We start from the raw sequence: 57,242 nt of genomic DNA, 5'->3' as shown, positions 1-57,242 counted from the left end.
CGGTGTAAAGTATGAGTCCTAGATCGACTGGGAATATTCTTGCGAATCGGAATTGTGTTTTGATGTTCAAGTCCTTGCCGCTAATCTCGCTCGTCTCTCGAAACCTAAAATGTTGAATTAACTCAGGACAAGATGCAGTAGCTTGTCGAAGTTGTCCGGCGTGATCACATTGGCTTTGATATTCGAGAGATTCTCCTGTGCCAAGTCCCTCAAGGTGTGGCCGGGAGGTAACTGGAGAAGTAGCTCGCAACCGAGTTCCTGCGCGATGCTTGTAGCATCGTGCCAACGCACTCCGTGGGCGATGTTGTCGGCCAGGTCTTTTGCTATGCCCTTCGCAGTGCGCACAGCTCGTGCGTTCACGTTACTGATATAAATGACCTTTGGATCTTGAACCGAAATTGCTTCCAACTGTTTTCGAAGCGAGTCTGCAATGGGCTGTAAGAGCGGGCAGTGGGATGGTACGGGCACATCGAGCAGCTCTGCCTTCCTCGCCCCTTGCAGTAGGGCCTTCGCTAACACCGCTTTCATCCCTTCAATGGAACCGGCAATTACAATCTGTAGCGGAGCATTGATGTTCCCAACAAACACGGGATGCTCCGTCGTGTTTACCGATATAACCAACCTGTTTACATGCGCCTCGCTAAGCCCCACTATGGCCGCCAACCCATACCCGGTAGGGTACATATGCTCCATCTGTTCGGCTCGCGAGCGCACTAGCCGTATTGCATCTGAGAGTTCAATCGCTTCAGCTACGACGGCTGCTGAGAAGGCACCAATTGAAAGCCCTGCTACCGCGAATGGTCGCACACCGCTCCGCTGCAGGGCTCGCGCAGTAGACACACCTACCGCAAAAAGAGCGAGTTGAACTGAAACGGGTGAGCGCAGAGCGTCCGCGGAATCTAAAGTCCGGGCGTCGATCCCCAGGGCCTCACTTATTTCGGCTAATGTTTCATCAACGGCTGGATGCTGGACGAGATCGTGAAGCATCTGTGGTCTTTGCGAACCCTGTCCTGGAAAGAGTAAGCCTGTATTCATTTCAAGCCACCTTCACCTGCCACGTCCCAAGGATCCTCAACGAGATGTCGCCCATCGGGAGTGCGAATCATAATCTTTGCGGATCGTCGAAGAGCGTACTCCTCAAGCGAAAATCCACAACATGGAGTTTCGACACGCACATCGACCTTCGCTGGCAACGAGCTCAAGGTGCTCCATAGATCGTGAGCGATAGCATGGGCTATTCTCTGCGAAGCGAATAGCGCAAGGTCTAGGTCACTTGATTCGGTAGTCACGCAATCGCCGGTAGCAAGTTCAAAACCGACACTTCCGACTGGTCCCCAGTTCAAATCGAGGTCCGCGAATTCCTCCTCAACTAACGCAAGGGTCTTGAGCGCTGGAATGGCCTTGCGTGAGTCATGTGCGAGGGAGGTGCGCAGTTGGAGAGGTTGTTTAATCAAGACCACATCTGTCATTTCCACCAAACCTCCCCAACGCTGATTCCTGTTAGTTCCTCGAATTCCGACCGCAATCTTGCTGGCTGGCGCGTTCACCCGCCGCACAACGACCCACGGGATGCGCCTCATCGCCATCTGCACCCACGGAAGCTCAGTCATACATGCTGGATGAATCGTTTCTGATCTCAGGTAGAGGAGATCATGTACTCGCGGTACATCATAGATAGCGCCAACCATAAAACCTCAAAAGTACTTCGTCATTACCAGCATCCATAGTGCTAGCGAAAGCCATCCAGCGCCGTAGGAGGCGATCAGTCCTGAACTGGCCGCTTCAGGTGTTGCGTCAAAGCTTTTACCGAAAACGAGCCCGAAGAAGCCGCCTGGAATTGCACTAATGATCGTGATGTCTCGAACATGATCGCGGCTCATATGGAAGAGGAGAGTCATACTAAGAGCGAAGATCGGTTGGAATAACAGGATGGTGATGGTCGCCCAAAATACACTCTGGTCGAATCGAAATCGCTGTGCTGAGACAACTACTCCCGTGAGGATCAGCGAAGAAGCTGTTGCCGCACTTCCCAGGGTTATGAGGGTGTCGTTAGCGTAGCTGGGTAGATGTACACCGAAGTAGGCGCCAATCAGCGCAAGTGCTGGAGCCCATACTACTGGCCGGGCGAGAGCCCGAACAAAACTATGAAGCACATTTCGAATACTGATTCCGGTTCCGTGTGATTGCTTATCTGCTTCGAGAAGCGCCACTGTAAGTGGGGAGATGGTAATAGAGCCCACTGCAATGGACATTGCTGCCGTGATAGTGGACGCAGGGCCAAACGATGTGGCGAACAAAGGCAGCGCAATAGCGGCGGAGTTTGGAAATCCAATCGTAAGAGCCAACACCGAAGCGTCGGAGATCGACATCTTGAGCGATCGCCGTGCCCATATATAACCGGTGGCATAGAGCACAGTGAATACAAGTGCGATCATCAGAGCCGTTGGAATTTGTTGCTCGAGGTCTTCTCGCGAGGTTCGGATGATGGTTGAAAACAGGGCGCAGGGGATCGTGAAGTTCATGACAAGCACTATTAGGTTTCGGACATTCACGTTATCCATGACGCCTCGCCGGCCTGCGATATACCCCAACAGCAGACCGACGAAGATCGGTACGAGCGCATCAAGAAGAACAGTGATCACTGCGGCTCCTTAGGACTTCTTCCACTGCGCTTCGAGCATTGCGCGGACCGCAATACTGGCTTTACGTGTCTGTTTTGCGGCGTCGGATTCTAAACGATTACTGAGGTCGGTTAATCCAGATCGCGCGTCCTGAACCGCCCCAATCAGGCCCTGCTTCACGATTTCGACTTCGGATGCGGTAGGCTGCAGAGGATTCTCGACATGGAGCAGTTTGTAGAGCAAGCCAAGTTTTGCATAGTCCTTGACGTCATACGACATGGGAGCAATCTCATGGCCGAGCCGCTCGAGTTCCTCCACGGACCGCCGCGTAATTCTTGCTGCTGCTTCTTTGTGCATGGCATGAATGACGATTCCTGCATCGTCGAAGGCGAGAATACGGTTCGCTTGATAGCCGTGAGTCAGGAACCCCCCAGAGAACGCGTGCCCTGCAACTAGGCTGATTACCGGATGACCTGCCATTCTCGCGGAGGCATAGGCATCTGCTGAGGTCGCTGCTGCCAGGAATATTCCTGCCGTCTCTTCGCGGCGACCGTATGCTTGGCTCTTGACGTCGACTAGCGCAATTATCGGCCGCTTTTTTGACTTAGGTTTGTCACGATCTTCGGCCATCACTTCACGTACTCGTATGGCCAGCGTGTAAGCCTCTTCCAAACCGACTTGTCCGTCCCGCACACAGGGGAATCGGCTTTCAGTGTTCGGCACAACGCACAGAAACAGGCTGGTCTCGTTGCCAAGTAAGCTATTCGAGGCGAGCACAGAGCCTGGATCGCCTGCCAACGGCTCATTCTTTCCGGTCAAAGCCTGAAACCAAGCTCTTCCGCGTAACCCTACGTGCTCGCTCATCGCGCACCTCCCGTGGTGTCATTGCCGTTCCATTTTTTTCGCAGACTAATCGGATCGATCTGTTTGGACATATCCAGCGTAGCGATACGATCGCGGTTGAGTTTGACCTGTTCGCTTCTATACTCGGACGGGGGACCGGCCTGAACATAACTACGAATCGCGGACGCAATCCTCCCTGCGTCGTCTTCAACGAGCTCATCTGCCTCTCCGATACCGACTCGCTGTTCGCCGCCGTGAATTGCCCAGATCAGAGCGCGATCAGATGCATCGAACTCATCGATGCCAGACTCTTGTTCGATGACTTCAGGACCATTGAGTCCAAGGCGAGCCTCTTTGGTCATGATGACGTAGCTTGACACACCAGCTGCAAGGGACATGCCGCCGAAACAGCCAACGGTGCCGGCTACAACGGTGATCACTGGGGCGTGCCGGCGCAAGGCGAGAATCGACGAAATTACCTCGGCTATCGCAGCGAGCCCAAGATTCGCTTCCTGAAGTCGAACTCCACCTGTTTCAAGGAGGAGGACGGCGGCAGTCTTTGTTCCGGTTTCCGAGTCTTTCGTTGCAAGATCCAGAGCCGCTGTCATCTTGGCGCCCGACACCTCACCAATGCTGCCTCCCTGAAACGCTCCTTCAAGCGAGACAACGACTGCTGGAAGGCCGCCGATCTTGCCTTTAATCACGATGCAGCCATCGTCGGCTTGTGGAGCGACGCCCTGTATTGGAAGCCAAGGAGATTGGACTCGATCAAATGGGCCGACCAACTCCTTTGCCGTTCCTTCGTCAAACAGGCTTCGGGCACGCGCCCTGCCATCAAGCTCGATAAAGCTCTTGCGATTTACGAACGCGGGAAAGTTCTCTGCTGTGCTCACTGCTCAATCGCCTCCACTGCTTGTTCCAACCGCAACAGCACGCTTCCTGGGGTTGCGCCTGCGTCGTTGATCTGGATTTTTATGGCTCCATTGAACTTCGAGAAGAAGCGATCAAAGACGGCCTTCCACGAGTCCTGAAAGCCATTCACGCTAGTAGTGATCGTGACGTGTGCCCCGTCCCCGTCGGCCGGCTCCATGAGGACTTCCATATCTCCAGACCCCACTACGCCGACATGAGCCTTCTTCGTGATGCGACGGTTCGCCGTCGGATAATCGAACTCAATCTGTTCCATATGATTCCTCCAAAAGACTGTTGTCCCTTTCCACGTCGTACAGACGTCGTTCAATTGCGTCCAGAAAGAGAGTAGCGGCGAGCAGATCCGCGCTTCCTCCCGGCGAGATGTTTCTGGCAAAAAGTGCGCGACTGAAGCGACGCAGCATCTCGTCTCCGGCCGCACAGCCAGGCCCTCCTGAAGCGAGCACCTCTCTCGCACCGTGTTTTACCGTCTGCAGCCCCTCGTCTCCGCCACGATAGAGAACACATGTGTCTTCTAAACTCGCCATGATGGCAAGGAGCGATGAGAGCCTACTGTTTGTCTCCGATAGTCCGCACTCGCGAGCAGCGCGAAGGGCAGGAAGACCAACCTTTACTACGTGGGGGAAGCCGGCACATGCCTCTCCCCGAGCCCCTTTTGCTCCATACCGGCTCCGAACCAGATCGCCGTGGGATACAAGTTGAGGGCGCGCGTAGTCAGGAAGTTGGGCGAGCAGACCCGCGTCTTTCGCGATGGCTCCAGGATGGAGACTGCCACTCTGTGCCGTAGCCGTGACTAGGAGCCCTAACACCCAGATAGCGCCTTTGTGAGCATTACTACCCCCGGTTTCTCGCAACATCGCAGCCTCTGCTTCCCGTCCGATGGCAGCGACCTTTGCTCGCAATGACTGATCCATCCGAGCGTTGCACGATGCGGCAGCCATGGCTGTGAAGTACGGGGCGATGGCCGACGCGGATCGTCGCATGATGTCCAGCGACAAATCCGAATGCGCGCCAGATCCTCGCCGGTCCACCAGACCCGGCTTTGGGGTTAGCTCCGCTTCAGCGACCAGCGCTTGAAGGGCCAACTCTGCCAACTGATCCGTATCCAGCAGGGGGTGAAACGGGGCGGCCGCTTTCGTCATTGGAATCATGTTTGCCATTACCAGTTCCTGAACTTCGCGGGAGCTTGGTAGAGGCCGCCGGACCACGCAACCAGGTCTTCCATACTTCGCGCGGCAAGCAGAGAACGGTTGGCCTGAAGGCGATGAACCCCGATGTCTTCGGGATACGCTACGATTCCCTTGCGCCGGAGTTCAGCGGTTTCTTCAGGTTTTGCTTTCAGGCCGACAGGGCTTACGCCCGCGACTGCCGCCAGTGCGCGGCGGCGCTCTTCGATACCCTCGGTCTTATACAAATAGGCGATTCCTTCTTCCGTCACGACGTGACTCACGTCGTCCCCGTAAATCATGATTGGCGCAATGGGCATTCCGGCCTGCTTCCCGACCTCGACCGCGTCCAGTGTTTCAACGAAGGCAGGAACCCCACCACTGGCGAAGGTTTCCAGCGTCTGAACCACGAGCTTACGTCCTCGAGCTGTCGGACTAGGATCTGTTTTGAGATCGAGCCACGTAGCGCTAGAGTGCCTCCGTCCATGGGGGTCACTTCCCATGTTCGGCGCTCCGCCGAAACCAGCCAGGCGTCCAGTCGTTACTGTGGAAGAGTTAGCATCTCCGTCCATCTGAAGGGTCGCTCCGATAAATGCATCCACCGCGTACTGTCCTGCCAGTTGGCAAAGAACACGGTTAGAGCGAAGGCTACCGTCGCGGCCGGTGAAGAAGATGTCAGGACGAGCCCGAATGTATTCATCCATTCCAACTTCGCTACCGAAAGAGTGCACGCTCTCCACCCAGCCACTCTCGATGGCCGGAATTAGAGTCGGATGCGGGTTGAGAGCCCAGTACTTGCAGATCTTCCCGCGTAGCCCCAACGACTCAGCGTAGGTGGGAAGGAGAAGCTCAATGGCTGCTGTATCAAAACCAATACCATGGTTCAACGACTGAACCAGGTGCATCTCGTAGATGCCGCGAATGACCATCATTCCAGTGAGGATTTGGAGATCGTTGATGTGCCGCGGGTCACGTGTGAAGAGAGGCTCTACAGCGAATGGTTTATCCGCCTCAATCACAATGTCGACCCAGGATGCCGGGATATCTACCCGAGGAAGTTTATCGACGATCTTGTTGACCTGTACGATCACGATCGCATCGTGAAACGCGGCGGCCTCAACAATGACCGGTGTATCCTCGGTGTTCGGCCCCGTAAAGAGATTGCCCCCTTGGTCGGCCTGTTCGGCGCACACTAGAACCACATTCGGAACGAGGTCGACCAGCAACCGCGCGTATAGCTCGACATAGGTGTGAATAGCCCCGATCTCAAGCACACCATCTTCGAGAAGTTGCGCGACCCGAAGGCTCTGGGGACCTGCGAATGCGAAGTCCACCTTCTTGGCGATACCTAGTTCGAAGAGTGTGAGATGCTCAGGGCGGCTAATGCTGGAGATGATGAGATGTAGATCGTGAATCTTCATCGCATCAACCTTGACTAGAGAGCGCGAGAGGAAGTCCGCTTGCTTCTGATTATCTCCCTCCATCACGATGCGATCGCCACTCACAATGACAGACTCAAGGGCGTCGACGGTCTTCTCTCGAGGCAGGATTGGACCGCTCATCCAGGCTTGCAGGGCTCGCATCCGCCGCGCCTTCTCATCACGCCTGGTCGTCCAGGACGTTCTCTGCTGCAGTGTGTGTTCGCTCATTCGGGTGCTCCTTTGCCTTTCACTAGAGATTAGAGCCTAAGGTTGGCGATTGGGATATTTGTAGTTTTTTATTATCGTGATGAGTTCTATAAATCAGTGAATTTCAGCGAACTTTTTGTCACATCCGTGCGTTTTTCATCCGAGCTGAACTTGATAAAACAGAGAAGGAGGAACTAGTCAGCGCATCCTGCAAGCGGGATGTGTGAGGGAGATCGGTTGCTGTGCTCGCTATGAACCTGCAATTGCCGATATCGCCGGAGAACGCTGACCTTTATTTGGAGCTACAACGCAACCTGACTTTCCTGTCTATCGCACAGAGCCTGGGACTGGATGCTTCGGCTGTTGGGATCGTCTAAGGCATTGAATTCCGCAGTATCGGTGTTGGAAGAATTGGGCTGTCGTCTCTTCCGTTGGATGAGAAGCGCGATGTCGTTGGGCGCAAGTAACAATATTCGAAGAACGAGGTAAAGAAGATCCAAGTCCCGTAACACTATCTTTCCGAAAGTCCGCCTCTCCATCGCGTTCTACCCGCGAGCACCGTCTACTCCATTACGCTTCCGAGCTCTTCGATCCAACCTCCAACGCATCACAGATAGCATCCGTCATCTCAGTGGTCGAGTTGTTTCCGCCAAGGTCACGAGTCCTGACCTCTCGCTTCCTTAGCACTGTCTCGATCGCATGCATCAGGAGAGCCGCGAGTTCTCTCTCTCCAAGGAACTCCAGCATCATCTGCGCCGACCAGATACTGCCGATCGGGTTCGCCTGATTTTTTCCCGCCAACTCGAATGCAGACCCATGAATCGCCTGAAAAAGGCTTGGGTAACGGCGTTCCGGATTGAGGTTCGCGCTTGGCGCCAGGCCGAGACTTCCAGTGATCGCCGCACCAAGATCTGACAGAATGTCTCCGAACAGATTTGAGGTCACAAAAACATCCAGCGTTTCCGGCTGGCTGACCATTCGTACGGTCATCGAGTCAACCAGCTGCTTATCTGAAGTAATACTTGGGTATTCGCCTGAGATCTGCGTAAAGACATCGTCTCAGAAGACCATATTGTGCTGCATGCTGTTCGATTTCGTTATACTCGTCACCCGTTTTCTATCGTGCTTTACCGCCCAGTCGAAGGCGAATCGCATCAGCCGTTCAGTGATGCTGCGCGTGAATACTATCGACTGGATGGCGACCTCTTCCTGCTTATGAATGTGGACACGTCCGCCAGCGCCGGCATACTCTCCTTCGGAGTTTTCTCGGACACAGACCATATCGAGAAAGTGCGATCCCTGATTTCGAAGGGGGGGTATCGATTCCTTCGAGCAGTCGTAAGGGACGGAGATTGATATATTGGTCGAGTCCTTGGCGGATTGGAAGCAATAAACCCCAGAGCGTGATGTGGTCGGGAACATGAGGGCTTCCAACCGGCCCTAACAGAATGCCGTCAAAGCCTCCCTGCTCCAGTTGTTGCAGGCCATCTTCGGGCATCAAGGCGCCTTTTTCCTGGTAGCGGGTGGTGCTCCAGTCAAAGTATTGAAAGTTGAAAGCGATGCCACCATCAAGCTGCGTGAGCTTCTCGAGAATCTGACGGCTGGAAGTAATCACTTCAGGTCCAATTCCGTCTGCTGGCAAGCAAGCAATATGGAATTTCTTCATGAGCATTTCTCCCTTCCCGCTAGTGATGCGTTTGCTCCAGCCAGCTGTGTCTGTAAAGGGAACTCCTGGCGCATGGTCATGCTGAAGAAGCTTCGATCTTCGTCAGTCCCCGAAACAGCTATCCTCCTTTGTTACTGGGGCAATTCTCACTCGCCATTGTGCTCCAGGCTCGAACTCAGACCCAAGCCTAGGCTGATCCATGAGGCTGCGATGCCGACCAAAATCCCTGCAGCGGTGTCGACGAGACGCAAAATGGGCTGTATCCAGGCATTCTGCGGACTAAAGTCGGCGATGACCAAGATGACAGCTGTTGTAATGGCCGCCATGACGATGTCCTCGGATCGGCGAACCAGCGCCAAAATGATTGCAATTATCCCGATCAATGCGACCATTCCTACGATGTGAAACGGGAAGAAAAGCAGGTATCCGAGACAGGCGGCAAAACTTACCAGCGTTGCAACTGTACGCGACACAACGGCGCGAGCCATCTTCTGGTAGCTACTGCGGTACACAAAGATGGTGGCAACCACCGCCCACATGCCACCAAGCAAATCATCATCTCTTGAAACGCTGTATTCGCGAGTCAGGACAGTTGTAATTAACCAATAACTGAGCAGACAGGCAATCGCCAGGATCGTGGCTGAGCCAACTGCATGGCTCATGCGGAATAATGGGCCCCGTTGCGATGCGCCGCTCTCTGTTTGTCCAGTCGCCATAAGTTCACTCCTTGTCAGGTACAAGTAGAAACAATTGAGGTTGCTCTTTCGAAGTTCAAATAAAGACGCTGCGAATCAACGCACAGCGTCATTGGGACAGCTTAGACAATTTTCTCCATCTATCTCACTCCTCTCCGCAGCGGTGCGCGTGCACAAAATCGCGGGAATGTATCCATACGTACGGTCTGTTTAGCTCGACTCTACGCGGCAGATCTAGTCAGATCCCTTACGTATGCGTCGGAAGGGGGCAGTGGATAGCAGATACACCTGCAATGAGTGGTCTTGCGGTCCAGTGACTCCGTTAGCTGCAGGACTCTGGCGAAACTGATAGCCGACCTCAACCGCCCAATGTTCTCCTAGCCGAGAACCGAAAGCGCTATACGTGACGTCGTTGTTGAACAACGACGACGCCTTGCGGGTAACGTTTAGGTAAACCTCGTTATAAGCAACGAAGTAATGCTCAGGGAGCCCCGAACGGCCGAGCGGGATCTTGACAGTCAAGCGGTAACGGGCTCGTTGACTAAAACTCTTATCTTCGTATCCCTTGCCTTCCACTGCGGTATCTTGCCAGCGTTGCTCCAGCCTAAAACGCTGAATCAGTTGGGGAGCGGAATCTTCTTTATCAAACAGTCTGTAGGTCATCTGTTGCTGCTCGAAAATCCGATTCTCTATCTGCTTCCCAACGATTGGCGGTGGGCCAAAAGAACCATTCGCCGTCGGCTGAGCTCGAAAAAACGTGTAAGCGACAAGTGACTCTTGCGAGGGGCTTTCATTCATAGTGATGCCTGGTCTCAGTTCCAACTGCTCGAACTGGGAAAGCCCTAGAGTTCTTCTATAAGAGCCTTCCAGGTGGACAGCCCATAGTTTCGTAATGGGTTGGTCTCCGAAATAGCTGAGCCAAACGCTGCGGTCGGTGCCCCCTGAGGGCTGCGGTGCCTGGGCGAAAGCAGGTAAAGCAATCAATTGCAGAACAAAGATATGGACTGTCCAACGTCGGCTTCGCGTCATGACTTAAAAAACTCCCGAAACTCAGCGAGCACACCCTCTGGATCTTCCTCCGGGAGTAGATGACCGCATGGGAGCGGTTTGCCGGAGACGGTATTGTTGCTTTTGGCTCTCCACGTTGCGAGGACATCCCAAAGGTGGCCGACTGTGCCTTTTGCCCCCCATAGAGCGAGTAGGGGAGCTTGAATATACTTGTTCCTACTCTCATCCTCACGATCGTGTTCGAGGTCCAGTCCAGCTGCAGCGCGATAGTCTTCGCATACAGCGCGAATGGTACCAAGGCAGCAGTAGCAGCGAATGTACTCCGCCATTACCTCTGGCGAGATCGCACCTGGTGTCTTGCCTTGAACGGCAAGATGATCCCTGAGGTAGTAAGCAGGATCGAGGCCTATCAGGTGTTCGGGCATCGGTGCAGGTTGAATTTGAAGGAACCACCATACATACTTAGTCGCAAACTCTTTTGTCGATTGTTCGTACATTGTCAGAGTGGGCGCTACATCGAGCACGGCTACCTTCTCGACGCTGCTGGGGTGGTCCAAACAAAGGCGATGGGCGACTCGTCCGCCGCGATCGTGGCCGGCTACGAGGAAGCGCTCGTGTCCAAGTTGTCGCATGACTTCGACCTGATCAAGAGCCATGGCATGAAAGGAATAGTTAATGTGCTCGTCGCTGTATCCTGGCTTGCTCGAATCACCGTAGCCTCGCAAATCCGGAAGGACTACGGTGTATTCGTCGGCGAGTGCAGGTGCGATTTTGTGCCATGTCAGGTGTGTCTCAGGATGGCCATGGATAAGCAGCAACGGCCGGCCGTTTCCTTTGGTGAGAACGTTGATTTCAGCACCGGATGTCCGAATTCTCCGAGCTTGGAAGCCGGGCAGGAGTTTCTGCGAGGTAGCCGCAGATGGTGGTTCAGGGAGTTCGCTTAGACTGGCACAAACCCCCGGCACTGGCTGGGCGCTGGGGAGTTCTTGCGCAAGATCGGATGGGCTTGGGGCAGATTTAGACTGTGCATCTGCCGCATTAGGGATCATCGCGGCAAATGCGGCTGCTAATCCACTCGATGTGAAGACTCGACGATTCATGACAACCTCTTCTTTCAATTCGCGATCAGTGAACGTGGCGGGGGTCCCCAGCCCGGAAGCTGAGTGACACCCACAAAAAAGTGGAGTTGCCTCTCTCAGATGCTCTGCGTCAGCGGCCTTACGGAACGTTGAGGCGATGTGCCGTCTAAAGCCGTTGACGCGCTCTATACAGGCGAGCCTTGGCGGTTGCTTTCGAGATAGTTAGTGCGCGGCTGTTCGCTCATTCGGTTGCTCCTTTGTCTTTCACTAGAGGTTAGAGTCTAAGGTTGGTGATAGGGATATTTGTAGTTTCTTATTACCGTGATGAGTTCTATAAATCAGTGACTTTCAGCGAAAGTTTGTCACATCCGTGCGTTTTTCATCCATGCTGCAACTGATAAAACAGAGAAAGAGGAACTAGTCAGCGCATCCTGTCACCGGGATGTGTGAGGGAGACCGGTTGCTGTGCTCGCCATGAACCTGCAATTGCCGATATCGCTGGAGAACGCTGATCTCTATTTGGAGCTACAACGCAACCTGACTTTCCTGTCTATCGCACAGAGCCTGACTGGGACTGGATGCTTCGGCTGGAGTGCTGCTAGTGGAGAAGTCTACTGGTCCGAGCAAACCTACAATATCTTTGAACATGATCGAGCGCCAAACCTTACGTTGGAGATGGTGCTGCGACGAATTCATCCCGATGATAGAGGTCGTGTGCAAGAGGCTCTCATCCGGGCATCTGAGACAAAAGCCGACTTTCATCTTGAATACCGTTGGCTGATGCCGGACGGCTTAATCAAGCATCTCTACGTTGCCGCTCGCGCGTTGACAACTGCATCGGGCAACCTCGAATTTTTGGGCGCCGCAATAGATGTCAGCGCGGCAAAAGAAGCAGAGGAGAAACGCCGGCAAGATGAAGATGAGCTTCGCCGCATTACCGATGTCATTCCGCAACTGATCATCGTCTATAGCCCCGAAGGCTGGCCGATCTATCTAAATCAGCGAACGCTCGAGTACATGGGTCTGTCGCTTGAGGAGGTGCAGGCCGAAAGTTTCCGCGACCGTGTCATTCATCCTGATGATGTGGAGAGGTTCCGAATCATTCGGCAAAATGGGCTACCGAAGGGTGTTCCGTTCGAGACCGAACAGCGGGTCCTCGGAAGAGATGGCAAGTATCGTTGGTTCCTCAGTCGGTACAATCCACTGAAAGACGAGCAAGGCCGGATTATCCGCTGGTACGCGACCGCAACCGACATCGACGACCGCAAGGTGGCTGAACAGCGCCTCCAAAACGAGAATGTTGCACTCCGCGAGGAAGTGGATCGCTCTTCCATGTTTGAAGAGATTGTGGGAGAGTCGACTGCATTGAGCACGGTCCTTGCCCGCGTTACAAAAGTCGCGCCCACAGACTCTACGGTCCTCATCACGGGTGAAACGGGAACTGGAAAGGAACTAATCGCCCGAGCTATTCACAAGCGATCGCGTCGTGCTCAGCGTGCCTTCGTCAGCGTAAATTGCGCCGCGCTCGCCCCTTCGCTGATTTCATCTGAATTGTTCGGTCATGAAAAGGGGGCATTCACGGGCGCAACTCAACGCCGTATAGGTCGCTTCGAACTGGCGAATGGTGGCACCCTCTTTCTGGATGAAGTGGGCGAGTTGCCATTGGATACGCAAATCGCGCTCCTGAGGGTTCTGCAAGAAAGAGAGCTCGAGCGGGTTGGAGGAAAAGAACGGATAAAGATCGACGTTCGAATTGTCACCGCAACGAATCGCGATCTAAACGTGGCGCAGGCAAATGGAACATTCCGCTCGGATCTCTTCTATCGTTTGAATGTATTTCCGGTCCATGTCCCGCCGCTTCGAGAACGTCCAGAGGATATTGTGATGCTGCTCGAATATTTCCTCCATCGATATGCCCACCAGGCACGCAAGGTATTCAAGAGCATTGATAAACATACGCTGGAGTTCTTTAAGGCATACGATTGGCCTGGCAATGTCCGCGAACTCCAAAACATCGTTGAGAGATCGGTGATCCTGAGCCCTGACGACGTATTTTGTGTCGATAACTCATGGCTACCGTCGATTCCTTGTTCGAAGCGCATACCGCAGACGCGCGATGACGTGAGTGATGACGATTCTGAACACGAGCGGAAGATGATTGAGTCCGCTCTGACACAGAGCCGCGGGCGAATATCTGGGCCGAGAGGCGCGGCGACGGTACTTGGATTGCCTTCCTCAACATTAAATTCTCGCATCCAGAAGCTGAAGATCCGCAAAAGCCTATTCAAGCTTGGCTAGACGTCAAGAGAATTGACAGTATTAGCGATTTCGCCGAATTTGACGCAATTCACACGGCTCTCCTCCTCTTCCTTTCCTTTTGTTTTCAATCACTTCAAAATGGCGTTCTACATGCATTCCTTGAGAAGTGCAAGTATTCACGCGATGCTTGCCGAAAAGGCGAGGGGATGACATGCAAAGTCGTTCGACTGATCGACCGCAACCGTTTAGTTCTGCTTCACATAAGCGGCCATCTTCAAGAAATGCACATAAACATGATCGACGACCTTCTTACGAAAGAGACAGATCCTCTGGCTCTTGATTTAGGAGAGGTAACACTCGTAGACCGCGAGGCGGTCAAGTTTCTTGCAACTCTGGATGAGCGGGGCGTTCGGCTCAGAAATTGCCCGGGGTTCATTCGGGAGTGGATGCGCGAGTTGTAGTGGACGGACCTACGGATATAACTCTGTGGACGTGATGAGGAAGCGGCAGACGGGAGTAATGACTAATAAATCACTCGGGAGCACATTCGATGGATATATCAACTTCGTCAGCCTATGCAGGAGTGGATCCGGGCCAAACTCCACACATGCTGGCTTATGTCGCAAAAGGATCGCCTATCGGAATCACGGCCGATACCTCCGATATCTTCTTGGTCGCTGCTGCCAAAGACGGAGACCATCAGGCATACGCAGAGCTGTGCCGTCGACATTCAAAACAACTTCTTCGGACGATTCTAAGGATTACGCGCAACGTTGCAGATGCTGAAGACACGTTACAGGAGACCTTGTTGAAGGCATATGTCCATATCGGGACATTTGAAGGACGAAGCTCCTTTTCCTCGTGGCTCACTCGAATCGCGATCAATTCCGCTTTGATGTTGTCACGGAAGAAACGTTCACATTATGTGTTCAGCCTTGAGGGTGGTGTTGATCGAGACGACTTTAAGTTACCTGAACCCACGGAGACCGCGCATAATCCCGAAGAAGCCTGCATCTCGAATGCTTTGGAAAATGAGTGCATCCGCGCGATTCGATATTTGCCGCCAATTCTTCGAGTTGTAGTGCAGATCCGCTATCGAGAAAACGCTTCTGTAGCTCAGATCGCGAAGATGCTGGGTATCTCCGAATCAGCAGTAAAATCGCGTCTTCTTCGCGCAAGATCGAAGATCCGCGCACGTCTTGAAAAGGCAAAATATCTACCTTGTGGAATCGACCCGAAAGCTCTGGCGTGTGTTCAACGTCCACCGGATTTATCGAAACGAATGCCGCATGAGTGAAAGATATTGCAGTCTCTGCGTCGACGATGATGTCAGCGGCCCTGAAGCCAGGGCAGTTCTCCTCGAAGAAGAGGGTTACTCCGTGACCGTCGTGAACTGCCCGCTGATGGCTCTGGAGCATGACGTGTCGAAGTTCCTCCGGTTCGACGCGCCGCGGTTCGCGGTAGCCGACAGCTACGTTGTGAATGATGGCGTCGAAGGTCCCGAGTACGTTGACCTGATCTGCCACCGAACGCATCTGTTGCAGGCTGGCGAGATCGCCGGTGACGATGGCTTCGGCCCCAAGAAGTCTGCGATGGGCTGCTTCAGCGCGTTGGACACTGCGCGCATGTAAGACGACGGAGTGGTCCTGTTCGAGTAACAATTGCGCCACCATCAGTCCAAGTCCGTCTGAAGATCTGGCGATGAAAATGCGGCTCATATCGTTACGTCTCTTTCATGTGGTGGCGTGAGTGCAGGCTCAGCTTGGTTTTTGTGAGACCAGCGCCTGAAGAGCAGCCTGCAGCGTGGTGCAGGATTTTCGCGAAGCGCTCTCCGTGCTGCTGATCTGTTTCCACGTCTTGTACTCTGGATGGAAGGGCACTTCGGCAAGCATGCTCTGAACGGTGCGAATGTTTCCACAACCTTCGATCCACCGCATGTATTCGCCGTCTGCTGCCTTAGCCTGGGAGGGGGTGGCCTGAGAGTCCAGCGATAGAGTTGTTAGATACTTCCGCAGAATGGCCAGCTGTTCCAGAGTGACAACCGAGTCCGAATGTACCGTCTGATATCTCGGGGGAAGCATCGCACTAGCCGAATCTGATTGAAGGCGTCGAATAGGCCGACTTTTGCTGCACTTCGGGAAGAGCTCCGATCTCTGAAAAGTTCAGGTGCGCCCGGGCCTGAGTGGCAGGCATCCGGTTGGTTACAAACCAAGTTTCCGCCCTCAAGCTTGGGCGCAGGGAAAAATGGGTTCCCGTCTTTACCAGAGCACGGAGGCGTGACTACCTCGGTGCCTCTCGTCGGGACTTTAGGAGGCGGGTGAACAGGAGTCAACCTGTTGCTTAGATACCCCACACTTAGCTATTTGTAGAACCGTTCTATGCCAAAGGCTCCGTACCTTCCGATGCTGCTTCGATTCTTCGGGATTGGAGTGCTCATTTTCGCGGGACTTCAGTTCGTCCGGCCTGAACTGAAGAATCCACCGGTAAGCGCTGATATACAGGCTCCTCCTGAGGTCAAGGCAATACTCAAGCACTCTTGCTATAGCTGCCACTCTAACGAAACTGAATTGCCGTGGTTCGACCGATTAGTGCCAGCCTACTAGATTGTTTCTCGAGACGTACAACAAGGGTTTTCCACTACAGTGCGACACAGTTTGTTCGGTCAACGCTGCGACCAACTTCGACTCAGCCTTCCCCACGACGTAGAAAGACTTTTCAAACGCGCTCTAACATCCCACGCTGGCCTTAGTTACTTCCGCTTGGCGTCAGTTCTTGTCTGATAGGCAAAACGCACACGTAGGACTCCCCCGAGCTGAAAAGCTCAGGGGGAGTCTCCACCACGCTGCCAGCGCTTAATCGAGGGCACGAATTGGCGACCGACGCCATTGGCCCTGGTTTGCTGCCGCTGACGAAGTCCGGGTGTGCGGACTCCTCGCGCAGTTCGAGCTATTTCGAAACCGCTCGTGCGGCACTCTCAATTACATCTGCGACCTCTTTGGGGTGGGACACATAAACGCAATGACTCGCGCCTGCGACTTCGATCGTGTCGCTGTTGGCTCGCGCCGCATAAAACCGTTCGAGGTCCGGGTTGATCGTTCTATCCGCCCCAGCGACTACCATCCAACTCGGTTTTTCTCTCCATGCGGGCGTGGTGATGACTGCCTTGAAATTCACGGCGTTGTTGAATACCTGGGAGTGGGACATAAAGTCGGCCTGCTCAACAGGCAGATCGGCTGCAAAGAAAAAATGAAACTGCGTGGGGTCGAGATAAGTGAACCCATCTGTCGTCGTCTTTTCTGCGTCAGATTTGCTGAGAGCACTTGGGAAGAGCTTTCCATCCGCAGATTCACTTTCTCCCGCATCAGGCATGTGAGCTGCGACATACACCAATCCGACAACGGATGGATCGGTGCCCGCTTCGGTGACAACGGATCCCCCGTAGCTGTGTGCGACAAGGATGGTCGGTCCGTTTTGCAGTGCGAGGATACGCTTCACTGCGGTGACATCATCCTGAAACGACGTCTCCGGCTCTTGGACGATGCTGACGTTGAAGCCACGCTTGACAAGGTTGTCGTAAACGCCCCTCCAGCCCGAACCGTCCGCCCAGGCACCGTGGACGAGAACGATATTCTTCACTTCGGATTGCTGTGCTTGTAAGTTTAGGGGACTCGACAGGGCGGCAGCACATAACATTGTGGCGAATACGGCGAATCGATTGAACATAGCTGTCTCCAGTTCCTTTTTGTTGAGTTCTGCGGTGGGTTTCAAAGACCAAGAACCGTCTCTGCTGATGAGGCTGTCATCCAGCGGATGCGTTTGTCCTCACGCAACGTAGGACGCCCGTGGCGCGATTCGCGGCGTTGATTTGTTCTTATGGACGCCTCTGTCTTGAATAGCTCAATGCTCCCGAAGTAGGTCAGATGGGACCGGGAGTTTATGCGATCTGAGTTGGTGGGGCTTGAAGTTCTCCACTGGCGGGTCCGGAAATCGGACTCAGCGACGGTGATCTCCTCATGGATCGTCGCTCTGAATCGCCAGGGGTAAAGTATGCCACCTACGAGATGAAGGTCGAGAACTGGAACATGGGAACCCCGATTGACCGCCCGGCAACGGAGCCGGGCTAGCCACGGAGACTGGAGATGGTGAATCGACGGGGCGGAGCCTGCGTAGTAGTCCGAACACGGGAAAGCCGTGTGCATGGCGAAGGCAGGCAAGGAACTGACAGAGTTGCGAAGACGGAGGAACCATCCATGGACTTGGGTGATCAGGCTGATGAGGCTTGGCTCCTCAGCGTGCAATGCAAGCTCTATCAATGGAGCAGGACACATCCTGAAGACAGCTACCGCGACTTGTGGAACTGGATTACAGACCTCCGCAATCTGCGGTGCGCCTGGCGGAAAATCGCTCTAAACAAAGGGCGTCGTACTGCCGGGGTCGACGGGATGACAATAGCGGGAATCAAAGTGGCGATGGGTATGGAGTTGTTCCTCGAACAACTCCATGGCGACCTGAAGAGTGGCCGGTACAAGCCGAGCCCCTCACGGCGGAAGCTGATCCCCAAGCCACGTCAACCGGGGAAGTTCCGACCCCTCGGGATCCCGACCGTGCGTGATCGCGTAGTTCAATGCGCGGTCAAGAATATCCTGGAGCCGATCTTCGAGGCTGGCTTCTGGCATGTGTCGTACGGGTTCAGGCCCGGCCGAGGCTGCCACGGCGCCTTGGAGCATATCCGGATGTGCATGCGACCGCGAGCGACGGCAGAGGATGGCCGGCGTCAGAGGACGCCCTACCAGTGGGTCATCGAAGGAGATATCAAGGGCTGCTTCGACAACATCGATCACCATCAGTTGATGAAGCGGGTTCGCGCTCGCGTCATCGATGGCAAGGTCACGAGGTTGATCGCAAAGTTCCTGAAGGCTGGAGTTCTAGCGGACGGCTTCCTGCTTCCGACAGACAAAGGCACTCCGCAAGGTGGTGTGATCTCACCGCTGCTTGCGAACATCGCCCTCGGCATCATCGAGGAACGATACGAGCGGTGGACGCACCATCGTCGAAAACTCCAGGCCCGCCGCAAGAGTGATTCTACGACAGCGGCGTTGTGGGCACGCATGACGGACCGTAAAGCTGGACGGGCAGTGTTCTTCCCGATTCGATATGCAGATGACTTCGTGGTTCTTGTATCTGGTACTCGCGAGCAAGCTGAGCAGGAAAAGGCAGACCTTGCGAATTACCTGCGGGAGTCGATGAAGTTGGAGCTATCCATCGATAAGACGCGGGTCTCTGATCTGACCGAGGGCTTCCAGTTCCTCAGTCAACGGGTGCGCTATAAATGGCATCCGCGATTCGGTTATATGCCGAGGATCGAGATACCGACCAGCAAACGAGCGGACCTTCGGTACATGGTGAAGCAGATGACCAAGGGCGCTAATACGCTCTGGTCGCTGTCTGAGCTTCTCCAGAAACTTAATCCTGTTCTGCGGGGATGGGGAAACTACTATCGCTTCTGCACCGGCGCAAGCCGTCAGTTCGCCGCACTCGACTTCTATGTCGGGGACTGCATCTGGCGTTGGCTGATGAAGAAGCATAAGAAGCTCCATCACAAGAGGACACGGCTAGTGCGACTGCCGAGTCTACTTCGTCCTACTCGCAAGCTATGGCGTGAAGGCAATGTCGAGCAGTTCCTTCTCTCCATGCTGCGCGTGGAACGCTTCCGCAGAGGCTGGATGCGCACTCCTGCATACATCAGTGTTCCCGGAGAGCCGGATGCATAACGAAAGGTGCACGTCCGGTTCGGAGGGCGGGCATCAGAACCCGGCGGCAGCAATGCCGCACGGCGCTGATGCTCGACCCTACAAGGCTACTTCACCACCGGCGACGGCAAGCGCTGTGATCCGTTCACGATCACTGACGCGCATAGTCGCTTTTTGATTCGTTGCCAGATCGTCTCGCGTATGGACCTCAGCCAGGTTCGAGCGATCTGCGAAGCAGCCATGCGAGAGTACGGGGTCCCAGCACGGATCAGGACCGACAACGGCGCACCGTTTGCGGGCACGGGGCTTCTGGGGCTGTCGAAGCTCTCGCTCGGCTGGATGAAGCTCGGGATCGTGCATGAACGCATTCAAGCAGGCCGACCGCAACAAAACGGCCGCCATGAGCGGATGCATCGCACGCTGAAGGAGGACACGACGAAACCGCCTGCGGCATCCCTTCGCGCACAGCAGAGCCGCTTCGATAACTTTCGCTACGTGTTCAATAACGAGCGCCCGCATGAGGGCCTGCACAACCAAGTTCCCGCAAGTCTCTACATCCCTAGCTCGATCCGACTGCCGCGCAAGTTTCCAGAGTTTACGTACCCGAAGGCTCTCCTGCTGCGACGGGTGAACAATAGCGGCGACATCAGCTGGCACAAGAACAGAGTTTTCATCAGCGAAGTATTCCGCTTCGAAGAGTTAGGATTTGAGTTAATCACACCAGGGCTTTACAGAGTCTTCTTTCGAGACATGGAGATTGGAGAGCTCAATGTGGAAGAGCTTCGTTTTAGAGCTGCGCGAAGAGTGGTCTGAGCCTGCCGCCCAATACGAATCATTCGGCCACCCCTGACACCTTAAGTCGTCCTTTGATCGGTTTCTCGGCTGAGCGTGGATATCGACTTTCTCAACACACACGCCTGTTGGCGACAATTGAAAAGTTGGCGCCTGTACGAGAGGGGCTATTTCTCGTCTAGTTCCCGGCCCGTGAAACCATGGAGCCTAGCCGACTTTCATGAGGACCAGAATTCAGGCATGTTTGCTTGCGTGGGGCCAGCTTTCCTGATTCTTGGATAGCCTCAACTGCAAATGTCTCCGCCGCCCAGACCCGTCTTAACGCTTATGAGATTGGTTCGCGGAGTTACCGTCGGCGTTTACAGGCGTTCCCATCCAGACTCCCTTCGGAGCTACCCGACGCCGTCGATCACCTCGATCGCGGCCTATTTGGCGAGGCCGTCGCGGAAATCAATTGAGCGGATCACCCGGCCGTCCACATTGCGAATGGCCGATTTTCTAGATCGCGTAGACGGAATTTGATCAAATTAAGCGATCATCTCCGCCGGCGTGAAGAACCGGCCCCTAACGTATAGGCGGCTTGAGCACAGGCTCCAGGTAGCGCGCCAGCATTTGATTTAAGGCGTCGATCATTCGCGACCGGTCAGATGCCTTGCGACCTGCCAGAGCCGGCAGGAAACCTATCAAGGCGGTCAGGACAATTTCTGCACTCCAGAGAGCGTCCCGCTTATCGAGTTTGGGATTTCTTGTACTTAGCACCTTGGAGACGATGTCGATGAAGGTTTGAACGAGGAGGCGTTTTTGTTCGACGGTGTCCTTCGAAAGAGGAGCCTCTGCGTATAGAGTACGAAATGCAGGATGCTTCCGATGAAACTCGATCACGACTCCGGTGACCTGCCGGATGGCCTCTTCCAAAGACGCTGACGCAAGTTTCTGAGTGTCCGCAGCTCGTTCCTCTTTCGCCAGATCCATTGCGTAACGGGCCACGAGCGCATCGGCGATAGCTTCCTTGTCTGGAAAGAACTGATACAGCGTTGCCGGGGAAACCTTCGCTTCGGCAGCAATGGCGTTCGTGGTTGCCGCGTGGTAGCCAAGCTCTCCGAAAACGCTGCCGGCGGCGTCGAGCAGGCTTGCCACACGGCGTTCTCCCCGAACGTTTCGCTTCCGATCTGGGACAAAAACTGACATGCCTTGATGTTCTCACATTTTCCAAGTAAGTACTTGCATCCTTTCTTGAATATAAGTATCTACTTGTATATGGGCGGTATCGACGCTTCACTGGAGGCCGGCAATGAGCAAGTCGGATGCAAAGCAGCAAGGAACCATTGTCCTTACGGGCGTTTCGTCAGAAATCGGCTACGCCACAGCGAGCATCCTGGTCGAATCGGCATACTACGGGTTGTCTTAGCAGAACGGAACTCAGCACTCGTTCGGTCCGCTCCTCACTATAGAAAACTACGGAGAAAAACAAAGTGTCAGTCTGGAGAGTTGTGATGTTGTTCGTGGTGGTAACGGTAGCCGTCACTATGGGTCGCGCTCAACCGGCACGATCGAAAGCTACGAATGAGGCTCTGACCTTCAACTCAGACGGAGCACTGCGCTCCAAGGACACACATTGGCCGGAGGGCTTTCATCCGGAGCAGGCAGACCTGTTTGTTCACAACGAAATTGTTATCCACGCATCTTGCGACAAGGTCTTCGCCGATATCGCTGATGCTCAGGCTTGGCCTACGTGGTATCCGAACTCCCACAATGTCAAGCTGCTGAACAGCCCCGATGGAAAGCTGCATGAGGGAACGCAGTTTTCGTGGGACACCAACGGTCACCACGTTGAGAGCCGCGTGCATGAGTTCGTGCCAAACAGCCGCATTGGGTGGTTTGGCGACGCTCCAAGGACGAATGGCTATCACACATACCTTCTGTCGAAAACAACCGACGGTTGCCATGTTGTGACGGAAGAAGTTGTGAAAGGGCCCGGGGCAGTCGAACTACGCAAGAAGGAACCGGAGGCGATGCATAACGCACATGATCTCTGGCTGAGCAACCTCAAGCAACGCTCTGCGACAGATCGTAGCCCGGTTTTGTAAATCCGCACCAGTAGAACGCAGGATCACAATGGAGAACTTCAAATGCATTTCTTCGCACGTCGAATTCCGTTCAGCCATCTTCTGCTTGTCTGCACCTGTGCGGCGACTCTGGCAATCCCGCTTGCAGGATGTAAGTCCGCAGCAGACAAGAAACCGTCTTCACCGGCGGCAGTACAAGTAGCTGCGGTCATGCCCAAGCCCATCCGTCTGTCTGATGAATTCAACGGCCGCGTCGCATCCATCAATTCCGTAGATGTGCGGGCCAGGGTGACAGGCTATGTCGATAAGGTCGCGTATCGGGAGGGAGACAGCGTAAAGCGCGGTGATCTGCTGTTCGTCATTGATCCGCGACCTTTCCGTGATGCTCTCGACAGTGCAAAGGCGAGCCTGGAACGAGAGCAAGCAGCGGCGGCATTCGCGGACATTCAGGAGAAAAGGGCGCAAAAGCTGAATGCTTCCGAAGCGATTTCGCAAGAGGAATATCAAAATCGTGACTCCGATCTGTCGCAGAGCACTGCTCGCGTGCATGAGGCAGAATCTGCGGTTGCAACGGCGGAACTCAATCTATCTTTTACGGAAGTCCGATCTCCTATTGATGGACGGACCAGCCGGGCGCTGCTCACGCGCGGAAATCTTGCGCAAGCCGATCAGACAGTGCTAACCACCGTTGTGTCACAAGACCCCATCTATGTGTACTTCGATTGCGATGAGCAGAGTTATTTACGTTTCCAGGAGAGAGTACATCGCGGAAGCGGAGTGAGCTCGGCGAACCCCGTGCGTGTCGCGTTGGCCAATGAGACCGGCTTTCCTCATGTCGGCAGGATCGATTTTCTCGACAACGAGCTCAATCCATCGACCGGAACCATTCGTGCCCGCGTTGTCCTTCCCAATCCCGACCATCTCTTCGCCCCAGGTCTTTATGCGCGCGTTCAGCTCGAAAGCACACGTACCGTGCAGGCACTCATGGTGGATGACAAGGCGATTCTTACGGATCAGGACCAGAAGTATGTCTACGTAGTTGGCCCCGGTAACGTGGCGGAACGCAAAGATGTCGCAACTGGAGCCATAGCAGACGGCCTGCGTGTGATTCAATCTGGCCTCACTCCAGGAGAGAAAGTGATCGTCAGCGGATTGCAAAGGATTTACGTCGCTGGTACGCCTGTCACTCCGGCACAAGTCACGATGGGGTCTGTGACTGGCGGTAGTGCGACCGCTTCCACTCAGGCAGTGCAGAAGTAAGGAAGAGGCAGATCATGGATTTCTCAAAATTCTTTATTGACCGTCCGATCTTCGCAATCGTCCTATCCATCATCATCTTTTCTCTCGGATTGATTGCGATTCCTATGCTTCCTTCCGGGGAATACCCCGAGGTTGTCCCTCCCAGTGTCGTCGTCCGTGCTACCTATCCGGGAGCCAATCCGAAGGAGATCGCCGAGTCGGTGGCAGAACCGCTTGAAGAGGCGATCAACGGTGTGGAAGGCATTATGTACATGAAGTCTGTCGCGGGATCCGATGGCAGCCTTCAGGTCGTGGTCACCTTTCGGCCCGGGGTCGATCCCGATACTGCAGCCGTACGCGTACAAAACAGGGTCAGCCAGGCACTCTCGCGGTTGCCCGATGAGGTGCGCCAATACGGTGTGACGACACAGAAACAATCTCCCACGCCGCTTATGTATGTGAGCCTGTATTCTCCGGACAATCGTTACGACTCACTGTACCTGCGCAACTACGCGGTTTTGCATATCAAGGACGAGCTGTCGCGCCTGCCCGGTATCGGTGATGTCCAGATGATAGGTTCAGGCGACTATGCAATGCGTCTCTGGCTCGACCCGAATCAACTCGCCTCGCGCGGCCTCACCGCCTCCGACGTTGTCAACGCTGTGCGTGAACAGAACGTGCAAGTGTCAGCAGGCCAACTCGGCGCCGAACCCTCGCCGAACACAACCGACTTTCTGATCTCACTCAACGTGCGAGGCCGCCTCCGCAGCGCGCAGGAGTTTGGGGACATCGTGCTCAAGGATGGCGGGGACGGCCAGATCGTGCATCTCCGCGATGTGGCGCGGGTGGAACTAGGCTCCGGCGACTACACCATGGATATGTATTCCGACAGCAAAAAAGCTGAGGCGATAGGGATATTCCTTACCCCCGGCGCCAATGCTTTGGGTGTTGCCGATGCGGTGTATAAGAGGTTGCACGAGTTGTCTGCGGACTTCCCTACCGGTATGGCCTACAAGCCAATCTGGGACCCAACCGTGTTTGTGCGTGAATCGATTCGCTCGGTTGAGCATACGTTAGTCGAGGCCGTAGTGCTGGTCGTGCTGGTCGTGATTCTGTTCCTGCAGACTTGGCGCGCCTCCATCATTCCGCTCATTGCGGTGCCGGTTTCTGTGGTCGGCACATTTGCGTGGCTATATCTGTTGAGCTACTCGATCAACACACTGACGCTGTTCGGCCTGGTGCTGGCGATCGGCATCGTCGTCGATGACGCCATTGTTGTAGTCGAAAATGTCGAGCGCAATATTCAGGATGGTTTGAGTCCGCGTGACGCTGCCCACAGGGCGATGAGAGAAGTATCCGGCCCCATCATTGCGATCGCGCTCGTGCTCTGCGCGGTATTCGTACCTATGGCGTTTCTCTCCGGCGTGACCGGCCAGTTTTACAGACAATTCGCGGTAACCATCGCGATCTCGACTGTGATATCTGCGGTCAATTCGTTGACATTATCGCCGGCGCTCGCAGCAAAGCTGCTCAGAGGGCACGATGGGCACAAAGATGTGCTGGCGCGTGGCATCGAGCGCACGTTCGGCTGGCTGTTTCATCCGTTTAATCGCTTCTTTGAGCGTAGTTCAGAGACCTATCACGGCACGGTGGGGCGCACACTCCGACACCGAGGAGTCGTGTTCGCCGTATATGCGGTTCTGCTGGCCGCGACCGCACTGTTGTTCAACAAAGTTCCGGGAGGATTCATTCCGACCCAGGACAAACTTTATCTTTTCTCCGGGGCCAAGCTGCCTGAAGGTGCTTCGCATGCCCGCACAGACGCGGTTACGCGCAGGATGATCGAGGTAGCGCACAGTGTGGATGGTGTCGATATGGTGGCTGCGAACTCAGGCTTTAGTGCCCTGCAGCAAGTCAATACGCCGAATCTTACAGTGGCCTATATCATCCTCAAACCGTTCGATCAGCGGCGCCGCAGCGCAGCGCAAATCAATGCAGAGCTCAACGCCAAGTTTGCGAACATAAAGGATGGCTTTACCTATGCGTTGATGCCGCCGCCCATTCAGGGTCTCGGCAACGGCTCAGGATATTCGCTTTATCTGGAGGATCGAGCTGGGCTCGGGTATGGTGCTTTGCAGAACGCGTTGAGTACCTTCCAAAGCGCTGTCGCGCAAACACCTGGGATGAGCTATCCCGTCAGCTCCTACCAGGCCAATATCCCGCAACTCGAGATCAAGGTGGATCGAGTGAAGGCCAAGGCACAGGGGATTGCGTTAACCGATCTGTTCGACACCCTGCAGACCTATCTTGGCTCGGTGTATATCAACGACTTCAATGTATTCGGGCGTGTCTACCGGGTGATGGCGCAGGCGGATACCACCTATCGCCAGCGAGTGGAGGACATCGGCAATCTGCGCGTGCGCAATTCGCGAGGCGAGATGGTTCCCATTGGTTCGGTCGTGACGGTAGTGCCGACCTATGGGCCTGATCCCGTCATGCGTTATAACGGCTACCCCGCTGCCGACCTTATCGGCGATTCCGATCCCCACATCCTCTCATCTGGACAGGTCGTTACCAAACTGACGGAGATTGCCGACAAGGTGCTGCCCCGTGGCATCGTACTCGAGTGGACAGATCTGAGCTATCAGCAGGTGACCCAGAGCCACGCGGCCGCTGTCGTATTTCCACTCTCTGTGATGCTAGCCTTCCTCGTGCTCGCCGCTCTTTATGAGAGCTGGACGCTGCCGCTTGCAGTCATTTTGATTGTGCCCGTGTGCATGTGTGCAGCACTTCTTGGCGTGTGGCTCGAAGGTGGCGACAACAATGTGTTCGTGCAAGTGGGCTTAGTTGTTTTGATGGGCCTCGCTTGTAAGAACGCAATCCTCATCGTGGAGTTCGCCCGGGAGCTGGAGCTCCAGGGCAAAAGCATCGTCGAAGCGGCACTCGAAGCCTGCCGCATGCGTCTGCGGCCCATTGTGATGACCTCGATCGCCTTTATCGGTGGTTCTATCCCATTGCTCCTGGGGCACGGAGCCGGCAGCGAAGTTCGCGCCGCGACCGGCATCACTGTCTTCTCTGGAATGCTCGGTGTGACACTGTTTGGTCTCTTTCTGACTCCAGTGTCCTATGTAGCCCTGCGTACATGGACGAAGAAAGAGTTTCGCGAAGAATGGGCAGAGGGTCGCGAGGAAATGGAGGAGAGCAATGCTTAATCGCAAATCAATTCTAGCGACAGTGCTCTTGCTTGGGCTTACAGCATGTTCCGTTGGTCCCCGTTACAAACAGCCAACGCTCGCACTTCCGCAACAGTTCACCGCCCCAGATACGGCAAGCATTGGTGTCAGCCCCCATGCGGACGCGAGCGATCCAGAGTTCTGGCATAGTTTCAATGACCCAGAACTCAGCTCGCTTGTGCAGCGTGCGCTTACCGCAAATAACGATCTGCGCGCCGCGCTGGCCCATTACGACAGCGCCAATGCCTTATTGCGTGAAGCAAAATTCGACCGCTATCCCACGGTAACGATGAGCACGAACGTCGGAAGACAGAAGTTCAGCTCTTTTCAGGCGTTTGGCTATCCGCGGAATAATCGCTTTTTCAACCCAGAGATCAATGCAAGTTGGGAGCTCGATTTTTTTGGTCGCGTTCGTCACAACATAGAGGCACAACGCCAGCGGACTCTTGCGGATGCAAGTGATCTTGCTGCGATGCAGGTTACCGTGGTTGGAGACGTGGCAAGCACTTATATAGACCTCCGTGGACGGCAGGAACTTCTTCGGGTAGCGCTGGAGAACGTTGAGAACCAGCAGGAGACAGTACGGCTAGTTAATGCGACTTACTCAGCCGGTAGAGGGACACAGTTCGATACGGCCAGAGCACGCGCTCTTCTTGAGACAACGACCTCGCGCATTCCGGAACTGCTCGCTGCGATCGCACTCGATGAACATCGCCTTGCCGTGCTATGCGGGCTTTCCCCAGATGCTCTCGTCTCTGAGCTTGAAGTGGCGAGGCCACTCCCCGCCCTTCCTGGGAGTATCAATCCCGGAACACCAGCTGATCTTGTACGCCGTCGCCCCGACGTAAGCGCGTCGGAGGAACGCCTGCATGCCGCAACGGAACAGATCGGTATTGCCACGGCGGACCTTTTCCCGCGTGTCAACTTCGCGGGCCTTATTGGGCTGAACGAGTTTCATGGGGATACGCCATTTGACGGAGTCAGCGCTGTGAATCTGGCGGAATTGAACATCGATTGGTCTTTTCTCGACCGAGGAAGAGTTCGCGCTCGAATCGCCGCAAGCCGAGCCGATGGCGATGCACAACTTGTCCAGTATCAGCAATCGGTTCTCCTGGCTCTCGAGGATGTGGAGAACGCTCTTGTGAGTTATGCGAGGTCGCAGGACCGTGACGTTCAACTCCAGCTCGCGGCCAAGGATAGTAAACGTGCAGCCGATCTCGCCAGTGTTCGTTTCAAGAATGGAGCGACCGGCTTACTGGACCTGCTGGACGCACAGAGAGTTGAACTGCAGGCCGAAGATGCTTATGCGGAAAGCCATTCCAACAGCGCCCTTTCTGCCGTTCTACTCTACAAATCGCTTGCTGGCGGTTGGCCGCAAACTCTTCCTCCGGCTGCGAAAGGCGGAAGACCCTGAAAGATACACCCTCTTTTTATCGCAACCTATGAAACAACCTTCCTCTCTGGGGCAAAGAGTCGAATAGTGCACCTGCGATCGGGAACAATTCGAACGATAACTCAATCATCGGAGAACTGTATGAAGAGCTGGCAGTTGAAGAAAAGCGGAAACGAAAACCTTCACCTAATCGAGAGTCCGACGCCCCAGCCGCAGGCTGGCCAGATTCTCGTTCGCACCAAGGCCGTATCACTGAACTATCGCGATAAGCTCGTGATTGAAGACAAATATCCCGTGCCCATGTTATATCCTCTGGTGCTTGGATCGGACCTGGCGGGCGAAGTTGTCGCGGTCGGTTCCGAAGTATCTCGCCTCAAAGCGGGCGACCAAGTGATTTCCCTCTTTAGGCCGAAGTGGCTCCGTGGAGTGCCTTCGCCCGAGGCGATGCGCGAAAACCTCGGGGGCCCACTTCCGGGCGTGCTCGCCGAGTATGTCTTGCTCTCTGACCAAGGCGCGCTCGTCTATCCCGACTATCTGACACCGGCGGAAGCATCGACCCTGCCGGTGGCTGCAATTACTGCTTGGGTAGCGTTGTTCAAGCACGGCAATCTGAAGCCGGGAGAGACGGTTCTGCTTCAGGGAAGCGGCGGTGTCTCCCTGTTCGCTCTGCAATTGGCGGTGGCACATGGGGCTCGCGTGTTGGTGACTTCCAGAAGCCCAGGCAAGATTGCGCGCCTGAAACAATTGGGAGCGGCAGAGGTTATCGATACGAGTACGAACGCAACGTGGGATGAGGTCGTACTCGAGCTCACCCATGGACGCGGTGTCGACCACGTCCTCGAAGTCATCGGAGGGGACGCTGTACCCATGTCCATTCAGGCAGCAGCATGGGGAGGACATATTGCCTTGATCGGCATCATGGATCGTCCTACTACGACATTTTCGATTCTGGCCGCGATGGCCAAAAATTTACGACTTCAGGGCGTTAGCGTCGGCTCGCGAGACGACATGGAAGAGTTGCTGGCATTTGTTGAAAACCATCGAATCTCACCGATCATCGATGCCAGATACAGTTTCAACGCACTACCCGATGCCGTCGATCACCTCGATCGCGGTCCATTTGGCAAGGTCGTCGTAGAAATCAACGACGTGACAGGCACGGGCAGATCTCACAAACTTGCCTAGGGCCTCTCAAACTTGCGCTTCGGTTTATCCAGCATTGGCCGCGCGAAAAGTAGGCCATGGAAATGACAGAGTGTGGAAAGCATGGAAAGCCATGAAACCGGCTTCCCACTCTTCCCACACTCTTTGGAAATCCCTTCGGGATTCCCACATTCCCGCGGCCTCGACGACTGGATATATGTTTTCTCGTGTCCCCTCAACTCGAACCGTCGCTACCGCAAGGGGCTTGTAAAGAATGTCTCAGGTCCACAACGTAATGCATGTCCCGGTACACTCACTCCTTAGCAGGCTTGGTTTCCTTGGCTTTGCGCGCAGCGCATGAATGCTTTTGGGAGGGCGTTGCGGGAAGGAACGGCCCGCAGAGGAGGGTGTCGGAAGACGGCAGCCCGATCGCCGGCTGGAGCAGGGAGGAAACGTCCTCTCTTAAATCTGCGCTTTGTGTGGCATCATGGGTGGTATCATGCCTTTGTGAGAATTGTGCTCGATACGGCATCGTTCGTGACGGCTGTTCGGTCGAGCGATGGGGCTGCGGGAGAAGTGTTGCGGATGATATTTCGTGAAGAGCTCGTGCCTCTGATGGACCTCAAGCTGGGCTTGGAATATCGGGATGTCGCACTTCGTTCGGAACACGTTAGAGCGTCGGCGTTGAGCAAGCGAGAGATTTTGGAGTTGATCGAAGCAATGGAAGCCTTCGCGGAGCCGGTAAAAGTCGTGATGAAGCCCCGGCCCTTGTCCCCCGATCCGAGCGACGACATGGTTTTGGATGTTGCGATCAACGGACGGGCAGAGGCGCTGGTTACGAACAACACGAAGCATTTTGCAGGGGCAGGGAAGAGGTTTGGAATTCCGGTGCTTTCCCCGGCAGAATTGTTAGAGAAGATGAGGGAGGGGAACTGAGATGGCGACTGAAGCGCGTAAGACCGCAATTCCGAAGTTTCCGCTGCGGCTGATGCCGTCGGTGCGGCGAACCGCAGAGGTGTTTTCAGAAAAAGAGGGCGTCTCGTTGAACCAGTTCATCAATGTCGCGGTCGCTGAGAAGCTGGCGCACCTGGAACACGAGGAATGGATGCGAAACCGCAAAAAGCCGACGAAGGAACTTGCTGCTAGAGCATTGATCCTGCTCGATAAAGCTGGCAGCAATCCCGTGGAATCGGGAGACGAATTGCCTAAGGGCTACCGGGCTAAGCGCCGCTGAATGCCTCTCAAGCATCCGCAATTTGCTGATTCTAGTTGCACCGCATGTTGACACACGAGAGATATGGAAGTCATCGATAATGTAAATCGCTTCCTCGGGGACGACCTAAAGCGGTCGATTACTCCAAACGCCAGAGTCGCCATTGCTGCATCGAGCTTCTCGATCTATGCCTTTGAGGCACTCAAGCGAGAACTTGAATCCATAGAGTCTCTACAGTTCATCTTCACGACCCCCACCTTCGTTCCGAGTGAAGTCACGGACAAGGCACGCCGAGAAGTGCGAGAGTTTCATATTCCTCTGCCTTCAAGAGAAAAGGGATTCTTCGGAACCGACTTCGAGCTTCGCCTAAAGAACAAGCTCACCCAGCGTGCAATCGCTAAAGAGTGTGCGGACTGGATTCGACGGAGGGCTCAATTCCGTTCCAATCGGAGCGGCGCCCCCATGCAGCAATTCGTGTGTGTGAAGTCTACGGAAGAAGCTGTGTATATGCCCTTGCACGGATTCACCGCCGTTGATCTCGGGTATCAACAAGGGAATGCGGTCTCCAACTTCATCAGCCGCATCGATGAGCCCACGGCAACCCGGAGCTTCATTGAACTCTTCGATCAGATTTGGAAGGACGTAGACAAGGTGGCTGATGTCACCGACCTAATCTGTGACCACATCGCCTCGGTCTACCAGGAGAACTCGCCACAGCGTATTTACTTCTTGATGCTTTATAGCATCTTTAGTGAATTTCTGGAGGACATCAGCGCAGACGTCCTGCCAAACGAGCGTACCGGCTACCAGAACAGCGTCATCTGGCAAAAGCTCTATCACTTCCAGAAGGACGCCGCGACCGGAATCATTAATAAACTGGAAACCTTCAACGGTTGCATCCTAGCTGACAGCGTGGGTCTAGGCAAGACGTTTACGGCCTTGGCCGTCATTAAATACTACGAGCTTCGCAACAAATCGGTGCTGGTCCTGTGTCCTAAGAAGCTTGCCGACAACTGGCTAACGTACAAGGGCAATCTGAAGAACAACCCGCTACTGAAGGATCGTCTTTGCTTTGACGTTCTGTGCCATACCGATCTCCTCCGGGATCGCGGAGAGTCGCTAGGGCTCAAATTGAATCGCGTGAACTGGAGCAACTACGATCTGGTCGTCATCGACGAGTCGCACAACTTCCGCAACGACGACGCATTCAAAGATCGTGAAACCCGCTACCAGTACCTGATGAATAAGGTCATCAAGCAGGGCGTTCGCACGAAGGTGCTCATGCTGTCGGCCACGCCGGTCAACAACCGATTTAATGATCTGAAGAACCAGCTTGCTCTCGCCTATGAGGGTGAGCCAGAAACCCTCAGCTCAAAGCTGAAGGCGACCAGAAACGTTGACCAGATCTTCCGTCGTGCACAAGCTGCGTTCAATGCCTGGTCGAAATTGCCAGCGGACGAGCGCACGCCACAGGCGATTCTCGCCACTTTAGACTTCGATTTCTTCGAGCTCTTGGACTCGGTGACAATCGCTCGTTCTCGTCGCCATATCACGACGTTCTATGACACGACTGAAATTGGAGAGTTCCCAACCCGCCGCAAGCCGTTATCCTTCCACTCGCCACTCACTCATCGGCAGGATGTGATCGGCTTCAACGAGATTTTCCTAAATCTGACGACCTTGAAGCTGGGCGTCTACACGCCTGTGAGCTACATCCTGCCGAGTCGTCTGTCTCTTTACGAAGACCTATACGATACCGAGGTGAGCAGTGGCGGTGGAAAGCTGAAACAGATCGACCGTGAGAAGAGCTTGTGATCCCTGATGACCGTGAATCTCCTCAAGCGCTTGGAAAGTTCGGTTGCGTCGTTCCGCATCACGCTTAAGAAGCTCCAGCAGATTCACCTTTCGACACTAGGCCGCATCGAAAACTTCCGCAAGACGGGACAGGACGGCACCTTCGCGGACATTTCCGCAACATTCGAGGACGCCAGTCCCGACGAGGATCTCGAATTTTTCGATCCCGAAGAGGTGCCGCCCGATCAGCAGACCGGAGGTAAGGTGAATATCCAGCTCGGAGACATGGACCTCGCCTCTTGGGAGCACGACTTGAAGGCCGATCTCGGTTTGATCGAGACGCTCCTCAGTGAGATGGAAAAGGTCTCCCCAGCCGACGACGCCAAGTTGCAACACTTGAAAGAGCACATTCAGGCCAAGATCGAAGCTCCGATCAATCCGGGTAATCGCAAGGTGCTCGTCTTCACAGCTTTCGCGGACACCGCCGATTACCTGTACGAACATCTTTCGCCGCTGCTTCGAGAACGGTACGGGAAGCGAGTTCGCTTCTTCATCTACAACTCCAAGGAACTGCACGAGCTTGAGAGCTTCAGCGCCGACGCCGGCATCAACGTGATGGTCATCAACGCCCAGGCATTCAATGCTCGCGGCAAAGATGCACGGCGAATCTATGAGGAGCTGGACGACTTCCAAACACGCAGACCAATCGACGTGATCGCTCGGAATCGTCCAATCTTGATTTTGGACGAGCCCCAGAAGATGGAGGGAGCGAAGACGGTTGAATCGCTGAAGGAGTTCAAGCCTCTCTTCATCCTTCGCTACTCCGCCACGCACAAACAGGAACACAATAGGGTCTACCGGCTCGATGCTCTCGATGCCTACAACCGGAAACTGGTCAAGAAGATTGCAGTACGCGGCATCTCGCTCAAGGGGCAAGCCGGAACGAGCGCCTACCTGTATCTGCAAGGGATCGACGTTTTCAGAGACAAGCCACCAGTGGCCCGAGTCGAGCTGGAAATGCGTCGCGCCAGCGGCATCAAAGCCGATACACGCAACCTGGCCAAAGGCGATAATCTCCACGCGAAGTCTGGCGAACTGGACCAGTACAAAGGCTTCGTGGTCTCAGACATCAACGCACTCGACAACACTCTCAGCTTTACGAATGGAGTGGTGCTGTCCGCTGGCGATGCTGTGGGCGACGTGAACGAAACCGTGCTTCGCCGACTTCAAATTCGTGAAGCAGTTGCCGCCCACTTCGAGAAAGAACAGCAACTCTTTGCGAAGGGTATCAAGGTCCTTTCGCTCTTCTTCATCGACGAAGTTGCGAAGTATCGCGTCTATCAGGGAGATGAAGCGAAGCAGGGTGAGTACGCCCAGCTCTTCGAGGAGGAGTACAACGCCCGCCTGAACGAGATTCTCAGCCTAGAAGATAGCAAGTACAACCAATATCTCCGCGGCATCCCGACAGACCGAACACACGAGGGCTACTTCTCCGTGGACAAGCGGAGCAAGCGCTTGGTTGACCCTGAAACCGCGGCTCGCTCAACCGAGTCCGATGACGTAGACGCCTACGATCTCATCCTCAAGAACAAAGCACGGCTGCTTTCACTTGATGAGCCTGTGCGGTTCTTGTTTTCCCACTCGGCACTGCGCGAGGGTTGGGATAACCCCAATGTGTTCGTCATAGGGATGCTGAAGAAAAGTGATAACACGACGACCCGCAGGCAGGAAGTCGGACGCGGTTTGCGGCTCTCAGTCAACCAGAACGGCGATCGAATGGACGATCCAGCTACCGTTCACGAGTTGAATGTCCTCACCGTTGTCGCAAGTGAAGGCTACAAGGAATTCGTCGCCGGTCTCCAGAAGGACATCGCCGCCGTGCTCTCAGCCCGCCCGCAGAAGGCCGACGAAGCATTCTTCACCGGGAAGGTGCTCAAGACGGCGACGGGAGACGTTCCAGTCACGCCGCAAATCGCAACAATGGTCACGGCCTACCTCCTTGGCAATGATTACGTGGACGATGCTTACAGGATCACCCTCTACGACATTGGCGGGGACGCCCGTGTGAATGGAATCAGATTCGATGAGCACAGGACGGAACCGTGGAAACTGGGCTGGATCGACGTAGACATCAAGCTGGGAACGATCGGAGGAAGGAAACGATGAGTGAAGTGGATATGCAAGCGGAGCTGGAGCGCCTGCGGGCTGAGAATGCCCAGCTCAAGAGCAAAGACAAGGGCGGCCTCACGTTGAAGGTGAGCGAGAAAGGCGGGCTCTCCCTGTACGGCATGGGCCGCTTTCCGGTCACGCTCTACAAGGAACAATGGCTCCGCATACTGGCGAGTGCACCGGAGATCGAGGCGTTCATCCGCGAAAACGACTCCAAGCTGAAGGCGAAGGAGTAGGGCCTTGAAGAAAGGGGTCCAGACCGCAATTTGCTGTCCCTGCGGGAACGAGAAGATCCTCGCCCTGGGCCTCTGCGCGACCTGCTACACGCTGAAACGGCAGGATGCCGAGTATTTCGGCGGCCTGCGAGAACAAGTCCTAGAGCGCGATGGACACGCCTGTAGGGTGTGCGGCGATCCCGATCCAGGAGTGCATCATCGGGAGCCGGGCAAATCTGTGCTGCATCTGATGATCGCTCTCTGTGCCGGATGTCACGCGAAGGTCCACCGGACGAAGGTTGTCCTTACGGAGTTTCCGCCGCTTCTGCTGATATTGTGGCGGGAACAGCACCCCCAAGGCCACGAACAGACGTATCTTGATTTCAACGTTCTTAGTCCACCGGCTCAACGTGTGCCACTGAACTTTGAGCCCGCTCAGAAAGATTGAGCTACCGACCGATATGCCGCAACCCTTCCGAGCCACAGAGATGCACTACGCGCCTTGGATCAGGACGAGGCAGGATGCACTCGAAGTCGTGGTGATGGGAACGTGGGCTCAGGCGTAAACTGAGGGTATGGGATTAAAGTTGCGAGTCATGGATTTACCGCATTGGCCTCCACCGCCTGCACTGAGCGGTCCGGAGCGCGGCGCAACGGTTCCGACCGGAACTGAAGAAGTTACCGTGAAGGATGTCACGCGCGTTGTGGACAGCCGCGTCGATTTCACTGGCATGTTCGGAAATTACAAAGTGACCTATTCGATGAAAACGCCTGATGAGAAAACCGCCAAGAAGCTGGCGAAAATTCTTGAAGACAAGGCTGGTCAGACGCTTGCTTCGGTCGGACCGATCGAACTCCCCGCCGATGAGGAAGCCGCCGAATAGCCTTCGACCGAAATGGTCAGTTGCTTCGTTTCGTAGAAGCTAAGATCCCGCATCCGGGGATCGTCTGCGCCCATGCACGTCGATACCGGCGATGGATCGTGAACGTCTCCCTCGGTATCCCGGTACACCCAGTGGAAATCAAGCTCGCTCTGGGGTGAGTGCGCAACAAGGTGAACGCACGGCACAATATCAACGGGACATCCGTCGCGCTTCAGAACGGCGAAGCCTTTGCCTTCTAGCCATACGATCCATTCGTTCACTGTGACTTGGCCGAGAATTGCTCCTGGAAGTTCACGCTTGAGATCGTTTGTTGAGATGCCTGCGAGTTGGGCGAACACAGGCACAGAACATCCGCGTTCCGTCTCCTGGATAAGAATCTGGCGCTTCGGCAGATTCCAAGGGTTCTTCATCGCTGCCTTAAGCATAACCGGTGTACGTCAAGCTACTTGCCGGGTCCGCGCTTCCTCGGCCCTGGCTTCTTGGGAGATGGTTTCTTGGATGATTTCCTACCGCCCAAAACAGGGTTCGACATTTTGACCTTTATGCCTTTGAACTTTTTCTTGCCGACCGCTTTCTTCGTAGGCTTTGATGCGGCTCTGCGCGGTGCAGCCTTCGCGCCGGAACCTGGCTTATAGCTGGCCAGGACACGGGCAACGACCTTCATTTCCTGATCGCATTTTGGACACGGGTATGGACCGTCAAGCGGAGCGATTCTGTTGATGAAGAGAACTGATACCGGGAACACCTGATTTTCCCACTCACAACCTTTTGTGACACATTTGACCTTCGTGACCATCTGGCCTCCTGAAACTCTGCGCCTTGCCCCAAATACGACGAAAGCCCTCCACTAGGGAGAGCTTTCGTGCCGTAGGCGTTAAAGGTATTGGTGGACTCTGTGGGGATCGAACCCACGACGCGCGGTTTTCTTTGGCCTACGGTCTTGATGCAGACCGCCGCTCTACCACTGAGCTAATAGCCCAATTTACCAACACGGTTTTCTCATATAGTTTACCATATTGTCAATAGAAGATTTAGCGAAGGAGCGGGTATGAAGGGATACATCGTCGGCTACAAAACGCGGGAATCTGCCGATCACGGAATCGTTGACTACTGGTTCTCCACTTCCCCGAAGGATGCGATGAAAATTCCGTCGCGGGAATGGGCTGAGTCGGAAGTTCGGCTTTTCAATCGGGGCATCACGATCAACGAAAATCTCCAGCGACCTCACCGCCTTGATGATTTCCAGGTCGAGGAATTCGAGGATGGTTTTATCGTGTGGTGCGAGGGACCGTTCGTGGTGCGAGCGCGTGGTGAGGGTGAAGCTCGAAGTACACCAGATTAAGAACTCTTGGTCCCATTTCGCCGCTGATCTCAACTGTTGAAGCTCGATGATTGTCCACGGCTTGATCTGCCTCGAGAGCTGATTCAAAAACGTTGCCCAGCCAGTGCCGTACTTCTTGTCGATCGCCAGCCCGTATTCAAATGTCCGTCCGCCCTCAAGGGCGGGAACATGACATTTCTATCCGGCGCTAATAAGGCCACGTTACAGAAGTTTCGTTATCGGACGTAAGTGGTTTACTATCAATAGTATAGCACTTCATCTATTCCGATCCGATTGTCGGGAAAGTCATGGCAGCCAGCGATCCGCCTCAATGAAGACGGCGAGCGCGAAATCGGCAACAGGCGCTGGGCTCAGGTTCCATATTGGATGTCACTTCAGAATTCGGACAAAACTGCATTCTGGCTGGGTACAGCGTGGGCGTTCCTCCCTAATCAGTCGAAGCGCGCTGTCAACTTGCATCAACGTGGCCCATAGTGAGTGAAGACATAGTTTCGATCCGGCACGGACTCATGGCAGGCAGCCCCGCATTTTGCATTGTTCCCCTGCGGCGGTTTGTCTTGGAGATCTCCAGGTCGCCAGCTATTGAGCTATTGGATGATGCCTCGCAATGAAAATCGCCATAGCCCCACCCGTGGCTGTCTCTGAATCTCTTGCTGTCCTTCAACATGAACTCAATGTCCCGCAAGCCACTCGGCACAAGTGGTCCGCCCGTCTCCGTCACGTCCTTCGTCGGTATACAGTGCACCTTTGCCATCTTGGAGCCGTCAGGGAAAGGCTTGCCATTGCCGGGAATCCCGCACTTGAAGGCGTCTATGACCGTCGGATTTCCAAGAATCGCAGAGATATTTGGTCCATTCTGGCTAACCGCGATCACCGACCAATCTTCGAATCCCTTGAACTCGGAAAACGAAAGACCGCCCGGCACTCCTCTGTCACCATGCGTTTCTTTTGCAGCTCAATCAATGGATAACGGCACCCCTCCGGAAATTCACGCGTCCAAAGACGCGAGGGTTCGGGAATTTGGAATGGCAATATCAAGCCAATGCTTTTTCCGCTACCTAAAACATCGGGAAATATGAGTTGGCAATGATGAGTACCGCAAGAACGCCGGAGAGAATCTACTGGACGAAGGGATAAGTCAATACCAAAGTCTCAAAATGAGTACTGCTCAAACGCAAAAGGCTTACGCGGCCACGTTTCACGCCGCCCGGGCCCTGATCTCTCGCACTCTATCAGAGTTGCAAACCGGGCTGTTCATGCACACCCTCTGCGTCAGTTGAAACGCTGACGTCAAGCCACGCCCTAGCGTCAGACGCCCGCTTGTCGTCGGCAGCCCGGGCATACTGCACAGCGTCGCTGCCGAGCAGCAGGTGAGGAGGAAGCCCCTCTTTGGTGGCGAGATGCAGGATGACCTGAGCGACCTTTGCAGGGTCACTCGTCTCATGTCCCCAATACGTTGCAAGCGTTCTAACCAACGCGCCGACGGACGGCTCATACTCCGGCAAAAGATCAGGGACATCCGCAACTGCGCGATTGCCCCAGTTGGTCCGCATGCCGCCCGGTTCCAGAGCGCATACCTTTACTCCGAAGGATGCAACCTCCAACGCAACGGCTTCGGTGAAGCCGCCTACGGCCCATTTCGCGGCATGATAGGAGGCGCTTCCCGGGGTCGCAAGCCGGCCGCCGACCGATGAGATCTGGAGAATGCATCCACTCTTTTGCTGACGCATGATTGGAATGGCAGCTCGCGTCATGGAAACGACTCCAAAGAAGTTCGTCTCAATCAAGGCGCGGAATCTCTCTGAAGTCAGCTGCTCAAAGGGGGCCGTGTCTCCATATCCGGCATTGTTGACCAAAACATCTAACTGCCCGAAGACATCTACAGCCTTGGCGACTGCGGCCTTCGCAGCGGTCTCATTGGAAACATCCAGAGAGGCCGTAGACACTTGTTCGCCATATCGCTCGACAAAATCGTCCAATAGCTGCGGATCGCGAGCCGTTGCCAGCAGGCGATCACCAGATGCAAGAACTGCCTCTGCGATTTCGCGGCCCAAACCACTTGCGCTTCCTGTTACCAACCATACTTTGGACATCAGAACCTCCGTTCAGCGAATTCGGTCTTCGTGGACTTGCTCAAAGATTGCGTGGTTATCGGTGTAGTCAACATTAGCGGCTATTGGCGATACCTCGGTACCAGTTGTCGCTGGGCCGAGCGGCTTCTGACCACGCAGTGCAACAGTCAGTCGATTTGCCAACCGAACCGAGGCTGCGATCGTGACCGCGCCCCAATTTCGGACCTCAGATCGAAGTGAACTGTCCATGAGTTCCGATTCTTCGATCCAGTCCTCCGCAGCAAGCACGGCTTCCTCCGGGCCGTGCGATGCTCCCACGGCAGCGATGAACGCTGATAACTCGCGCTCTGTTAAGTGCATCTGGTCGGTGTACAACGAGTTCGAGAATGATTCAGTCTGCATCATGATGTCCTCTTCTTCCTTCACTTGAACCCCTTCGATAAACCGGCCTGCCGGAGCACGACTCGCGATGGATCGTTGAGTTCGGTAATGATCAGGAATCTCTGTGGAAGCGTTCCAGCGGTAGCTGCGCCGGAGCGAACGAGCGCTTTGAGCGGCCCGAGCGCCTGAACGATTCCTGCGCCATCGGGATTTGCCTTGAAGATTGCCAATGGTTCGAGATCCCCATAAGGGGGATGATTGGACCGCGCAAGATACACCCGATACTGAGCGCCGGAGGCCAGTCCCTTCGCGGCAATCTCAAGAAGATCGAGAAGGCCCAGCGAGTTGACTGCCGCTGACGCTTCTGCCGCTGGCAATGCCGTTCCTGCAGCCTCCAAACGGACGTGCCCGGTGTTGGCCGCTTTCCCGAGCGGGACGAGGTTATCCGTGCCGTTACCCGATGGAACTGCTCCTGGAACATAAACGAGAGCCTGAGTCGTCTGACCGACGGGGATGTTGGCGATCACCTTGTTCGTCAATGTATTGATCGCTACCGCGTGGTCGCCATTTTCCAAAGCGACGTAAATTCGGGTCCCATCACCGGAAGGCCAAATGCCGTGAGGCAAATCCCCGACCGGAATAGTGGCGACCAGAGTTGGACTGGGGCCGCGCTGATAGACCTTCACCTGGTTGGTGCCACCGATCGTGATGTAGGCGAATTTGCCGTTGCCGTTATTCGCAAAGTTTAGATGATTCGTGATCGGTCCCGTCTCGAGAAGAGCGAGCTGCTCGAAGGGCGGCCGGGCGCTGAATACTTGCACTTTGCCGGTGTCTTTCAGCGTAATCCAGACTTCGTCATTTTCCGGGCTTACTGCGATATTCGGGCAAAAAGGACTTGCTTGGGAAATCCGCTTGACGACCTGATGCGAAGCCGTCTCAACCACCACAAGCTCGGGGGTAAAGCTTGAGCATACAAAGGCATATCTGCCGTCGGTTCCGAACATGGTCATGCCGGGACCGTTGGCCAATTCGATGCGGCGAATTTCCTTCATTTGATTTGGGTCGATGACAGAGATGTAGTCTTCGCCCCGAACAGTCACCCACAATTCGTGACCATCGACCGTGAAGAACGCCTCGTGAGGCGACCGGCCGACGTACACAGTCCCTTTCACTCTGTTCGTGGCTGTGTCAATCAAGGTCACAGCATTCGATGCGATTGAAACTACCGCCAGGGTCTTCGAGTCCGGCGAGTAGCCAAGTCCGTGGACGAGAAGCTGTCCTGCATAGAGCGGGGACAAAGCCCCAGGCACGGGATTGCCCAAACGGATCACCCCTAGCAACTTGTTACTGGCGGGATCAATCACCGAAACGGTATTTGAAGTCTGGTCCGCGGCGTAGACGCGATCATGGGTCGAGACTGGAATATTGGGGCGTCCCCACGGAGCCTGTTGAGCGAATGCGAACTCAACGAGAGCTAACGCTGCAGCGAGGTACAAGAGCCGAATGCCTGCACTTCTATAAATTCTCATGGCTATTTTTCCCTTCGTGAGCCGGAACCTTGTAGTTGACTCGGAACCTTCGTAGGGACCTTCTGCCGGCTGAGCCAGAGCTGCATCAACTGAATTTCGGACTCCTGGTCGGTAATAATTTCCTGTGCAAGCCGGCGCATCTGGGGGTCATTGCCATAGAGGAGTTCCGTTTTCGCCATGTCGACGGCAGCTTGGTGATGCGGCAGCATCAAGCTTGCGAAGTCCACATCTTCGTTGCCGGATGGTTCTAAGGCTGCCATGGCTACGTGCATCGTTTCCATGTTCTTCATCAAGGCTACCCAGCTTGTGTCGTGCGTCGCCATCTGGCCCATCGCGTGATCTTGCGTCCACACAGCGACCGCGACGACTGGAACCACCGCTAAATACAAGAACCGCATTCTGAAAGCCATTTTTCCCCCTCCCCTTGCAGTTATTCGTTGCCGTTCCGCGAACGATGAAAAAGTGTGCCCAGCATCGGAGACTCCCGAAGTCCTATCCAAACGTAAAATCAAGTGCGTGAACGCCAGGATCTTGGAACTCAATTTCGAAGGTTCGATCGACGATTGGGCCTTTTTGCCGGATGAGTTGATAGAGTCGGGGCTCTCGAATTTCGCCGGAGCCGTCCGGTGCCGTGTCGACGCCGGAGTTTTCCCTGGGAGCGGCGCCATCGAGTCGCACGACAAACCGCACGGGCTTGCCGTCATTCGAGGGAGCCAGCACCAGGTTCAGGTCGCGGCTATGGAACCGGAACACGATCTTGCCCGGCGCTGCCTGCAGCACGGCGCTCTCGGCATTGACATTCCACGACCCGTTCAATCCCCAATGATTTAAAGAAAGTTTTCCGGGCGCACTGAAAATCTGATTTGAATCTTTGTGCACTTTTTCGAGAGAGGCGAAATTCTGAGCCTGACGATAGCCAATATAGGTTTCGGGAGATCGCTCGTCTGTCCAATCGGGAGCGGCCTCGATACCAACACCGGATACGCTGGCCGTGCCGGAAGCCACGCCAGTTGCTCCGTTCTCCTTCAGAAGTTCCTGGATGACGCGCTCGATTTCGCCATAATCGCCTTCTCCAAAGTGGTGATACCGAATTTGTCCCTTCGCGTCGACGAGATACTGAGCGGGCCACGCTTCATTGTTAAACGATTGCCAGATCCTGCTCTTGCTGTCGATGGCGACCGGAAAAGTAATGTTCAAAGTGCGCACCGCATTTTCCACGTTCATCGGTTCGTGCTCGAACGAAAATTCCGGCGTGTGGACGCCGATCACTACAAAGCCTGCATGCTGATATTTTGACGCCCAGTTCTTCACATAGGGCAAGGGCCGCAGAGAGTTGATGCAGGTGTAAGTCCAGAAATTGACCAGCACGACCTTCCCGCGAAGCGACTGGCGGCTTAGGGGGACTGAATTGAGCCAGCCGATGGCGCCGTCCAAGTCAGGCATGGCGCCTTCATCGTTGACGAGATGCTGAGAAGCGGCGTTCGCCGTCTTGACGACAGAAAACCTTGTGAGTAAACCCGTGCCCCACACTATTAGGACAACGGCGACTCCCGTGATCAAAGCCACGCTCGGAGCGCGACGGTTCCAAGCCTCAAAACGCAAATAATGCTTCATTGCAGAGAACTCCTGGCTACCAGAGCACGAAATCGCTCAGATCGATCGACACCATCAACCTATCGGTGAGTGGCTTCAAGTTGCCTGCGCGCATATATGCGCGTCTGGTCGTCGACAGCTTTATCCCTTCAACTTCTATGAAGTTTGAAACATACTGTGTGGCTGCGAAGCCACCCGATGCGTTGACGTGGTAATCATGACGCCGTAGGAGTCCGTCCGCCCCAAAGTAGAAGTCCTGCTCTTTACTGTGACTTGCGATATTAGGGGGAAACGTCGCGCGCAAGCCTCGCCATTCCTCATCATCCTCTTGCCAGGATGGGATCTCGACAACATCAAAACCTGGCCAAGAGAGGAGAAATGGCACGTTCAAATAGGTCCAGAGTGCGTAGCCGTTGAAGTAAGCGCGATCCAATGCATCCCAGGGAGCGTTTATATCCTTCCCCTCTGCATGTTCCGCCGGATCAAATCGCTCTGCTACCAACGTGCCGTCGACAGTGACGATAGCCACACGATTGGGCGTAAAGTCAGTCAGCTTGTCTGGAGCGCCATATGGAAAAACCGAGGACCACTCCTTATCCAGCGAGGCGGACATTTGCCGGGGAGAAGGATCCTGCGGCACACCCTTCATCTCCCACATATCACCTCCACTGCGGATCGTAGCGGATATCTTTGTGAATCGTTTCCATTGTGTCAGTCCGCCGTGCGCATCAAGCACCTCATTCAGTAGTGGGGTCATGTCTACACTCCTATTCTTGTTTGCGGTTCGCAGGCTAGGTAGCGCAAAACCGTTAATCATGGTACCTCTCTCCTTGATATGGATATATTTCTGTTGCAGAAACTCTTCGCCTGCGCAGACTGACCCCGATCAAAAAGCGTCCACGTCGATGACAGCTTTGGTAAAGGCCCGTGGAGCTTCTTGCGGCAAATTGTGCCCTATGCCGCCGTTAATAGTCCGGTGCGCGTATTTGCCTGAGAATTTCTTAGCATAGGAGCCGGGGTCGGGATGTGGCGCCCCATTGGCATCCCCTTCGAGAGTGATGGCAGGCACGGTTATAACCGGGCTTTGGGCAAGTCGCTTATCCAGTTCGTCATATTTCGTCTCGCCTTCCGCCAAACCAAGCCGCCAGCGGTAATTGTGGATCACGATGGCGACGTGATCCGGGTTGTCGAACGATGCCGCGCTGCGATCGAATGTGGCATCCTCGAAGTTCCATTTCGGCGAAGCCAGCTGCCAGATCAGCTTGCAAAAATCGCGACGGTATTTGTCGTAGCCGTCCCGGCCGCGATCCGTGGCGAAATAAAACTGGTACCACCATTGGAGCTCAGCGTTGGGTGGCAACGGCGCCTTGCCGGATTTCTGACTGCCGATCAGATAACCGCTGACCGAAACGATCCCCTTGCAGCGTTCCGGCCAAAGCACCGCCATGATGTCAGCTGTCCGCGCACCCCAATCGAAGCCACCGATGATCGCTTTGTCGATCTTGAGGGCATCCATAAAATTGATAATGTCGACAGCGACCACGGACGGCTGCCCGTTCCGAAATGTATCGTCAGAGAGAAAACGCGTAGTGCCGTACCCGCGCAGATACGGTACGATCACCCGGTAGCCCGCCGATGCCAACAAAGGGGTGACATCGACAAAGCTGTAAATGTCGTAGGGCCAGCCGTGCAGCAGAAGTACCGCAGGACCGTTGGCGGGCCCAGCTTCCGCGTAGCCAACATTCAACAAGCCTGCATCAATCTGCTTCAGCGGGCCGAATGATGCGTTTGTGCTCGGCTTAGTCGGCGGCGCACCGGCGGCGATATCTTTCTTAGTGGGTTGTGCGCCCGGTAGTGCATACGCGGAGCTCATCATGGCGAACTCAGCGGCGGCGATGGTGATGGCAGAATTACGCAAGAAGCTGCGACGATTGTTGTTAACTTGGTCAGACATTTCATTTTCTCCAAGTTGGATTAATTGCAGTTTGCTCAGTTATTTCCTCAGTCCGGCGTCAGACCACGATTGATTCGGATGATTCGTTTAGATCAAATCTGTCTCGAAACCGGAAGTTATTGAATTAGCGCAGCGATCTGAACGCAGCTCGCAGCTCCTCGGAGAAGAGTTCCGGCTGTTCCCAGGCCGCGAAGTGACCGCCCTTGGCGACTTCATGGAAGGAGTACAGCGACGGATAGGCCTGACGTGACCAGCTTTCTGGCGCGCGATAGATCTCGTGCGGGAACACCGTGATGGCGACCGGCACTTTGATCTGATTGGTCTTCTGTGCCGTGGCGCTGAAGTTGTTGTTGTTATTTTCCCAGTAAAAGCGGGACGAAGAGGCGCCGGTGTTGGTGAGCCAGTACAGCGTGATGTCGTCGAGTATTTCGTCGCGACCGATCACGCGTTCCGGGTGGCCGTCGCTATGGCTCCACTCGGCAATCTTTTCGTACGTGAAGGCGGCCAGACCACTGGGCGAATCGGTGAGCGAGTAGCCGATGGTCTGCGGACGGGTCACCATCATCACGCCGTAGGCCGCGTTTCTTCCGAAGAAGGTACTAAGGGCGTTGTACGCCCGCCGTTCCGGGTCGGTCAGTCCAGTGGGCGCCGGATCGCCGCTGTTGATGCCCTTCACCAAGTTCGCGGGAATCGTGGCCGGCATGGTGAGATGGATGCCGAGCAGTCGAGGCGGCGCCTGGCGCGCTAGTGCGTCGGAGATGACCGAGCCGTGATCGCCACCCTGCGATACGTAACGGGTGTAGCCCAAGCGCTTCATGAGCACGTCCCAGGCCCGCGCCACGCGGTCGGGATTCCAGCCGAGATCGGTCGGCCTGCCCGAGAAGCCATAGCCGGGGATGGCGGGGATGACGACATCGAAGGCGTCTTGCGCGCGCCCGCCGTAGGTGACGGGATCGGTGAGCGGACCTATCACTTTCAAGAACTCCAGCGGCGAGCCGGGCCAACCATGGGTGAGGATCAGCGGTAGCGCGTTCGGTTCACGCGAACGCACATGGATGAACTGAATATCCACACCGTCGATAGTGGTTACGAACTCCGGCAGCGCATTCAACTTCGCTTCTCCGTTGCGCCAGTTGTAGCCGTTACCCCAGTAGTGCACCAGCTCCTGCACCTCCGCCGACCGGATGCCCTGGGATTCGTCATTGACCGTTTCCTTGTCCGGCCACCGGGTCGCCGCCAGGCGGTGGCGGAGATCAACTAGTTGTTCTTCCGGAATATTGATGTGGAAGGTGCGGATTGAATCGTCTTGGATCGGTGCGCTCTGTTTCCCGGGAAGTGGACTGGTGACAAACGCCCGCGCATCGGCGGTCCGAACGGTCTGCGCATAGCTGGCAGCGGCCAGCAGGAGAAGTAAGAAGGTACCGCCAACAGCGGACGCGGCAAGAAAGCTGCGCCGGGTGCAGCTGGAGACGTCTTCATGCATCGCATGGAGCTTGGCGGTGTGCTGCATTCTTTCGGAACTCATAGTTGATTCCTCGTCTTTCGGTGCGCGTTTCCAATTGCATCGGCGATTGAGGACAGTGGGAGTTGCGGCTCGTGATTGCCGTAACTCCCACAGCGTAATGACAAAGTCGCTAGACCTCGCGCTGTGCGGCATCCGCCGCCTCGGCCAGATTAGTTAGAAATGTGAAGAACGCATCCGACTGGCCAGTGAAGAGTCCCATGCCCGTTAGGAATTTGAGCGCTCCCATAGCAACTCCGGTCGTATTCGTCGGACGGACTACCGAACATACCGGCAGGCTCGTGCTGATGAAGGGGCACGGTTCCGGCATGATCAGGTTCGTCTGGAACATCTCCCTGATTGCGGCGCCTCTGGCTCCGGTGTTAGGGTCCACGCCACAGTCGAGGTCAGGAAATCTCAGCCCATTGGTGGGATCAATGAGCGGCGGCGCATTGCCAGCCGTTTCTGACAAGGTTTGAAAATGCATGAGCTCAATGGGTCCCATGCTGATGAGCAGTCGTAGCACTTCTACGCTGGTAGCTTTTTGTGCCAGCGCCAGGCGCAAACTCCCGCCACCTTGTTCCACAGTAGGAATGTGGAAGGCCGCTGTGTTTGCAATGGCCTGAATGTGTTCGTGTGGATACAGGTCGTCGTCTGTCCTTGGGATGGCGGGAAAGCTTCCGTTGTTCAGATCCGGAACCGCCTGTTCGAAGGCAGTGGGATTTACGTCGGGATTATTCGAGCTGCTGCGGTAACGAGTCCACCAACTGGTGTTGATCGTCAGCTGCATGAGGTTCGTAAGCCGCAACTTCCCGCTGGATCCTCTCGCTGTGCTGCCGTGCAACGTGCGGAACGGTTCCATGTCCACGGGGTCGGCGCCCTTCGAAACAAGATAAGCATTCAGAAAAGCCTGATGGCTCATCTCGTCGTCGGCGATGTCATGAATGTATTGAGAGAAATTGCGATCGATTCTCCTCAGTTTTTCGGTGTAGATTCGATTGCCGGTTCCTCCCGAAACTTCGTCGTCCCGGAGTCCGCCCAGTTCGTTGTATTGATCGTAAAAGTCAGCCTCGAGGGCTTCGCCTGCAGCCAGGAACTGCAGCATGGCAACATCACCTGAAGTAAGGCTGCTGCCGGACCCCGTCTGCTGTGCAGAGGCCCTGGTGCCGCGGGCGAGCAAACCGGTTCCCATGGTTACTGCCCCGGCGGTGGCCAATCCGGTTTTCAGAAAGCTGCGCCGATTCGGAGAACAGCTGATCACACTTCCGTCATTCGTCATTTTGTTGCTCCTTCACAGGGGTTTGTAGGTCTCGCGCTTGCAACCTTCTTCGGGCCCTTGGTCAGGCTGTTCGTGCCACAGTTCTGCCAAGCGCTGCATCTGCGCGATGGTTTCGTGTGTTTTGAACGCATCATGACGTGAGTCATAATTCGTTCTCCTCGATGAAAGCTGCTTGTTGCCGATTCAGCAATCCCTATCGGCATTTCTTCATACACTGTGCGATCAATTCCGATTTCCGACAAACCTAAATCGAGGGTCAGGTTTCACTAGAAGGGTAGGTAAGTTCGTCACACTTATTAGGTGGTTAGCGTTTGTCCTTTTGAGTGTCGATCTCGATCCGCTTCCATCCAAAAAGGCGAGCGTCTACCGACAAGGCTCCGGGCCCAAGGAGAGCGATCGCTATGGCGAGGTTGCAAAGCAGAATGTCGCTTGCGGGGTCTGCGTGCCGTGAGATGATGCGCCACAATTCCAAGAGCCCCACAACCGCCGCGACAATAGGAGTCCACAGTCCAGCGATGAGCAGGAGTCCGGCAGTTGCTGTGAAGATTTGAAAGATGCCGGTTCCGAAGGTCGGTGTGTTCTCTAACACAAGAATGCTGCGAACGGCTAATGGAATGCCCGCGGTGACTCGCAGCAAAAGGAGCCCAGCCCCAGGCCAGCCATGAGCGAATGTTGAGAATAGTCGCCGCACACCCGAGTATGTATCTGCCAAAACGCGGGCGAAAGCTCAGAAAGATTGGTTTGAATCACTCTTTTGAGGGATTAGAGTTCGATGATTCCGCGCCTCAAGCCGATCATGGCAGCATGAGTTCGATCGTTCGCGTTCAGTTTTGAGAGGATGCTTCTGACTTGGCTCTTGATAGTTTCTTCGCTGATGGAGAGCTGTGCTCCAATTTCCTTATTGGCATATCCCTCCGCAATCAAACGAAGAACCCTGATTTCTGCGGGAGTGAGAGCATCGTCGCAGGCGTGTTCTGCCACTTGGAAGGAGACTTCAGCTGAGAGTACTTTTCTTCCTGCATGGACTGCTCGGATTGTATCCACGAGTTCTTTATTCAAAGATGTTTTTAGCAGGTAGCCTCGAGCCCCGGCCTTCAACGCGCGCAGCACCTGCACGTCACCGTTGTACGTTGTCAGCACTATGATTCGAGCGTCAGCAAATTCACCTCGAATGGCAATCATGGCATCCAGGCCGCTCATCCCCGGCATCTGCAAATCCATCAAGGTCACGTCTGGATGGTGTCCCCGAAACTGCTGAATCGCCTCTTGCCCGGTCGCCGCTTCCGCGACAAGACACATATCAGATTGAGCAGCCACGAGACTCCCGATTCCCTCGCGGAACATTGGGTGGTCATCCACCGCCAGAATGCGAATCGAGTTCGGCGCTGTACTCATGATTTCGTCTGTCTTCTTCTCGCCAAACGCCAGAATCCGGAAATACCAGGCTTGGCATAGGCGCCTGAGGAAGGAATAGAAAGATCGACCTCAGTACCTGAATCCGTTTCACTCCAGATAGTGAGCTGACCTCCTAAGAGTTGGGCACGTTCACGCATCCCCCGTAAACCATAGTGTCCGGACGGTCCATCTGCGCTAAGAAGCTGTGGGTCGATCCCTTTCCCGTCATCCCGAATCCTCAGTCTCAGTTGCCGTGCATCATAGCGGATTTCAACTTCGAGGTGCCGGGCTCGTGCGTGCCGGAAGGCGTTCCGCAGCGCCTCGCCTGCAATTTGATAGACTTCATCTCTTGCGATTGGAAGAAGAGCTCGGGGCGTGCCTTCCACTTCAATGTGGAATGCTGGGGCATCGCGATTCGATCCATCGGCAGCCAGCGCTTGCCCGAGCGAACCAATAGCGCAAACGAGGTCGTTGGTGACTGGGGTGGTCGAGCGCAACTGCTGAACCGCATCTCTCCCCTCAATGAGTGCCTGACCAGCTTGATCGATCGTACTGTCGAGAACGCGTTTCGCTTCATCCGGACGCGCACTCAGCAAATCGGACGCTGCCTGGAAACGGAGTAGCAGGGCGTTGAAACTCTGCAGTAGGGTATCGTGCAGGTCTCGCGCGATGCGCGTACGCTCATTGATACTCGCTTCGAGCCGGATTTCAAACTGCTTTGCGATCTGAAGCATACGGTAGTGGTAAAAGAGCCAAGTCAAAAGAAGCGCAGCTGAGATCCACAATGCCATGAACCACCGAGTCATCCACCAGGGCGGCAGAATAACGATCTGAAGTTCGGCACCCGGCTCGCTCCATTGACTGCTGACCGTGGCGCCTTGCGCGCGGAATCTATATGTACCAGCGGATAGGCTGGTGTATGTCACAGTACGGCCGTCGCTTCCGACCTCATTCCAGGAGCTGTCCAGGCCCTGCAGCATGTAGCGATAGCGGTTTGCCCGAGGATTGGAATAGGCGAGCGTCGCGAACGTTAGCGAGAACAGATTCTGATTGTGCTGGATGATGATCTTGGAAGCGTAAGAAATGACAGGATTCGGCGCTGATTGTTTGGTATGGGCTTGAACGCTCCTGAACAGCCGGAACTCAGTAATGACAGTCTGCGGCGCGTAGCTGGTTTCTGACACTGCATCCGGAAAAAAGAAGGTGGCTCCGCCGAATCCAGCAAAAAACATCTGATCACTTTTGGAACGCAGGCATGCTCCCCAACCGGACATATCTGGTCCGGGAAGACCATCTGCAGTCGAGAAGTTGCGGAAAGTCCTGGTTGAAGGGTCGAAGCTAGAGATCCCCTTGTCCGTGCTCATCCAGAGCCTTCCGCGACGATCCTCAAGCAGACCAGAGATACCGTTACTAGCCAAGCCCTCCCCAACACCTAACACGGTTGAACGTCTCGTTGCGGGGTCGAACTCATTGAGCCCATTCTCCGTCGCAACCCACATCTTTCTGTCACGCGTAAAGTGGATGAAATCGATCTGGTTGTTACTCAAGCCGCTATTGCCATCGTTAAAGATCGTAAACTGGCCCGAGCGCGAGTCGAAATGCTGAAGCCCAAAACCGTAAGTTCCGAGCCAAAGATCGTGGCTGGGACCTTCCGCTATCGATAAATAGATCAGCTCCCGGTTATGGGGGTCGGCCCGGAAAACCGTGAACCGTTCCGCCTCAGGTTCGAAACGATTGAGCCCATCCCAGGTCGCTGCCCAAAGAGTTCCGTCACGATCCATCAACAAATGTCCTACGTCGTCATTACTCAATGACGAAGGGTTATTCGGGTCATGTCGAAACTGTTTGACACGTTGAGTCTTTGGATCGAGACGAAAGAGCCCATTATTGAACGTGCCTATCCATATTATTCCGGAGCGGTCTTCGATAATGTTCATCGCATCAAGTGGAATACCAGGTTTTAGGAGTGCGATGGAAGATCTTTTGCCTGAAGCATCGATACGGTACAGTGCGAGGTGCGTTCCTATCCATTTGTTTCCGTGACTATCCTCGAAGAAACAACCAATCGACTGATTTGGATTTCCAATTTTAAGGAGATCGCCGATTGTGTGAAATATCGGAGGCTTTGGTTCGAAGCGTTGAAGGCCTTTACCACGAAGAGCAACCCAGATACATCCCTCACGATCTTCAAAGAGAGTATTGATTCGATCTTCTGCAAGGCCATCCGGGTTGCCGACGGTGAATCGATAACCTATGAACCGGTGATTTTCCTTATCGAGCTTCAACAAACCAGAGCCTTCCGTCGCGAGCCAAAGATCTCCCTGCCGATCCTGCAGCATGGCAGTTACGCCGCTAAGGGCCGTGGTCGATGCTTTGTTGCTGTTGAAGGAATAGTATGTGAGGGCTTTGGTTTTACGATCGAAACGTGCCAGCCCGTTGCCCGACGAGTAGAAGATCCAGAAAACCCCAGACTTCTCCTCGAAAAAAGAGAAGTCGCGGGACGGATTCCGGATGGGTACATGGAATTTGACGTGGCCGCTGTCGCGATCGAACTCGTCTAAGCCGTCGGGCTCCGCGACCCAAAATCTGCCGCTTCTGTCTTCGGCAGCTGACCGAACGTCGTTGCTTCTGAGGCTCGATGGATCGCTTGCATCGTGTGTGAAAACGCGAATGTGACCGCTCGTTTGATCGAGCCGGTATAATCCCTTGGCGGTGGAGAGCCATAGCACGCCGTAGCGGTCTTGGCTGATGTGTTTGACGAACGGCACCGGGTAGTGGATGAAGGTCTCTGTTTTCGGATCAAAACGGTCAAGTGACTGCTCGGTGTCGATCCACAATTCGCCGTTGCGATCCTTGAACAAGAAAAGGATGTTTACTCCACTCAGGCTGTTTGAATTGTTCGGTTCGTGGACGAAGACCTTGAAGGTGTATCCATCGAATCGGTTCAGACCGTATTCGGTACCGAACCACATAAAGCCTAAATTGTCCTGGACGAGGTTGCTGACTCGGATTTGTGATAACCCGTCTTCTGTAGAGATAAGCGTGAACCGAATATCGCTGGAGTAGTAAATAGGCAGAGTTGTGAGTATTGGATTAACATGAGCCTGAGGTACCTCCGCACACACAGGTATCCCCACCAAGCAAAGCGCCACTCTCAGCCATGTTCGGATAGGGATTGTGATCACGCGAGTCTCTCGTTCTTGCATTCATGAGGGGACCCATCCTCCGCCTCGATTCCCCACAGAACAGAAGGATTCTAGTCCCAGAAGCAGCCTTAGGCAAACTGCTGCAGCTCGGCACTGTCGGCGAATTCTGGCGCACGAATCCTACGATCACCCGACACAATAGTGGCCGAAGCCTGTGGGAAGCCCCTATCGATGCCCGTCGGAGGGACGTGGGTCGGCTCCTTTCCCAACCTGTTAGGTGGTACCCGTTTGTATTATGTGGTCCGCATCCCATGCTCTACGAGACTATAGGCCCGCGTAATAGTCATACCCTTGTTCGTGCCAATAGTCACGCGGCCTTGTGTTTGTGTAGGTGATTCGGCCAATCTGTTTGATCTGCTTGATGCCGTACTTGAGCGGTGTTACAAGGCGAAGTGGTGCTCCGTGCTCCAGTGTTAACGGCTTCCCGTTCATCTCATAAGCAAGCAATGTCTGCGGATGCAGCGCCACCTGGCGTTCGATACCGACGTAATACTGACCGTCCGGCGTCTCGAAAGCGATGTACTCGGGAAGGCTGTTCACAAATTCCGAATCATGGAACTGGCTTGCATTCTCGATGCGTGGTGGGAATGCTTCAAGAAAGTCACGCAGGCGCACTCCAGCCCAGTAGACGATTTCGCTCCATCCCTCGATACACTTGAACTCCGTTATCATCTCGATGCGCGGTAGTCTTCTCACATCAGCCAGTGTCAGAAGCAGTCCCGGTATGCCCTGATGAGCATTCTCCGGCATCTCCATTGGTTTCATGCTCACAGCATCGCCCTTGGCATCGTCTTCGTGCATGGCAGGTTTCTTGGCAGGCGCGTCGATGTCGGCATCATCGGACTCGTCGGTCGGCGGATTGGTCAATGCAGACTGATAGACCGCTATGGCGAAGTTCTGGGAATCGAAAGAAGCTCTGCGGTTGGAGCGCGCGGGTGGAACCATCCTCTTGTTCCGTCACGTTGAAGATGACGGCGTGAATGTAAAACTAGGGCGCAGGGGAGCCATCGATCGGGCGGCCGGCGTTACTCTCGAACTTGGTGGCAATGCCTTGCCATTTGTTGCCGCGGGTTGGCCATTGACTCGAATTGCGCCTCCGCGATGCCCCGTCCTCTTTGCGAACGTCAAGTAGACTTTGCCGATAGCTGCCAGCATCTCGTTGCGATGAAATCAAAAATCAGAATGCGCTTATTGTTTCTGAGGATGCCCCCCAATTCCACTCAATCCCCATCGGTTTCTCACTATCCTCTAGACTTCCGTTCTAGCCTTTGAGCAGGTGGAAGAGCTCGAACCGAAAGGCCTAGACAGAGAACCCAGACTCATTGATCGTGAGGATGAGGAGTGTGCGAACCATGTTCGATGTCCCCTTTGGCTACGAACGTCTGCTGGATAGAGAGCGGACTGCAGACCTACTGACGGTCTATCCCAAAACCCTTCCGCGCTGCGCCCCGACGGGTCTCGTCGTCGCTTTGCATTTCGATAGATTATGGCGATTTCGCGGTTCAGATCTCGACGGCAACGTTCGAGAAAATATAAGCTTGGAACAGCTATCCGTGCTGCCTCATCACGCTTGATTCGGAGAAGAGATGAGACGGACACGCTATCAACAAGGGAACCTTCAGCTTGTGGAACGCAAGCGCGGTCCTCGTGCCTGGGAGTACCGATGGTACGAAACGAAGGCCGATGGAAAACGCAAACGCCGCAGCCTGGTGGTTGGAAGCCTCGATCAATATCCAAACGAGACAGCAGCGAAACGCGCTGTTGCTTCGCTCTTGGTCAACATCAACTCGGAGAGTCCACGTTTCCATCTCGAAGCAGTTATCGTTCAGACATTGATCGAACACTACCGAGAGAAGGAACTGAGCGAGGATTCAAACAAAACTTTTGCAACCTGCGAAACCTACAAAGGCTACTTCAGGCGTTGGATACTACCCCGATGGGGCAACTACCGCCTGAAGGATGTGAAATCTGTTGCCGTCGAGGAATGGCTCCGATCCCTCGCTCTTTCTAACGGCAGCAAAGCAAAGATCCGGAACATCATGCACGCCGTCTTCAATCACGCAGTCCGCTGGGAGTGGCACGACAGGAATCCCATCACGCAAGTGCGCCAAAGCTCGAAGCGGATGAGCATCCCGACCGTGCTAACCATGGAAGAAGTGGAAAGGCTGCTCCTCCATCTGGAAGAGCCAGCGCGCACCGCAGTGTTGGTCGACGTGATGACAGGGTTGCGTGTCGGAGAATTACTCGCACTCAAGTGGGAAGACATCGATTTCGAGAAATTCCAAATCCATGTCACTCGCTCGATCTCACTCCAGCACGTCGGCGAGTGCAAGACTGAAGCCAGTCAAAAGCCGGTGCCACTAGACGCTCGCCTCGCGGGAGCACTATGGCATTGGCGGACGATCTGCGCCTACCCGCGACTCGAAGACTGGGTCTTCGCCAGTCCACATGCCGAGGGGAAACAACCATACTGGCCCGGAACGTTGAACCGCTGGCATTTGCAACCGGCTGTGCAGGCGGCCGGAATTCAGGGCCGGATCGGTTGGCACACCTTCCGGCGTACCTACGCAACTCTTCTCAAAGCAAATGGGGAAGATGTGAAGACCGTTCAGGAGCTATTGCGACATGCCAATAGCCTGGTAACTATGAATTTGTACGCGCAAGCTGTCACACAAGCCAAGCGTACGGCTCAGAGCCGCCTGGTCGACATGTTGTTCGATGAAAACGCAGATCAGCAGAGCCCCAGGCTTATTGGAACAAAACGGACGTACGAGAAAATCATTCAACAGCGTAAGTTGTTGAATGATTTGGCGTCCCCGACGGGATTTGAACCCGTGTTATCGCCGTGAAAGGGGAGAAAATGCGCGATTCTGAAGCGTTCATAGAATTCTGAAAATGTTACAAAAACCCTATTGTTATTGACGATTCGTGATTTATCGTCCACGAGTGTCCACCGGAATTCTCTTGCATTCAGGCTCATAATTGCCCGATAATTGCCCGACATGGCACGCACACGAAAAGACGCTCGAATCAATACACGCTCTGCCCGTACGTCCTTACAGCAACGCAAAGAACCCTACTGGCGAAGCATCTCCAAAGGGCTTGCAGTCGGCTACTACAAGGGAGCGACCAGCGGAGCATGGATCGCCAAACACTTCACTGTGGCAACAGGCAGGCGCAAAGCGTCTCTAGGCGTTGCTGATGATTTTGAAGATGCTGACGGTATCCGTGTTCTTTCATTCGATCAGGCTCAAGCAAAAGCGCGGGATTGGGCATCGCTCAAAGCTCAAGAGGATACCGGCGAGGTACAGTCTGGCGGATTCACTGTTGCTCAAGCCGTGGATGAATACCTTGCCCATCTGACGAAAGTGAAGCGCAAGCCCCAAGATCGCACAAGGGCAATCGCCAAGGCTCATATCCTGCCCACGTTGGGGGATGTTGAACTCGGCAAGCTCCGGCACGGCAAGATCAAAGCGTGGCGAGATTCGCTAGCAGAGGCCGCGCCACGGGTTCGCACGAAGGCAGGGAAGCCCCAAGCCTATCGGACGATGGACGAAAGCCAGCAACGCGCTAGGCAGGCCACAGCGAACCGGATTCTAACGGTTCTCAAGGCTGCGTTGAACTATGCGAAATCGGAATCCAGGCGCATAGCCTCAGATGCCGCTTGGGTGGACGTGAAGCCCTTCAGCAAAGTAGACGTGCCCAAGGTTCGATTTCTTACTGCTGATGAAGTGACTGCACTCATGCGAGCGTGCGAACCAGACTTCGGCCATCTAGTCAAAGGCGCATTGGTCACGGGTTGCCGCTATGGAGAACTAACAGCAATGACCGTAAAGGATTTCGCAGCGAAAGAGGGAACCGTTTACATCGCCGATAGCAAGAATGGTGAATCAAGGTATGTTCAATTGAACGATGAGGGTATCGCACTGTTCGCAGAGTTGACGCATGGACGCAGCGGCAAGGATCGCATCTTCGTGAAGGCGAATGATACGACTTGGAAGAAAAGCGAACAAAAGAGGCCGATGGACGCAGCGTGTGAAGCAGCAAAGATCGCAGGCGTAACCTTCCATATACTGCGTCACACATACGCCAGTCATTCGGTAATGAACGGAATGCCCATTGAAGTATTGGCCGCTCAACTTGGACACAAGGATACGCGAATCACGATGCGCCATTATGCCCACTTGAGCAACGATTTCAAAAAGCAGATGATTCGAGCCAATGCACCCTCGTTCGGCTTTGGCAATAAGCCAGGACCGCAGCTAGTCACCAAAGCCGGTTAGCATTTCGTTTAGATAGTTAAGCTACCCATTGATTATGAGGCTGCATCGTTGATCGATTGACGATGCAGCCTCTTTTTATGCGCTGGCGTTGTGTCGATGCAGACGGCTTTTCCCATTTCTCTGTCTATGAAGGTGCGCATCTTCCGTATTATCCTTTTTCGTCCGTATCTTCCCCATCTTCGATCTTGTGGACTCTCCGAAGATGTGGAAGCTAAGTCCTTTGTTTATCGAATATATGTATGTACAGACTAATACAGTATCTTCGTCCATTTCTTCCCTCTGCGAAGATGCGGATGCAGACCTTCCGACAGCCGAAGAAACGGATGGACTGCTCTCGTAGTCTATGGCCTACAGGGAACGAATCGAGATGCATAGTCTTTGTAGGTCATAGCCTACATCGAAGAATGAGCAAGAAACTAGCGGGGAAAATATATCTATTCAAGGCGTGCAATCAGGATATAAGTCTGTGCTATTAGTTAAAGAGCGCCTGACTTCGCAGGTGCACTCTAACTTACGAGGAGAATCAGTAATGGCTAAATTTGATGGTGTGACGATGGCATTGAGGCAAGGCGCGAAAGTACGACGCGTTAAAACATGGGACGCTGAAACGGTGATGTTCATTCAAGGCGACGCTTTGGTTGTCAGTGCCTACAAAGGCGAGCCGTCTGCTTACGATCTAAGCTGGTATGAGATCGAAGCAGGGGATTGGGAAGTCATTGAGCCAGTCAAGGCAGCTTGAAAGCAACGGGCAATTCCCAAACCCATCCACCATTCATGGCGAGCTTGCGGGAGGTAATTGAGAGAGCCTTTTGAGCACGAATCAAAGTGTCGCGTTTGATGTCGCGAGTCTCGCGAGCGTGCTCAAGAAGTTCTTTCGACGGTACAGGGCCATTGCGTAGTGTCTCCAGTAGAAACGCTTTG

General features: G+C 54.7%; 53 protein-coding genes, 1 tRNA gene and 3 pseudogenes. 22 read left to right on the top strand and 35 right to left on the bottom strand.

Features of this window, described 5'->3' with window-relative positions; genetic code table 11:
* Window positions 1-117: 117 nt before the first annotated feature.
* The 13 genes and pseudogenes from mdcH to OHL23_RS28315 all read right to left on the bottom strand — a co-directional run bounded on the left by mdcH (window position 118) and on the right by OHL23_RS28315 (window position 11,657).
* Window positions 118-1,035 carry a malonate decarboxylase subunit epsilon gene (mdcH, locus tag OHL23_RS28370; RefSeq protein ID WP_263355464.1) on the bottom strand — a complete coding sequence of 306 codons (918 nt, stop codon included), beginning with the start codon at window positions 1,033-1,035 and terminating at the stop codon, window positions 118-120.
* Complete coding sequence (locus OHL23_RS29140) at window positions 1,032-1,688, bottom strand: malonate decarboxylase holo-ACP synthase (protein WP_396127445.1); 657 nt, start codon at window positions 1,686-1,688, stop codon at window positions 1,032-1,034. The genes mdcH and OHL23_RS29140 overlap by 4 nt, the downstream gene beginning before the upstream one ends.
* A gap of 6 nt (window positions 1,689-1,694) precedes the next feature.
* A complete protein-coding gene (locus tag OHL23_RS28365; protein ID WP_263355463.1) occupies window positions 1,695-2,642 on the bottom strand; it encodes an AEC family transporter in 948 nt (315 codons plus the stop codon).
* Window positions 2,643-2,651: 9 nt separating this feature from the next.
* Window positions 2,652-3,485 carry a biotin-independent malonate decarboxylase subunit gamma gene (mdcE, locus tag OHL23_RS28360; protein WP_263355462.1) on the bottom strand — a complete coding sequence of 278 codons (834 nt, stop codon included), beginning with the start codon at window positions 3,483-3,485 and terminating at the stop codon, window positions 2,652-2,654.
* On the bottom strand, window positions 3,482-4,357 hold the full coding sequence (locus OHL23_RS28355) for a biotin-independent malonate decarboxylase subunit beta (protein WP_263355461.1): 876 nt from the start codon (window positions 4,355-4,357) through the stop codon (window positions 3,482-3,484). Before OHL23_RS28355 ends, mdcE begins: the two co-directional genes overlap by 4 nt.
* A complete protein-coding gene (locus OHL23_RS28350) occupies window positions 4,354-4,650 on the bottom strand; it encodes a malonate decarboxylase subunit delta (protein WP_263355460.1) in 297 nt (98 codons plus the stop codon). Before OHL23_RS28350 ends, OHL23_RS28355 begins: the two co-directional genes overlap by 4 nt.
* Complete coding sequence (locus OHL23_RS28345; RefSeq protein ID WP_263355459.1) at window positions 4,637-5,554, bottom strand: triphosphoribosyl-dephospho-CoA synthase; 918 nt, start codon at window positions 5,552-5,554, stop codon at window positions 4,637-4,639. Before OHL23_RS28345 ends, OHL23_RS28350 begins: the two co-directional genes overlap by 14 nt.
* Window positions 5,554-7,209 carry a malonate decarboxylase subunit alpha gene (gene mdcA / locus OHL23_RS28340; protein WP_263355458.1) on the bottom strand — a complete coding sequence of 552 codons (1,656 nt, stop codon included), beginning with the start codon at window positions 7,207-7,209 and terminating at the stop codon, window positions 5,554-5,556. The genes OHL23_RS28345 and mdcA overlap by 1 nt, the downstream gene beginning before the upstream one ends.
* Window positions 7,210-7,758: 549 nt before the next feature.
* Window positions 7,759-8,469: pseudogene (locus OHL23_RS28335) on the bottom strand (isocitrate/isopropylmalate dehydrogenase family protein).
* A complete protein-coding gene (locus OHL23_RS28330) occupies window positions 8,402-8,860 on the bottom strand; it encodes an isocitrate/isopropylmalate family dehydrogenase (RefSeq protein WP_263355457.1) in 459 nt (152 codons plus the stop codon). Before OHL23_RS28330 ends, OHL23_RS28335 begins: the two are co-directional and overlap by 68 nt.
* A 140-nt stretch (window positions 8,861-9,000) precedes the next feature.
* Window positions 9,001-9,570 (bottom strand): FUSC family protein, encoded by a 570-nt coding sequence (locus OHL23_RS28325; protein ID WP_263355456.1) that lies wholly within the window; start codon window positions 9,568-9,570, stop codon window positions 9,001-9,003.
* Window positions 9,571-9,783: 213 nt separating this feature from the next.
* Window positions 9,784-10,578 (bottom strand): DUF2490 domain-containing protein, encoded by a 795-nt coding sequence (locus OHL23_RS28320; protein WP_263355455.1) that lies wholly within the window; start codon window positions 10,576-10,578, stop codon window positions 9,784-9,786.
* Window positions 10,575-11,657, bottom strand: a complete 1,083-nt coding sequence (locus tag OHL23_RS28315; RefSeq protein WP_263355454.1) for an alpha/beta fold hydrolase — start codon at window positions 11,655-11,657, stop codon at window positions 10,575-10,577. Before OHL23_RS28315 ends, OHL23_RS28320 begins: the two co-directional genes overlap by 4 nt.
* 453 nt (window positions 11,658-12,110) lie before the next feature.
* On the opposite strand from OHL23_RS28315, the gene OHL23_RS28310 reads away from it, so the two are divergent.
* The 3 genes from OHL23_RS28310 (at window position 12,111) to OHL23_RS28300 (ending at window position 15,192) form a co-directional block, all read left to right on the top strand.
* A complete protein-coding gene (locus OHL23_RS28310; RefSeq protein WP_263355477.1) occupies window positions 12,111-13,934 on the top strand; it encodes a sigma-54-dependent Fis family transcriptional regulator in 1,824 nt (607 codons plus the stop codon).
* Window positions 13,935-14,101: 167 nt separating this feature from the next.
* Window positions 14,102-14,356, top strand: coding sequence for a hypothetical protein (locus OHL23_RS28305; protein WP_263355453.1), 255 nt, complete (start codon window positions 14,102-14,104; stop codon window positions 14,354-14,356).
* An 89-nt stretch (window positions 14,357-14,445) separates the two neighbouring features.
* Window positions 14,446-15,192: an RNA polymerase sigma factor gene (locus OHL23_RS28300; protein WP_263355452.1), complete on the top strand. Its 747-nt coding sequence runs from the start codon at window positions 14,446-14,448 to the stop codon at window positions 15,190-15,192.
* Window positions 15,193-15,406: 214 nt separating this feature from the next.
* On the opposite strand, the pseudogene OHL23_RS28295 reads toward OHL23_RS28300, so the two are convergent.
* Window positions 15,407-15,568: pseudogene (locus OHL23_RS28295) on the bottom strand (short-chain dehydrogenase); the annotation flags it as partial.
* 84 nt (window positions 15,569-15,652) lie between these two features.
* The gene (locus OHL23_RS28290; protein ID WP_263355451.1) at window positions 15,653-15,976 is read right to left on the bottom strand and encodes a hypothetical protein; all 324 of its coding nucleotides are present in this window, start codon (window positions 15,974-15,976) and stop codon (window positions 15,653-15,655) included.
* 297 nt (window positions 15,977-16,273) lie between these two features.
* Between OHL23_RS28290 and OHL23_RS28285 the strand changes: the two genes are divergently transcribed.
* A complete protein-coding gene (locus OHL23_RS28285) occupies window positions 16,274-16,498 on the top strand; it encodes a heme-binding domain-containing protein (protein ID WP_317891737.1) in 225 nt (74 codons plus the stop codon).
* A gap of 343 nt (window positions 16,499-16,841) precedes the next feature.
* Here the strand turns inward: OHL23_RS28285 and OHL23_RS28280 are convergent, their stop codons facing one another.
* On the bottom strand, window positions 16,842-17,618 hold the full coding sequence (locus OHL23_RS28280) for an alpha/beta hydrolase (RefSeq protein ID WP_263355450.1): 777 nt from the start codon (window positions 17,616-17,618) through the stop codon (window positions 16,842-16,844).
* Between the two features lie 527 nt (window positions 17,619-18,145).
* Here OHL23_RS28280 and ltrA point away from each other — a divergent pair.
* Both ltrA and OHL23_RS28270 read left to right on the top strand, forming a co-directional pair.
* Complete coding sequence (ltrA, locus tag OHL23_RS28275) at window positions 18,146-19,666, top strand: group II intron reverse transcriptase/maturase (protein WP_263355449.1); 1,521 nt, start codon at window positions 18,146-18,148, stop codon at window positions 19,664-19,666.
* Between the two features lie 69 nt (window positions 19,667-19,735).
* Window positions 19,736-20,458, top strand: a pseudogene (locus tag OHL23_RS28270) (integrase core domain-containing protein); the annotation flags it as partial.
* Window positions 20,459-21,001: 543 nt separating this feature from the next.
* On the opposite strand, the gene OHL23_RS28265 reads toward OHL23_RS28270, so the two are convergent.
* Window positions 21,002-21,574, bottom strand: a complete 573-nt coding sequence (locus OHL23_RS28265; protein ID WP_263355448.1) for a TetR/AcrR family transcriptional regulator — start codon at window positions 21,572-21,574, stop codon at window positions 21,002-21,004.
* Between the two features lie 335 nt (window positions 21,575-21,909).
* On the opposite strand from OHL23_RS28265, the gene OHL23_RS28260 reads away from it, so the two are divergent.
* From OHL23_RS28260 to OHL23_RS28205, 12 genes are all read left to right on the top strand, one after another.
* Window positions 21,910-22,524, top strand: a complete 615-nt coding sequence (locus OHL23_RS28260; RefSeq protein ID WP_263355447.1) for an SRPBCC family protein — start codon at window positions 21,910-21,912, stop codon at window positions 22,522-22,524.
* A 42-nt stretch (window positions 22,525-22,566) separates the two neighbouring features.
* Entirely contained in the window at window positions 22,567-23,763 is a 1,197-nt protein-coding gene (locus OHL23_RS28255) for an efflux RND transporter periplasmic adaptor subunit (RefSeq protein ID WP_263355446.1), read from the top strand.
* A 14-nt stretch (window positions 23,764-23,777) separates the two neighbouring features.
* Window positions 23,778-26,954 carry an efflux RND transporter permease subunit gene (locus tag OHL23_RS28250; RefSeq protein WP_263355445.1) on the top strand — a complete coding sequence of 1,059 codons (3,177 nt, stop codon included), beginning with the start codon at window positions 23,778-23,780 and terminating at the stop codon, window positions 26,952-26,954.
* A complete protein-coding gene (locus OHL23_RS28245; RefSeq protein WP_263355444.1) occupies window positions 26,947-28,389 on the top strand; it encodes an efflux transporter outer membrane subunit in 1,443 nt (480 codons plus the stop codon). The genes OHL23_RS28250 and OHL23_RS28245 overlap by 8 nt, the downstream gene beginning before the upstream one ends.
* Window positions 28,390-28,509: 120 nt before the next feature.
* Entirely contained in the window at window positions 28,510-29,553 is a 1,044-nt protein-coding gene (locus OHL23_RS28240) for a zinc-dependent alcohol dehydrogenase family protein (RefSeq protein WP_263355443.1), read from the top strand.
* A gap of 315 nt (window positions 29,554-29,868) precedes the next feature.
* Window positions 29,869-30,447: a putative toxin-antitoxin system toxin component, PIN family gene (locus OHL23_RS28235; protein ID WP_263355442.1), complete on the top strand. Its 579-nt coding sequence runs from the start codon at window positions 29,869-29,871 to the stop codon at window positions 30,445-30,447.
* 1 nt (window position 30,448) lies between these two features.
* A complete protein-coding gene (locus OHL23_RS28230) occupies window positions 30,449-30,745 on the top strand; it encodes a toxin-antitoxin system HicB family antitoxin (RefSeq protein WP_263355441.1) in 297 nt (98 codons plus the stop codon).
* A 63-nt stretch (window positions 30,746-30,808) separates the two neighbouring features.
* The gene (locus OHL23_RS28225) at window positions 30,809-32,539 is read left to right on the top strand and encodes an SNF2-related protein (RefSeq protein ID WP_263355440.1); all 1,731 of its coding nucleotides are present in this window, start codon (window positions 30,809-30,811) and stop codon (window positions 32,537-32,539) included.
* Between the two features lie 6 nt (window positions 32,540-32,545).
* On the top strand, window positions 32,546-34,684 hold the full coding sequence (locus OHL23_RS28220) for a hypothetical protein (RefSeq protein ID WP_263355439.1): 2,139 nt from the start codon (window positions 32,546-32,548) through the stop codon (window positions 34,682-34,684).
* Entirely contained in the window at window positions 34,681-34,923 is a 243-nt protein-coding gene (locus tag OHL23_RS28215; RefSeq protein WP_263355438.1) for a hypothetical protein, read from the top strand. The genes OHL23_RS28220 and OHL23_RS28215 overlap by 4 nt, the downstream gene beginning before the upstream one ends.
* A 4-nt stretch (window positions 34,924-34,927) precedes the next feature.
* A complete protein-coding gene (locus OHL23_RS28210; RefSeq protein ID WP_263355437.1) occupies window positions 34,928-35,350 on the top strand; it encodes an HNH endonuclease in 423 nt (140 codons plus the stop codon).
* Between the two features lie 127 nt (window positions 35,351-35,477).
* On the top strand, window positions 35,478-35,786 hold the full coding sequence (locus OHL23_RS28205) for a hypothetical protein (RefSeq protein WP_263355436.1): 309 nt from the start codon (window positions 35,478-35,480) through the stop codon (window positions 35,784-35,786).
* Here the strand turns inward: OHL23_RS28205 and OHL23_RS28200 are convergent.
* From OHL23_RS28200 to OHL23_RS28190, 3 genes are all read right to left on the bottom strand, one after another.
* Entirely contained in the window at window positions 35,726-36,196 is a 471-nt protein-coding gene (locus OHL23_RS28200; RefSeq protein ID WP_263355435.1) for a hypothetical protein, read from the bottom strand. The genes OHL23_RS28205 and OHL23_RS28200 overlap by 61 nt on opposite strands.
* A 32-nt stretch (window positions 36,197-36,228) precedes the next feature.
* Window positions 36,229-36,582: a hypothetical protein gene (locus OHL23_RS28195; RefSeq protein WP_263355434.1), complete on the bottom strand. Its 354-nt coding sequence runs from the start codon at window positions 36,580-36,582 to the stop codon at window positions 36,229-36,231.
* 88 nt (window positions 36,583-36,670) lie between these two features.
* A tRNA-OTHER gene (locus tag OHL23_RS28190) sits at window positions 36,671-36,765 on the bottom strand.
* A gap of 69 nt (window positions 36,766-36,834) precedes the next feature.
* Here OHL23_RS28190 and OHL23_RS28185 point away from each other — a divergent pair.
* A complete protein-coding gene (locus OHL23_RS28185; protein WP_263355433.1) occupies window positions 36,835-37,128 on the top strand; it encodes a hypothetical protein in 294 nt (97 codons plus the stop codon).
* Between the two features lie 448 nt (window positions 37,129-37,576).
* Here the strand turns inward: OHL23_RS28185 and OHL23_RS28180 are convergent, their stop codons facing one another.
* From OHL23_RS28180 to OHL23_RS28115, 14 genes are all read right to left on the bottom strand, one after another.
* Window positions 37,577-38,053, bottom strand: coding sequence for a cytochrome P460 family protein (locus tag OHL23_RS28180; RefSeq protein ID WP_263355432.1), 477 nt, complete (start codon window positions 38,051-38,053; stop codon window positions 37,577-37,579).
* Window positions 38,054-38,360: 307 nt separating this feature from the next.
* Window positions 38,361-39,221, bottom strand: a complete 861-nt coding sequence (locus OHL23_RS28175; RefSeq protein WP_263355431.1) for an SDR family NAD(P)-dependent oxidoreductase — start codon at window positions 39,219-39,221, stop codon at window positions 38,361-38,363.
* Between the two features lie 12 nt (window positions 39,222-39,233).
* Window positions 39,234-39,605, bottom strand: coding sequence for a hypothetical protein (locus tag OHL23_RS28170; RefSeq protein ID WP_263355430.1), 372 nt, complete (start codon window positions 39,603-39,605; stop codon window positions 39,234-39,236).
* Between the two features lie 17 nt (window positions 39,606-39,622).
* Window positions 39,623-41,110, bottom strand: a complete 1,488-nt coding sequence (locus OHL23_RS28165) for a YncE family protein (protein ID WP_263355429.1) — start codon at window positions 41,108-41,110, stop codon at window positions 39,623-39,625.
* Window positions 41,111-41,112: 2 nt separating this feature from the next.
* Window positions 41,113-41,520 carry a CopM family metallochaperone gene (gene copM, locus OHL23_RS28160; RefSeq protein ID WP_263355428.1) on the bottom strand — a complete coding sequence of 136 codons (408 nt, stop codon included), beginning with the start codon at window positions 41,518-41,520 and terminating at the stop codon, window positions 41,113-41,115.
* Between the two features lie 82 nt (window positions 41,521-41,602).
* The gene (locus OHL23_RS28155) at window positions 41,603-42,724 is read right to left on the bottom strand and encodes a redoxin domain-containing protein (protein ID WP_263355427.1); all 1,122 of its coding nucleotides are present in this window, start codon (window positions 42,722-42,724) and stop codon (window positions 41,603-41,605) included.
* Window positions 42,725-42,740: 16 nt separating this feature from the next.
* On the bottom strand, window positions 42,741-43,460 hold the full coding sequence (locus tag OHL23_RS28150) for a hypothetical protein (RefSeq protein WP_263355426.1): 720 nt from the start codon (window positions 43,458-43,460) through the stop codon (window positions 42,741-42,743).
* Between the two features lie 129 nt (window positions 43,461-43,589).
* Complete coding sequence (locus tag OHL23_RS28145) at window positions 43,590-44,657, bottom strand: alpha/beta fold hydrolase (protein WP_263355425.1); 1,068 nt, start codon at window positions 44,655-44,657, stop codon at window positions 43,590-43,592.
* Window positions 44,658-44,781: 124 nt separating this feature from the next.
* Entirely contained in the window at window positions 44,782-46,182 is a 1,401-nt protein-coding gene (locus tag OHL23_RS28140; RefSeq protein WP_263355424.1) for an epoxide hydrolase family protein, read from the bottom strand.
* Window positions 46,183-46,291: 109 nt separating this feature from the next.
* Window positions 46,292-47,437: a ferritin-like domain-containing protein gene (locus OHL23_RS28135; protein WP_263355423.1), complete on the bottom strand. Its 1,146-nt coding sequence runs from the start codon at window positions 47,435-47,437 to the stop codon at window positions 46,292-46,294.
* 304 nt (window positions 47,438-47,741) lie between these two features.
* Window positions 47,742-48,074, bottom strand: coding sequence for a DoxX family protein (locus OHL23_RS28130; RefSeq protein ID WP_263355422.1), 333 nt, complete (start codon window positions 48,072-48,074; stop codon window positions 47,742-47,744).
* A 125-nt stretch (window positions 48,075-48,199) separates the two neighbouring features.
* Complete coding sequence (locus OHL23_RS28125) at window positions 48,200-48,832, bottom strand: response regulator (protein WP_263355421.1); 633 nt, start codon at window positions 48,830-48,832, stop codon at window positions 48,200-48,202.
* On the bottom strand, window positions 48,829-51,804 hold the full coding sequence (locus OHL23_RS28120) for a sensor histidine kinase (RefSeq protein ID WP_263355420.1): 2,976 nt from the start codon (window positions 51,802-51,804) through the stop codon (window positions 48,829-48,831). Before OHL23_RS28120 ends, OHL23_RS28125 begins: the two co-directional genes overlap by 4 nt.
* A gap of 498 nt (window positions 51,805-52,302) precedes the next feature.
* Window positions 52,303-52,983: a molybdopterin-dependent oxidoreductase gene (locus tag OHL23_RS28115; protein WP_263355419.1), complete on the bottom strand. Its 681-nt coding sequence runs from the start codon at window positions 52,981-52,983 to the stop codon at window positions 52,303-52,305.
* 641 nt (window positions 52,984-53,624) lie between these two features.
* Here OHL23_RS28115 and OHL23_RS28110 point away from each other — a divergent pair.
* From OHL23_RS28110 to OHL23_RS28100, 3 genes are all read left to right on the top strand, one after another.
* Entirely contained in the window at window positions 53,625-54,887 is a 1,263-nt protein-coding gene (locus OHL23_RS28110) for a tyrosine-type recombinase/integrase (protein WP_263355418.1), read from the top strand.
* A gap of 153 nt (window positions 54,888-55,040) precedes the next feature.
* Window positions 55,041-56,321: a tyrosine-type recombinase/integrase gene (locus tag OHL23_RS28105; RefSeq protein ID WP_263355417.1), complete on the top strand. Its 1,281-nt coding sequence runs from the start codon at window positions 55,041-55,043 to the stop codon at window positions 56,319-56,321.
* Window positions 56,322-56,850: 529 nt separating this feature from the next.
* On the top strand, window positions 56,851-57,060 hold the full coding sequence (locus OHL23_RS28100; protein ID WP_263355416.1) for a hypothetical protein: 210 nt from the start codon (window positions 56,851-56,853) through the stop codon (window positions 57,058-57,060).
* Here OHL23_RS28100 and OHL23_RS28095 read toward each other — a convergent pair.
* A partial coding sequence (locus OHL23_RS28095) for a hypothetical protein (protein ID WP_263355415.1) occupies window positions 57,047-57,242 on the bottom strand: 196 nt, incomplete at its 5' end. The two genes, OHL23_RS28100 and OHL23_RS28095, sit on opposite strands and share 14 nt — an antisense overlap.

Origin of the sequence: Acidicapsa acidisoli (assembly GCF_025685625.1) — a bacterium.
GTDB classification, from domain to species: Bacteria; Acidobacteriota; Terriglobia; order Terriglobales; family Acidobacteriaceae; genus Acidicapsa; species Acidicapsa acidisoli.
Note: the sequence above shows the minus strand (reverse complement) of the source record. Positions and strands in the feature narration are given on the sequence as shown.

What these genes read in the sequence shown, in the direction of transcription:
- mdcH (WP_263355464.1), bottom strand. Translation starts at nt 1,035, where the DNA reads ATGAATACAGGCTTACTCTTTCCAGGACAGGGTTCGCAAAGACCACAG.
- OHL23_RS29140 (WP_396127445.1), bottom strand. Translation starts at nt 1,688, where the DNA reads ATGGTTGGCGCTATCTATGATGTACCGCGAGTACATGATCTCCTCTAC.
- mdcE (WP_263355462.1), bottom strand. Translation starts at nt 3,485, where the DNA reads ATGAGCGAGCACGTAGGGTTACGCGGAAGAGCTTGGTTTCAGGCTTTG.
- OHL23_RS28350 (WP_263355460.1), bottom strand. Translation starts at nt 4,650, where the DNA reads ATGGAACAGATTGAGTTCGATTATCCGACGGCGAACCGTCGCATCACG.
- OHL23_RS28345 (WP_263355459.1), bottom strand. Translation starts at nt 5,554, where the DNA reads ATGGCAAACATGATTCCAATGACGAAAGCGGCCGCCCCGTTTCACCCC.
- mdcA (WP_263355458.1), bottom strand. Translation starts at nt 7,209, where the DNA reads ATGAGCGAACACACACTGCAGCAGAGAACGTCCTGGACGACCAGGCGT.
- OHL23_RS28330 (WP_263355457.1), bottom strand. Translation starts at nt 8,860, where the DNA reads ATGCTCATGAAGAAATTCCATATTGCTTGCTTGCCAGCAGACGGAATT.
- OHL23_RS28325 (WP_263355456.1), bottom strand. Translation starts at nt 9,570, where the DNA reads ATGGCGACTGGACAAACAGAGAGCGGCGCATCGCAACGGGGCCCATTA.
- OHL23_RS28320 (WP_263355455.1), bottom strand. Translation starts at nt 10,578, where the DNA reads ATGACGCGAAGCCGACGTTGGACAGTCCATATCTTTGTTCTGCAATTG.
- OHL23_RS28315 (WP_263355454.1), bottom strand. Translation starts at nt 11,657, where the DNA reads ATGAATCGTCGAGTCTTCACATCGAGTGGATTAGCAGCCGCATTTGCC.
- OHL23_RS28310 (WP_263355477.1), top strand. Translation starts at nt 12,111, where the DNA reads ATGAACCTGCAATTGCCGATATCGCTGGAGAACGCTGATCTCTATTTG.
- OHL23_RS28305 (WP_263355453.1), top strand. Translation starts at nt 14,102, where the DNA reads ATGACATGCAAAGTCGTTCGACTGATCGACCGCAACCGTTTAGTTCTG.
- OHL23_RS28300 (WP_263355452.1), top strand. Translation starts at nt 14,446, where the DNA reads ATGGATATATCAACTTCGTCAGCCTATGCAGGAGTGGATCCGGGCCAA.
- OHL23_RS28290 (WP_263355451.1), bottom strand. Translation starts at nt 15,976, where the DNA reads ATGCTTCCCCCGAGATATCAGACGGTACATTCGGACTCGGTTGTCACT.
- OHL23_RS28285 (WP_317891737.1), top strand. Translation starts at nt 16,274, where the DNA reads ATGCCAAAGGCTCCGTACCTTCCGATGCTGCTTCGATTCTTCGGGATT.
- OHL23_RS28280 (WP_263355450.1), bottom strand. Translation starts at nt 17,618, where the DNA reads ATGTTCAATCGATTCGCCGTATTCGCCACAATGTTATGTGCTGCCGCC.
- ltrA (WP_263355449.1), top strand. Translation starts at nt 18,146, where the DNA reads ATGGACTTGGGTGATCAGGCTGATGAGGCTTGGCTCCTCAGCGTGCAA.
- OHL23_RS28255 (WP_263355446.1), top strand. Translation starts at nt 22,567, where the DNA reads ATGCATTTCTTCGCACGTCGAATTCCGTTCAGCCATCTTCTGCTTGTC.
- OHL23_RS28250 (WP_263355445.1), top strand. Translation starts at nt 23,778, where the DNA reads ATGGATTTCTCAAAATTCTTTATTGACCGTCCGATCTTCGCAATCGTC.
- OHL23_RS28245 (WP_263355444.1), top strand. Translation starts at nt 26,947, where the DNA reads ATGCTTAATCGCAAATCAATTCTAGCGACAGTGCTCTTGCTTGGGCTT.
- OHL23_RS28240 (WP_263355443.1), top strand. Translation starts at nt 28,510, where the DNA reads ATGAAGAGCTGGCAGTTGAAGAAAAGCGGAAACGAAAACCTTCACCTA.
- OHL23_RS28235 (WP_263355442.1), top strand. Translation starts at nt 29,869, where the DNA reads ATGAATGCTTTTGGGAGGGCGTTGCGGGAAGGAACGGCCCGCAGAGGA.
- OHL23_RS28230 (WP_263355441.1), top strand. Translation starts at nt 30,449, where the DNA reads ATGGCGACTGAAGCGCGTAAGACCGCAATTCCGAAGTTTCCGCTGCGG.
- OHL23_RS28225 (WP_263355440.1), top strand. Translation starts at nt 30,809, where the DNA reads ATGGAAGTCATCGATAATGTAAATCGCTTCCTCGGGGACGACCTAAAG.
- OHL23_RS28220 (WP_263355439.1), top strand. Translation starts at nt 32,546, where the DNA reads ATGACCGTGAATCTCCTCAAGCGCTTGGAAAGTTCGGTTGCGTCGTTC.
- OHL23_RS28215 (WP_263355438.1), top strand. Translation starts at nt 34,681, where the DNA reads ATGAGTGAAGTGGATATGCAAGCGGAGCTGGAGCGCCTGCGGGCTGAG.
- OHL23_RS28205 (WP_263355436.1), top strand. Translation starts at nt 35,478, where the DNA reads ATGGGATTAAAGTTGCGAGTCATGGATTTACCGCATTGGCCTCCACCG.
- OHL23_RS28200 (WP_263355435.1), bottom strand. Translation starts at nt 36,196, where the DNA reads ATGAAGAACCCTTGGAATCTGCCGAAGCGCCAGATTCTTATCCAGGAG.
- OHL23_RS28195 (WP_263355434.1), bottom strand. Translation starts at nt 36,582, where the DNA reads ATGGTCACGAAGGTCAAATGTGTCACAAAAGGTTGTGAGTGGGAAAAT.
- OHL23_RS28185 (WP_263355433.1), top strand. Translation starts at nt 36,835, where the DNA reads ATGAAGGGATACATCGTCGGCTACAAAACGCGGGAATCTGCCGATCAC.
- OHL23_RS28175 (WP_263355431.1), bottom strand. Translation starts at nt 39,221, where the DNA reads ATGTCCAAAGTATGGTTGGTAACAGGAAGCGCAAGTGGTTTGGGCCGC.
- OHL23_RS28170 (WP_263355430.1), bottom strand. Translation starts at nt 39,605, where the DNA reads ATGATGCAGACTGAATCATTCTCGAACTCGTTGTACACCGACCAGATG.
- OHL23_RS28165 (WP_263355429.1), bottom strand. Translation starts at nt 41,110, where the DNA reads ATGAGAATTTATAGAAGTGCAGGCATTCGGCTCTTGTACCTCGCTGCA.
- copM (WP_263355428.1), bottom strand. Translation starts at nt 41,520, where the DNA reads ATGGCTTTCAGAATGCGGTTCTTGTATTTAGCGGTGGTTCCAGTCGTC.
- OHL23_RS28155 (WP_263355427.1), bottom strand. Translation starts at nt 42,724, where the DNA reads ATGAAGCATTATTTGCGTTTTGAGGCTTGGAACCGTCGCGCTCCGAGC.
- OHL23_RS28150 (WP_263355426.1), bottom strand. Translation starts at nt 43,460, where the DNA reads ATGACCCCACTACTGAATGAGGTGCTTGATGCGCACGGCGGACTGACA.
- OHL23_RS28145 (WP_263355425.1), bottom strand. Translation starts at nt 44,657, where the DNA reads ATGTCTGACCAAGTTAACAACAATCGTCGCAGCTTCTTGCGTAATTCT.
- OHL23_RS28140 (WP_263355424.1), bottom strand. Translation starts at nt 46,182, where the DNA reads ATGAGTTCCGAAAGAATGCAGCACACCGCCAAGCTCCATGCGATGCAT.
- OHL23_RS28135 (WP_263355423.1), bottom strand. Translation starts at nt 47,437, where the DNA reads ATGACGAATGACGGAAGTGTGATCAGCTGTTCTCCGAATCGGCGCAGC.
- OHL23_RS28125 (WP_263355421.1), bottom strand. Translation starts at nt 48,832, where the DNA reads ATGAGTACAGCGCCGAACTCGATTCGCATTCTGGCGGTGGATGACCAC.
- OHL23_RS28120 (WP_263355420.1), bottom strand. Translation starts at nt 51,804, where the DNA reads ATGTGGTTCGGTACCGAATACGGTCTGAACCGATTCGATGGATACACC.
- OHL23_RS28115 (WP_263355419.1), bottom strand. Translation starts at nt 52,983, where the DNA reads ATGGTTCCACCCGCGCGCTCCAACCGCAGAGCTTCTTTCGATTCCCAG.
- OHL23_RS28110 (WP_263355418.1), top strand. Translation starts at nt 53,625, where the DNA reads ATGAGACGGACACGCTATCAACAAGGGAACCTTCAGCTTGTGGAACGC.
- OHL23_RS28105 (WP_263355417.1), top strand. Translation starts at nt 55,041, where the DNA reads ATGGCACGCACACGAAAAGACGCTCGAATCAATACACGCTCTGCCCGT.
- OHL23_RS28100 (WP_263355416.1), top strand. Translation starts at nt 56,851, where the DNA reads ATGGCTAAATTTGATGGTGTGACGATGGCATTGAGGCAAGGCGCGAAA.